This is a genomic window from uncultured Tenacibaculum sp. (genome assembly GCF_947502995.1).
In the GTDB taxonomy this organism is placed as follows: domain Bacteria; phylum Bacteroidota; class Bacteroidia; order Flavobacteriales; family Flavobacteriaceae; genus Polaribacter.
Window position 1 is genome coordinate 57,672 of sequence record NZ_CANNBW010000016.1, and the last position, 57,671, is coordinate 115,342.

The following is a 57,671-nucleotide window of genomic DNA, read 5'->3' on the forward strand; positions in this document are numbered from 1 at the left end:
GAAGAAATTTTCAATAAAATTGAAAATTCTGGTAGTATAGAACGTTTAAGAAGTGCTCAGGTAAGAACTTTAAACAATGTTTTAGACTTTGGTAGATTAGCTAGAATGATTGAAAATGAAACATTAAACAATACGCAAGCTTATAGTGCTATAGATATGTTAGGTGAATTACGTAGAGGTTTATGGAGTGAACTAAGTAGTGGAAGAAAAATAGATACTTATAGAAGGAACTTACAAAGAGCACATATTGAGCGTTTACAATTTCTAATGGAAAAAGAACAACGTCCAGTACCAGCTAGATTTAGAGCTTTTTTCGGAGGAACAAGAGTAGATGTAAGTCAGTCTGATATTAGAGCTATTGTAAGAGCAGATCTAAAAATTCTAAGAAGAAATGTTAGAGCTGCTATTGGAAGAACATCAGATCGTTTAAGCAGGTATCACTTACAAGATGCTGTAGAACGAATCAACAATATTTTAGATCCTAAATAATTAGGAGCGTTAAAAGAGGTCTTTTACAGACCTCTTTTTTATTTATATTTACTTCAAAATCAATCAAAACTAAACATGAAAAATGTATTAAAACTTTTCGTAATTGCTAGTTTTATTCTGAGTTGTACTACAGCTAAAAAAAATGAAGAAGAAAACAAAGTAGTTAAGAAACAAGACACCTTTGTGAAAGATAATTACACAAAGAAAGAAGTTAAAATTACCATGAGAGATGGTGTTAAACTTCATGCTACCATTTATGCTCCAAAAGATACAACTAAAACATATCCGATTTTATTACAAAGAACTCCATATAGTTGTGCACCTTATGGAGAAGATAAGTTTAGAAGAAGAATAGGGCCGAATCCGAATTTAATGAAAGAAGGAAATATTATTGTATATGAAGATGTTCGTGGTCGTTGGATGAGCGAAGGCGTATACGATAATATGCGTGCTTATATACCAAATAAAAAGGAAAAAGAATCTGATGAAACTACAGATACTTACGATACTATCGATTGGTTAGTGAAAAATGTGAAAAATAATAATGGGAAAGTTGGAACTTGGGGAATTTCTTATCCAGGTCATTATGCTACAGTATCTACAATTGATGCACATCCAGCTTTAAAAGCAGCTTCGCCTCAAGCTTGTATTGGAGATTTCTTTTTTGATGATTTTCATCATAATGGAGCATTCTTATTGAGTTACTTTAGAGCAATTTCTTTGTTCGGAACGTATAAAGATCAACCAACAGATTCTGCTTGGTACTCATTTCCAAAGATGAATACACAAGATCAATATCAGTTTTTCTTAGATAAAGGTCCATTAAAAAACTTGAATGAATATTTTCAGTACGATAAATTAGATACAAAAGTTGCTGCTAATGATAAAAATAGAATTGATGATTTCTTTTGGAAAGAAATTGTAGAACATCCTAATTATGATTCTGTTTGGCAAAGCAAAGGTATTATTCAACACTTAAATAAAGTACCATCAACTGTCGCAACAATGATTGTAGGTGGATGGTTTGATGCTGAAGATTTATACGGGCCATTAGAAACATATAAAGGCATAGAAAAGAATCAGCCAAATAATTATAATACAATGGTTTTTGGTCCTTGGGATCATGGTGGATGGTCGAGAAGTAGAGTGAAAAATAAAGTAGGAAACTATTATTTTGGAGATTCTATTTCTTTAAACTTTCAAAAAGATATTGAAACTAAGTTTTTCAATCATTTCTTAAAAGGAGATGGATCTAAGAACTCAGGATTACCAGAAGCTTATGTTTTTGATACTGGAAAAAAAGAATGGAAATCTTACGAAGCATGGCCTCCTAAAAATATTCAAAAACAATCTTTTTACTTAGGAGAAAATCAAGAGTTAAAATCGGTAAAAGAAGGAAGTGCAAAAATTCAGTTTATCAGTGATGTAAAACGTCCTGTTCCTTATTCAGAAGATATTAAAACAGTATTTACACCAAGAAAATATATGACAGATGATCAGCGTTTTGCTGCCCGTAGACCAGATGTATTAGTTTTTGAAACAGATGTGTTAACTGAAGATTTAACATTAGCTGGAGATATTTTAGCAAAATTAAAAGTAGCTACAACTGGTACAGCAGCAGATTGGATTGTAAAAGTTGTTGACGTACATCCTTCAGATTTAAAAAATGATAATGAAGACATGCAAACGCACTTAAAACTAAGTAACTATCACATGATGGTGCGTAGTGAAGTAATGCGTGGTAGATTTAGAAATAGTTTTTCAAAGCCAGAGCCATTTTCTCCAAACAAAAAAACAGATGTAAATATTACATTACAAGACGTTTTTCATACGTTTAAGAAAGGTCATAAATTACAGATTCAAGTGCAAAGTACTTGGTTTCCTTTAATAGATTTAAATCCGCAGACTTATGTGGATAATATTTATAAAGCTGAAGCAAAAGATTTTAAAACGCAAACACATACAGTATTTACAGATTCAAGTATTGAATTTTCTGTTTTAAAATAAAATTCAGAAAAATATATTTTAAAAGAAAATCCCGAGCAAAAGGACAAAAACTTAGCTCGGGATTTATCAATCACTAAAATATAAAAATAAAAATTGTATTAATAAGCATCTTCATGAACCATCTTAATTGCTCTTCCACTTGGTTCATTTTGGTTTCTAAAACTTTCATCCCAAGCTAAAGCAGTTGGTGTACTACACGCAATAGATGGTACAGAAGGCACTGTCAAAGCAGCTGTTTCACTAGGGAAATGTTCTTCGAAAATAGAACGATAATAATATTCTTCTTTAGCTCTTGGTGTTTGTACTGGGAATCTATGATGAGCACTCTTCATCATTTCATCAGTTACTTCTTGTTCAACCAACTCTTTTAAAGTGTCAATCCAGTTGTATCCAACACCATCAGAGAATTGTTCTTTTTGTCTCCAAGCTACGCTTTCTGGTAAATAACTTTCAAAAGCTTTACGTAATACCCATTTCTCCATACGTTCTCCGTTGATCATTTTATCTTCAGGGTTAATTCGCATAGCAATATCCATAAATTCTTTATCTAAGAAAGGAACACGACCTTCAATTCCCCAAGCCATTAAACTTTTGTTAGCTCTTAAGCAATCGTATTGATATAGTTTATCTAGTTTACGAACAGTTTCTTTGTGGAATTCTTCTGCATCTGGCGCTTTGTGGAAATATAAATATCCTCCAAAGATTTCATCAGCACCTTCACCAGATAATACCATTTTAATTCCCATAGATTTAATAACACGAGCCATTAAATACATTGGAGTAGAAGCCCTAATTGTTGTGATATCGTAAGTTTCTAAGTTATAAATTACATCACGAATAGCATCTAATCCTTCTTGAATAGTAAATGTAATTTCATGATGAATTGTTCCAATATGATCAGATACTTTTTTAGCAGCAGCTAAGTCTGGGGAGCCTTCTAAACCAATAGAGAATGAGTGCAACTGTGGATACCAAGCTTCTTCCTCATCACCACTTTCCACACGTTTAGAGGCATATTTTTTTGCAATGGCAGATGTAATTGAAGAATCTAACCCTCCAGATAATAACACACCGTAAGGGACATCACTCATTAATTGACGGTGAACAGCAGCTTCTAAAGCATCTCTTAATTCATCTATACTAGTTTGGTTTTCTCGCACTGCTTCGTATTCCATCCAGTCTCTAGAGTACCAACGTTGTAATCCATCTTCACGAGTATAATAATGTCCCGGAGGAAAAACTTCTACTTTGTTACAAAAACCTTCTAAAGCTTTTAATTCTGAAGCTACATAAAAAGTTCCTTTTTTATCCCAACCAATATATAAAGGAATAATTCCCATATGATCTCTAGCGATTAAATATTCATCAGTTTTAGCATCATAAACAGCAAAGCCAAAAATTCCGTTTAAATCATCTAAAAATTCAACTCCCTTTTCTTTGTATAAAGCAAGAATTACTTCACAGTCAGATTTTGTTTGAAAATCGTATTTATCTTCGAATTGCTCTCTTAATTCTTGGTGATTGTATATTTCTCCATTTGCCGCTAAAACAAATCTTCTATCGCTACTAAAAAGAGGTTGTTGTCCAGATGTTGGATCTACAATGGCAAGTCTTTCATGAGACATAATAACTTTATCATCACTATAAATTCCACTCCAGTCTGGTCCTCTATGACGAATCTTTTTCGACATTTCTAAAATCTGAGGTCTTAACACATCAGATTTCTCTTTTAAATCAAACGCACATACAATTCCACACATAATCTTTTATCTTTTTATTTATATATTTTACTTCTAATTATGGTTCAAATTACTTGAATATACTTTTTATTAAAAACAAAAAAATAAATATTGATTTTAAATTTTAATTATTGTTGTGTTTTTTGTTTTAAAGTGTAATATTTTTAAATGAAATGTTTAATTTGAATTAAAATTTGCTATTTTTCAATTGTCTTTTTGTGTTAACTTGTAACATTATTCAACTATATAAAGATAATAGTGAAACAATGATGAAGGTACTCCTTAAAATGGTATTACTTTTTGTTACCATAAAATTAGCTTCTCAAACTTTAGAAGGAAATCAACTTGAATTAAGAGTGAATCAAGTAGGTTATACTATTGGTAAAACAAAATTAATTGCTGTAAATGCGAATTCAAAAGTTAAAACTACATATCAAATCAAAGATCAATCAAATAATGTAATTCAATCAGGAAAATTGAATGTAGATAGTTTTTGGGAAGATGCGAATGAGTATGTAGGAATTATAGATTTCACATCTATAAACAAAGAAGGTAAATATGTAGTGTTTGTTTCAGGAAAACAATCAAACATAAAAATTCTTAAAAATCCATACAAAAAACTAGCTGATGATATTTTCAAATATTATTATTTTAATAGAGCTTCAATAGAATTAACAGAAGAATATGCGGGAGTTTGGAAAAGACCAAGTGGTTTAAAAGATGACAAAGTTATCATTCATAAATCTGCGGCAAGTAAAGAAAGACCTGAAGGAACAATTATTTCTGCTACAAAAGGTTGGTTCGACGCTGGAGATTACAATATGTATGTTACCAATAGTGGAATAAGTACGTATACTTTATTAAGTGCATTTGAAAATTATCAAGAATATTACAAAACTAAAAGTTATCATATTCCTGAAAACACAAATGAGATTCCAGATATTCTTGATGAAGTAATTTGGAATTTAGATTGGATGTTAGCTATGCAAGATCCTAATGATGGAGGAGTATATCATAAACTTTCAGGATTAAAATTTTCTGGAGCAATTATGCCTCATGAATACAATTTAGATAGGTATGTAGTTAAGAAGAGTACTTCTGCAGCTCTTAATCTTGCGGCAGTTTGTGCGATTGCTTCTAGAATATTTTCAAATGTAAAAGGAAAAGAAGCCTACAGTAGTAAATTATTGACAGCAGCTTTAAAGGCTTATAAATGGGCAAAAAAATATCCTAAAGATTATTTTACAAATCCAAAAGGTGTGCGTACGGGGCAGTATGAAGATTTTGATTTAAAAGGTGAGTTTCAATGGGCTGCAACAGAATTGTTTGTGGTTACTGGAGGAGAAGAATTCGCAAAAGATATTTCAGTTGAAACCGTTTCTAATGAAGTTCCTTGGTGGAAAGATGCTAGTACTTTAACATTATTCACTCTTGTGAAATATGGTAAGAATTTTAAAGATAGAATTCCATTTGAAAAAGCTAAAAGTAAGTTTTTAAGCAAAGCAGACGAGTTAAAAGAAAGAATTACAAGTTCTCCAATGCGAATAGCAATGAATGGAAAAGATTATGTTTGGGGAAGTAATGGAGTAGCAGGGAATCAGTTAATGTACGTTTTAAAAGCTTACGAGCTCACAAAAGATGAATCGTATTTAGATGCCGTATTTGTTGGTTTAGACTATTTGCTAGGGAGAAATGGAACAGGAATTTCTTATATCACAGGAGCAGGAACTAATCCTGTAAAATATCCTCATCATAGAACTTCAGAAGCAGATCAAGTAGATTTACCAGTGCCAGGAATGGTTGTTGGCGGACCACAACCTGGGCAACAAGACAAGTGTAAATATACAAGTAAAATGCCTGCGAAATCATATTCTGATACTTGGTGTTCTTATGCTTCTAATGAAGTCACAATCAATTGGAATGCTCCTATGGTATATGTTATAAATGCACTTCAATACTATCAAACAAAAAAATAAATAAATACTTGTTTAGATAAAAAAGACTTTATAAATTTGTTGTCAAATGAAAATGACACAATTAAATAACTGGTGGTGGAAAACTCTTAACTTACGTTAGTGAGACCATCTTGTTATATATAAATAATAACTAAAAAAGGCTTATCTCATGATAAGCCTTTTTTTATTGACCAAATACAATGAAACCTACAAAATTTAAAACACTTTTTAAACAGAAAATCTCAGATACAGTTACTCCTGTAGGATTATATCTGCGTTTGAGAGATAAGTATTCTAACACTTTATTATTAGAGAGTTCAGATTATCATAGCAAAGAAGAAAGTTATTCATTTATCTGTATAGAACCCATGGTTTCTTTTAAAGCAGATAAAGATGAATTTTCAGTTTTTCACAAGAATAAAGAAGTGAAAAAAGATAAAATCGATAGAAATTTCAATGAATTATTTAACGATTTTACACAGATCATAGATTTAGACTGTGAGCCAGAATTAAAAGCATTTAATGGTTTATATGGTTATACAACTTACGATAGTGTTCAGTATTTTGAAACTATCAAATTAAATAATCCAGATGCACCTTCTGCAATTCCAATGATGCAGTATAGTTTTTATCGTTTTGTGATTGCAATTAATCACTTCAATGATGAAATGAAATTAATCGAGAATTTAGAAGAAGGAGAAACTTCTCGATTAAGTGAAATAGAAACAATCATTGAAGCACAAACCTTCAATACGCAGAAGTTCGAAATAGTTGGAGGTGAAACTTCGAATCTAACAGGAGAAGAGTTTATCGAAAATGTAAAAAGAGCAAAATCACATTGTAAAAGAGGAGATGTATTTCAGTTAGTATTGTCTCGTCAATTTCAACAACAATACAAAGGAGATGAGTTCAATGTGTATAGAGCTTTACGTTCTATAAATCCATCACCGTATTTATTCTATTTCGATTATGGAAGCTTCAAGTTAATGGGATCTTCACCTGAAGCTCAGATTAAAATTAATGAAGGAAAAGCTATTATTAATCCGATTGCTGGAACATTCAGAAGAACGGGTAATATGGCTGAAGATATAAAGCTTGGGAAAAAACTTTCAGAAGATAAAAAAGAAACTGCCGAGCATGTAATGTTAGTTGATTTAGCTCGTAACGACCTAAGTAAACATGCTGCTGATGTAACAGTAGAAGTATTTAAAGAAGTACAATATTTTAGTCATGTAATTCATTTAGTTTCTACAGTACAAGGAGATTTAAATGGAGATCCAATTAAGGTTGTCGGAGATACTTTTCCTGCTGGAACATTAAGTGGAGCACCAAAATATAAAGCAATGCAATTGATTGATAAATATGAAAACCAGTCACGTGGTTTTTACGGTGGAGCAGTAGGGATTTTAGGTTTAGATGGAGATGTAAATTTAGCTATTGGTATTCGTTCATTTGTAAGTAAAAACAATGTGTTGTATTACCAAGCAGGAGCAGGAATTGTAATTCATTCTGATGAAGAAAAAGAGTTACAAGAAGTAAATAACAAACTAGCAGCATTAAAGAAAGCATTAACCTTAGCAGAAAAAATATAAACAGTATTAAGTAAAAAGTATTAAGAAATAAGTTATGTCTTAATACTCAGTACTAAGTACTCAATACTAAAAAAATGAAAATATTAATCTTAGATAATTACGATTCGTTTACATACAACTTGGTGCATATGGTTGAAAAAATTACCGATAAGTATCCAGACGTTTACAGAAATGACGAAATCTCATTAGAAGATGTTGGAGAATACGATTTAATCATGTTGTCACCTGGTCCTGGAATTCCAGATGAAGCAGGAATTTTAAAAGAAGTAATTAAAACTTACGCAGGTAAAAAACCAATTTTTGGTGTGTGTTTAGGTTTACAGGCAATTACTGAAGTTTTTGGAGGAAAGATTATTAATATGAATGAAGTATTTCATGGTGTAGCAACAGACATGAAAGTTACAAAGCCAGAAGCTGTAATCTTTAATGGAGTTCCAGAAACTTTCCCAGCTGCACGTTATCATTCTTGGATTGCTTCAAACGAAGATTTACCAGCAGAACTTGAAGTTACTGCAATAGACGAAGAAGGTGGAATTATGGCTATTCGCCATACAGAGCATCAAATTAGTGCTGTACAATTTCACCCAGAAAGTATTCTAACAGAAGTTGGAGAACAATTGGTTCGTAATTTTATTAATTCAGTTTCTAAAAATTAATTCAAATGAAATCGATTCTAAACGATTTATATCAGCATAAAAGATTATCGAAATCAGAAGCAAAAGAGATTTTAATCAATATTGCGAAAGAAGAATATAACGATGCACATTTAGCTTCTTTTTTAACGGTTTTTATGATGCGTCCAATCACTGTAGAAGAACTTGCAGGTTTTAGAGAAGCATTATTGGAATTAGCTGTAAAAGTTGATTTATCTGAATTTAATACTATTGATATTGTAGGTACAGGTGGAGATGGAAAAGATACATTTAACATTTCTACATTAACTTCTTTTATTGTTGCGGGAACCGGACAAAAAGTTGCGAAGCATGGAAATTATTCTGTGTCTTCTAAATCTGGATCTTCTGATATGTTAGAAAGCTTCGGTTATGAGTTTACCAACGATGAATCAGTTTTAAAATCACAATTAGAAAAAGCAAATATTTGTTTTTTACATGCACCTAAGTTTCATCCAGCAATGAAAGCTGTAGGACCAACAAGAAAAGCTTTAAAATTAAAGACATTCTTTAATATGTTAGGTCCTTTAGTAAATCCTAGTTTTGCCCAAAATCAATTATTAGGTACTTATAATTTAGAAGTGGCAAGATTGTATAACTATATCTTACAAGAAGAAGATACTAACTACGGTATTGTTCATGCGTTAGATGGTTATGATGAAATTTCTTTAACAGGAGGATTCAAATTATTTACCAAAGCGGGAGAACAATTAATCACTCCTGAAGATTTTGGAATTAATAGAGTTCAACAATCTGATATATACGGAGGAGATTCTGTAGAAGCTGCAGCTAAAATATTTAAATCGATTTTAAACGGTGAAGGAACAGAAGCACAAAATAATGTGGTTTTAACCAATGCTTCTTTTGCTTTAACTATTGTAAATCCAGAAAAAGAATTTTCAGTAGCTTTTGAAGAGGCTAAAGATTCGTTATTCGGAGGAAAAGCAAAAGCGTGTTTAGAAAAATTAGTGAATTAAATAAAATGTCAGTTCGAGTATTTTTACGAATGATTGAGTAAAATCGAAATCAGAAGAAAAAATGTATCGAGAACAGTTTGTTAACTTCTCGATACAAAATTATTTTTCATTTCATTACAAATAATTTCGCTCGAAGTGACAGAAAAAATAGAATAATGACAATTTTAGAGAAAATAGTAAACTTTAAAAAACAGGAAATAGCAAAAATAAAAGCAGAAATACCTGTTAAAAAACTAGTTGAAAGTCCGAGTTTTAAAAGAACTCCAATTTCATTAAAAGCATCTTTAACAGCACAAGATTCTACTGGAATTATAGCGGAGTTTAAGCGTCAATCTCCTTCAAAAGGAATTATAAATGATAAAGTTACCGTTGCTGAGGTTACAAACGGATATTTAGATGCGAACGTAGCGGCGCAATCTGTACTTACCGATACTTCTTTTTTCGGAGGAACAATGGCCGATTTAATGGAAGCTAGAAATGTAAATTCGATCAAACCGATTTTACGTAAAGATTTTGTTGTAGACGGATTTCAAATTGTAGAAGCTAAAGCAATTGGAGCAGATGTTATTCTATTAATTGCGGCTTGTTTAACTGCTGAAGAAATTAAGAATTACGGTCAGTTAGCCAACGATTTAGGATTAGAAGTTTTATATGAAGTACATAATCAGCAAGATTTAGATAAGATTTCAGATTTAGACAATAAAATTATAGGAATTAATAACCGTGATTTAAAAACATTTAAAGTAGATCTTGAGCATTCTATCAATCTAGCGAACCAAATCCCAAGTTCAGCAGTAAAAGTTTCCGAAAGTGGAATTAGTAATCCTAGAATTGTAACTGGATTAAAAGAATACGGTTTTCAAGGTTTCTTAATTGGTGAGAACTTTATGAAAGAAGAAAATCCAGGAGAAGCTTGTTTAGATTTTATCACTCAAATTAGATAATAATACAATAGTTTGAGAATAGAGAATTATAAAATAGCTGATTGGGAAGATTCAGAAATAGGAGTTTTCTTAGATGAAAATGAAGATTGGATTTTAATAAATTCTATTCCTGGAGATTACCAATTGGATGGGTATAAATTGTTGAGTAAAAATCATGTTGAGGAAAGATCAGAAGTTGAAAATTCTAACTTAATCCAAAAGGTGATAGAGTTAAAAGAAATTAAAGTTCAAAAACCAATTGACTTTAAATTCGGTGACGCTATAGAAATTCTACAAGGGTTAGCAGCAAAATATGGTTGTTTTGAGTTTCAAGATGAAGTAGAGGAAGAATTATTTTATGGGACATTAGGAGAATATGATGAAGAAAGTTTTTCAATAGATTTTATAAAGTCAGATGGAACAATAGATTTAGATTTTGATGAAGTTTTCGAAGTAAAAGATATACGAACAATCTCTTTTGAATCTGATTATTTTAATTCAATTAGTCTATTATATAACTATTACAAAAAGGACAAGAAATGAAGTTGAAAATCTGTGGAATGAAGTACGTAGATAATATTCGGCAAGTTGCTGAATTAAAACCTGATTATTTAGGTTTTATTTTCTACGAAAAATCAAAACGAAATTTTGAAGGTATAATTCCTGAAATTCCTAAAGGAATAAAAAAAACAGGTGTATTTGTAAATGAGTATTTAGAGATTTTAGTTTCTCTTTCTGAAGAGTATAAATTGGAAGCTATACAATTACATGGAGATGAATCTGTCGAATATATAAAAGAATTGAAAGGTCACCTCGAGAGCAGTCGAGAAGAAAAACGATTACCAAAAGTAGAAATCATAAAGGTTTTTGGAATTAAAGATGAATTTGACTTTTCTATTTTAGAACCTTATGAAGCTGTAGTTGATTATTTCCTGTTCGATACCAAAGGAAAGGAACGCGGAGGAAACGGAGTTACGTTCGATTGGAAAGTTTTAGAAGATTATAATTCTAAGAAACCATTCTTTTTAAGTGGCGGAATAGGATTAAATGAAGTAGCTAAGGTGAAAGAAATTATAAAAACAGATTTACCAGTTTACGCTTTAGATGTAAACAGTAAGTTCGAAAAAGAACCTGGTTTAAAATCTGTAAAAGATTTGAAGAAGTTTATTAATCAAGTTTTATAATGAGAAAGTTAGGCCAATTTTTTATACTGTTTACTACAGTTCTAATTTCTTGTAAAAGTCAAGAAAAAGAAAAAGTAGAAAAGATAGTTTTAGAAAAAAATCAACCTAAAATTCGTCAAATTAAAAATCTACAAGAATTTGTATTAACTGAAGATAAGACTAAAACATATCAGCAAATAAGAAATACAGTTCTTGAACAGAAAAGAAATTTGTTAGCGCGTAAGCAATTCGATTCTTTAAGTCAGTTTTTTGAAACAGCATTATTACATCGAATTATACCTCAATGGGAAGGAACAGTTTGGTCTTTTGAAGGACATACATCAATACCTAAAAAAGGAGAAATTGCATGTGGATATTTTATTTCAACAACATTAAAACATATTGGATTCAATATAAATAGATATCAATTAGCACAGCAAAGTCCCATTAACGAAGCTAAAACACTAGCTTTAGAAAATAAAGTAATTGAGGTTTTTGATCATGAGACAGATAAAATCATCCAAAAGATAAAAGAAGTATTACCTGAAGGTATTCATTTTATAGGTTTTGATCAAGGTCATGTAGGATATATTCTTAAGAAAAAAGGAGAATTGTACCTGATTCATTCAAATTATCTAGATGGAAAAGTAGGAATAGAACCCATACAGAAATCAACAGTTTTTGCTTCATTTTTTGAGTTTTATTTAGTTGAGTTAAGTACCAATAAACAACTACTTGAAAAGTGGATTAAAAACGAAGAAATAATAGTTAAGAAATAACAAACACAACACACAAAATAAAAGTATCATGAAATATAATCCAGATGAAAATGGGTACTATGGACAATTTGGAGGCGCATTTATTCCAGAATTGTTACACCCAAATGTAAAAGAGATTGAAGATAATTATATTCAAATTATAGAATCAGAAGAGTTTCAAGAAGAATATAAAGCATTGTTAAAAGATTACGTGGGTAGACCTAGTCCGTTATATTTAGCAAAGCGTTTATCTGAAAAATATGGAGCAACTATTTATTTAAAGCGTGAAGATTTAAATCATACTGGAGCTCATAAAGTAAACAATACGATTGGTCAGATTTTAATCGCAAAAAAGTTAGGTAAAACTAATATTATCGCCGAAACAGGAGCAGGTCAACATGGTGTAGCAACTGCAACAGTTTGTGCTTTAATGGGATTAGATTGTACCGTGTTTATGGGGGAAATTGATATTGAACGTCAAGCACCAAATGTTGCTCGTATGAAAATGCTTGGAGCAAAAATTATTCCTGCAACTAGTGGAAGTAAAACTTTAAAAGATGCAACTAACGAAGCCATTCGTTATTGGATTCAAAACCCAGAAACGTTTTATTTAATCGGTTCAGTTGTTGGTCCGCATCCACATCCAGACATGGTTGCGCGTTTACAAGCTATTATTTCAGAAGAAATGAAATGGCAATTGAAAGAAAAAACAGGTAAAGAAAATCCAGATACTATTATTGCTTGTGTTGGTGGTGGAAGTAATGCAGCCGGAGCTTTTTATCATTATTTAGAAGATGAAGAAGTAGAATTAATTGCTGTTGAAGCTGCTGGTTTAGGAGTGAATTCTGGTGAAAGTGCAGCAACTTCTCAGTTAGGTGAAGTAGGTGTGATCCACGGAAGTAAAACAATTTTAATGCAAGATGAATATGGACAAATTGTTGAACCTTATTCTATTTCTGCAGGATTAGATTATCCAGGAGTTGGACCATTACATGCCTTTTTACATGATACAAAGAGAGCTAAGTTTATGAATGCCACAGACGATGAAGCATTACAAGCGGCGTATGAGTTAACTCGAATTGAAGGAATTATTCCAGCGTTAGAAACTGCGCATGCTTTAGCTGTTTTACCAAAAATGGATTTAAAACCAGATCAAACTGTGGTAATTAACCTATCAGGAAGAGGAGATAAAGATTTAGAAACTTATATCAAGCATTTGAAATAATAAAAAATAGTGTTGTCACCTTGAGCGGAGTCGAAAGGTTTGACAATTAAATTCGTTCTCGACTCCGCTCGAACTGACATTATATATCATGAACTCAATTCAACAAATATTTCAAAAACAAGAACATAATTTATTATCTATATTTTTCACTGCAGGATTTCCAGAATTAAATCAAACTGCTGAAATTATAGACAAATTAGGAAGTAACGGTGTAGATTTTATCGAAGTTGGTTTACCTTTTTCTGATCCGTTAGCAGACGGGCCAACAATTCAGCATAGTAGTACTGTTGCTTTAAAAAATGGAATGAACCTAGATGTTGTTTTTGAACAATTAATAGCGATAAAAGATACAAATACAACTCCATTAGTATTAATGGGATATGTAAATCAAATCATAAAATACGGAGAAGAAGCTTTCTGCCAGAAAGTAGTTGATTGTGGTATTGATACGTTAATTCTTCCAGATTTGCCAATGGTAGAATACGAATCACATTATAGAGCATTATTTAAAAAATACGGACTAACAAATGTATTTTTAATTACACCACAAACTTCTGAAGAAAGAATTCGTAAAATAGACGATTTAACTGAATCTTTTATTTACATGGTAGCATCTTCAGCAATTACAGGTGCAAAAGGAGAAATTTCTCAACAACAAATTGATTATTTTGAGCGTATTAAAGCAATGAATTTAAAAAGTAAATTGATTATTGGTTTTGGAATTTCAGATAACAAAACATTTTCAAAAGCTTGTGAATATGGTAATGGAGCTATTATTGGTTCAGCATTTATTAAAAGCTTAGATAAAAACGGAGTTGATGGAATTGGAGATTTCGTAAAAGGAATTAAAGGATAAAACTATACCTTAATTTATAATTTTTAAAAACTGAAATATTTAAACTGAATTAGTTTGAATATTTCAGTTTTTTTATGAATAATTACTTGTTAAATTAATGTTACTTCATATTTATTAATGGTTGAGATAAAATTTTTGTGTATTTGTCGTAGATTGGAAGTTTTAAAAATAAATATGAAAAATTATATTACTAAAATTAGCTTATCAATATTGATTTGTATCATGTTTTCTTGTAGTAATAAAAGAGAGAAAATTATAAAGGATAACGATACTTTAGAATTTAGAAAAGATTTTACGATGAAAGATTTTCATAGAAAACTTATTCTAATAGAGCCAAATTCTTCAGAATTTATTGCAATACAGAAATTAATAAATAACTTAACAGAATTAGAAGAAGTAGATGAATTTAAAGAAGCCTCTTATTATAGAATTATAGGTAAAAATGTTAGAATCTTAATTAATAGAAATACGATTTATATTTTACATAAAAATGCTGAAGGTAGTATTAGAAAATTTCGAATAGGAATTGCTGATGATGAATATGATGTGTTAACAGATATTGATAGGTTTGATTGGATCTATGATTTTGGTAATATCTATGGACAAGGAAAGTTTGAACAAGCAAGTTTTACTTTTTGCGGTGTTGTACCAACGAATTATAATTATGAATATAAAGTTGGGAAGTGGAAGTTTTGGAATCTTAATCGTGAATTTTTAGGAGAAGGGACTTTTAAAGTAAATAAAGTAGCTATCACGGAAAATGGGGGATGTGATTATGAAGTTTACAAATCAAAAATGAATCATGACTGGCACTTTGTTAATGATAAAAATAAAGATAATTTGAATTTAATCTACAATATAGAGAATGCTAAAAAACTAAATTTTTATGACTTTCAATAGTGATCTGTGGTGTATGATTTTGGTAAAGTTTCTATCACACATTTTGGTTTTAAATGCAAAGAAAAATTTAAGATGATTATTGTTTGATGATAAAAGTAAGAACGATAAGAAATTCAAAAAAGAAGTTAAAGAATAATTAAAAACCTCACTAACATAAAGCTAGTGAGGTTTTCGACCAAACATATAATTAATATCAACCTTAAATTGCTGAAGGTTGCGTAGTTAATTCTCTTAAAATATTTTTAAATACTCCAATAGGTTGTGCTCCAGTTACCGCTTCTTTTCTATTAAAAACAATAGTTGGTACAGAACGCACACCTAAGTTTTGCCAATGTTGTTTGTTACTTTGAACTTCAAAACGAGCGTCATCGTCATTTAATTTAGCTAAAGCTTCTTCTGCATTAAGTCCAACATCTAATAAAGCTTGTTTTAAAACTTCTTGTTTAGAAATATCTTTACGCTCACTAAAATAAGCTGTAGTTAAGCGCATTTTTAATTCTGTTTGTTTTCCAAATTGCTTAGCATATTCTAATAAAACATGTGCATCAAAAGTATTTACGATTTTCATGTTTTCATAAAAGTCAAATTTAAAATCAACATTAGCTCCTGCTTCAACTAATCTGTTTCTAGAAGCTTCATGTTGTTCTTTTGTTGAACCATATTTTTGAGTGATATGCTCTGTTAAATCTTGTCCTTCTTCAGGCATATGTGGATTTAATTCAAAAGGTTGCCATTCAATTTCTATTTGATCTGCAATACCTAATTCATCAATTGCTTTTTTTAAGTGTTTGTATCCAACTGTACACCAAGGACAAACAACATCAGAAACTATATCTATTTTTAATGTATTTTTCATAAGTTTATTTTGATCTTTTTTTATGATCTAAAAAATGATACTATTTTTTCTATTTGTAGGAAAAGATACTTGAAACTTACACTATTTTTTAATGCTTATAATTATTACATAATGCAACTAGATAATCTATCTTTTGAATATTGGAACGAATTAGCAAGACAATTTATTCTTATATGTACTTTTTTAGGAGGTTTTTCCTTAACAACTGTTGTAACGTTATTAATTGGAAAACTTGATACAAGGCTAAAGCGTATAATTTTTAAAACTTCTGTAATTTCTTCATTAGCATTTTTAATAGCGATTTTCGGAATGACAAAAATCTTACTAATGACTACCAAAGATTATCCTTTAGAAGCAAGCCACGAAAAAATTATGTTTCCTAGAATAATATCATTTATTGCGTTTATGATTGGTATTGCTTCTCAAATAACTGTAGTAAGTTTATCTGGTTGGACACAATCTAAATCTCTGGGTTGGTTCACAAGTATTTTTGGTTTTATAGCCGCTTTGTTGATTTTTGTTTTTTTGAGTTAAATTGATTTTGGAAAAGTAAATAGTTGATTTGGAAAAATAGAAAGCTTGTAAATGTTTGAATTTTGTATTGCAACAAAAAAATAAAACAATGAGTAAAATAGCAGTACTTACAGGAGGAAGTAGAGGTTTAGGAAGAGAAATGGTAATTAGTTTAGCCAAAGAAGGATATGATATTGTATTTTCATATCACACCAATCTTGAAAAGGCCAATGAAGTAATACAAGAAGTTATTGCTTTAGGTAGAAGTGCAAAAGCATTTTCATTTAATGCAAAAGAGTTTCATGATATCAAAATTTTTATAGATAAAGTAACGGCCTATTTAAAAGAAGTAAATAGAAGTCCGAATTTCGATTTTTTAATCAATAATGCAGGAACAGGAATTCATAATTTAATAGCAAATACAGAGGAAGCTGAATTTGATGAAATGTTAAACATTCACTTGAAAAGTGTCTACTTTTTAACACAAGCAGCTTTACCATTTTTAAATAATTCAGGAAGAATTATAAATATATCTAGTGGTTTAACACGTTTTAGTTTCCCAGGAATGTCTTCATATGCAATTATGAAATCTGGAGTAGAAACGTTTACAAAGTACCTAGCAAAAGAACTAGGAAACAGAAAAATTACAGCTAATGTTGTTGCTCCTGGAGCTATAGCTACTGATTTTGCAGGAGGAACGAACAGAGATAATCAAGAAAAAAGAACAATTATAGAAAGTTTAACAGCTTTAGGTAGAGTAGGAGAAGTGGAAGATGTAAGTGGAGTTGTAGCTTTTTTATGTTCTGAAAAAGCAGGATGGATAAACGGACAACGAATTGAAGTTTCTGGTGGAATGATTGTTTAAAATAAAAATGAAAAGAATGCTACATTTCAAAAGAATTTTAGAGTACCATAAGTTAGCAGGACTAAAGGCTCCGGAACATCCTTTAATCAGTTTAATAAATTACGATGAGGTTAATTATCCAGATAATATTAAAGAAATTAAATGGAGACAAGATTATTTTACTGTAGGATTAAAAAGGAATGTAGCATATAAATTCTTTTACGGCCAGCAAGAGTATGATTTTGATGAAGGCGTTATGACTTTCATTGAGCCAAATCAAGTAATGAGTTTAGCAGAAAACCCTAACCTAAATACTAAACCATCAGGTTGGCTTTTATTAATTCATCCAGATTTTTTATGGAATACAATTTTAGCAGAAAAGATAAAGAATTATCAATTTTTTGGTTACGCAGTTAATGAAGCATTGTTTCTTTCAGACAAAGAAGAAAAAATGATGATTTCAATACTAAATAATATTCGTTAAGAATATCAATCTAATACAGATCAGTTTAGTCAGAATATTATCATCTCACAGGTAGAGTTATTGTTGAATTATGCTGAAAGATTTTATGAAAGACAATTTAGAACACGTAAAGTTTCAAATGATAAAATTGTCACACAATTAGAAACATTACTATCTAATTACTTTAATCAAGAAAACTTAATAGATAAAGGATTACCTTCAGTACAATGGATTGCTGAAGAATTGTGTGTTTCTACAAGTTATTTAGCGAGTATTTTAAAAAAATTGACAGGACAAAATACACAACAGCACATTCATAGTCAGTTAATCAGAAAAGCAAAAGAGTTACTAAGTACTTCAGAATTTACAGTTAGTGAAATCGCATATTACTTAGGTTTTGAATATCCATCTTCATTTACTAAACTTTTTAAAAACAAAACAACAATGTCTCCTTTAGAGTTTAGAAAAACATTTAATTAAATAGCTTAAGTTAATTTGTATCTTTAGCTGTACTTTATGTATAAGACGGAATACATATTACCAAAAGACATACTTCCTTATGTAAATTGTATTATGATTGGAAGTAATACGAATGAAGATTTTCATACGAATATTCCTTTGTATGCTGATGGTTATCCTGGTATTATGTATCAATCTTCTGATCATGGTTTTTATTTATTACCAAAAGAGAAAAAACTTTCAGAGTTGTTTTTATACGGACAAACTTTACAGCCTATTTCTCTGGATGTAAAAGGTGTTCACGAATATATTGTAGTTCAACTATATCCATTTGCTTCAAAATATCTTTTAGGAATATCGCCTAAAGTTCTTAATGATGATTGTTATGATTTATTACAGTTAGATCATGTAAATACGAACTTTTATCGAAATGAATTAGTAAAAACTTCTGAAATAAATCAGCAGATTTCAATTTTATTTAACTTAATAAGAAGTTTAATTAAGGCGAATACAGTTTCAGAAAATGCTATAATAGAACGAGTAATTCGAATTATTATAGAGAAAAAAGGCCAAATAAAAGTAAAAGAAATCTTAGATATAGTTCCTATAACAGAGCGGACTTTAGAGAGAAACTTTATGAATTATGTAGGTTTAACACCAAAACAGTTTGCCAAAATTATTCAGTTTCAAAGTTCTATTCATTTATTAAGTCAATCTAAATTCGATACTTTATTAGATGTTGGCTTAGATAGCGGATTTTCAGATCAATCTCATTTTATAAGAACTTTTAAAAGTTACACTGGTCAAACTCCAAAATTCTACTTAAATCAAATTGCTTAAATTTTCATTTTGTCGGTTTTGTCCAATTTTAAGATGGGCATTACAAATAATTTTGTGGTGTAATTTTAACATAAATAGATATGAAACTTATAATATTTGGAGCAACAGGAACAGTAGGTAAGCATGTTGTAAATCAGGCGTTAGAACAAGGTTATGATGTTACAGCATTTTGTAGAGATAAGCGTAAACTATCAGAAGTGAGTAATAAAAAACTACAATATTTTGAAGGAGATGTTTTTAATAAAAAAGATGTAAGTGAAGCCATTAAAGGAAAGGAAGCTGTAATTATTGTTTTAGGTTCTGGTAAGAGTAGAAAAAGTTCGGTCAGATCATTCGGAACAAAAAACATTATTGAAGCTATGGAAGAAAATAATGTTAAAAGATTAATTTGTCAGAGTACTTTAGGAACAGGAGAAAGTAATAACAATTTAAATTTCTTTTGGAAATATATTATGTTCGGATGGTTCTTAAAACAAGTATTTTTAGATCATGAATTACAAGAAAAATATGTAAGAGCAAGTAATTTAGATTGGACGATTGTAAAACCAAGTGCTTTTACTGACGGAGAAAAAACAGAACAATATTTACACGGATTTCCATCTAGTTTAAAATCTTTAAAGTTAAAAATATCAAGAGCAGATGTAGCAGATTTTATTTTAAAACAGCTGAGAACCAATATGTACTTGTTAAAGTCACCAGGAGTTTCTCATTAAGTTTAACTAAAGTTTTAGAATACTACATGTTAGTTTTTTTTAAATTGATAGACCAAGGAAAAAAGTATGAGTACTTTTGCTCGTACTTTTTCTTAATTTAAACAGATTTGAAGAAATACTTTACATTATCTAACGTCCTTTTTATAGGCTTGTTATTTTTAATTTTATATAAACCAAGTCGAGTTTGGTTCATAAGGCAAATATCTTTTTCTCCTAAGGTAGAAAAGGTTGAAGGAAGTGCAAGAATATTCGATTACAATTGGAAATTAACAGGTTTAAATACTTATGATGCCAATTTTGCTGAATTTAAAGGAAAAGTCGTTTTCTTAAACTTTTGGGCAACTTGGTGTCCTCCTTGTATAGCAGAATTACCTTACATTCAAGAGTTTTATAATGATTACAAAGGGAAAATAGAATTTGTATTTATAACAAACGATAGCGCTAAAGAACTAAACGAATTTTTTAAAAAACATGGATATGAGTTTCCTGTTTATCAATCCAATCACGATTTTCCAAAAGAATTACCACCTGTAACTTCTATTCCCAGAACTTTTGTAATAGATACGCAAGGAAACATTAGAGTAGATAAATCAGGATCTGCAAATTGGAATAGTAAAAGTTTTAGAAATAAAATAGACGAACTTATTGCACAGTAATTTTCACAAAACAAAACAGATGAAATTTTAAAAGCAACTTTATTACAATTGAGTTGTTAAAAACTTCGCTTATTTTTGCCGAATGGAATACCAAGAAGAAGCATTGTTAGAGAAGTTAAAAACTAATTTTGGATATGATAGTTTTCGGCTAGATCAACAAAAAATAATTACAAATGTGTTAGAGAAAAAAGATACACTTGTAATTATGCCAACCGGTGGAGGTAAATCTATTTGTTATCAATTACCAGCTTTATTTTTTGAAGGAGTTACTTTAGTTATTTCACCATTAATTGCTTTAATGAAAGATCAAGTTGATAGTTTAAGAGCAAACGGTATTCCAGCAATGTATTATAATAGTAGTCAATCTAAAGAAGATCAAGATGCTGTTTTTAATGCAGTTGCAGAACGAAAAATTAAATTGTTATATGTAGCTCCAGAAAGTTTACCATTACTTCAAAATATTTTAAATCAGACTTATATAAGTTGTATTGCTATAGATGAAGCACACTGTATTTCGTCTTGGGGGCACGATTTCAGGCCATCATATAAGCAACTTGCTTTTCTAAAAAAATCGTTACCAGAAGTTCCAATAGTTGCATTAACAGCAACAGCAGATAAGGCAACACAAGAAGATATTGTAGAACAATTGGTGATTACTCACGCTACACGTTTTATCAGTTCATTCAATAGAGCTAACATTAGTTTAGAAGTTCGTCCAGGAAATGAAAGAATTAAGCAGATTGTAAATTTTATAAAAAGAACTCCAGATGAAGCTGGAATTATTTATTGTTTAAGTAGAAAAGCAACCGAGCAATTAGCTAAAAAATTGCAAGAACAAAATATAGATGCTAGAGCATATCATGCCGGATTATCTTTTGAAGAACGAGCAAAAACTCAAGAAGCTTTTGTAAAAGATGATGTTCAAATTATTTGTGCAACTATTGCTTTCGGAATGGGAATAGATAAATCGAATGTACGTTGGGTAATTCATTATAATATGCCTAAAAATATTGAAGGATATTACCAGGAAATCGGACGTTCAGGAAGAGATGGTTTACCCGCTAAGGCTTTATTATTTCATAGTTATGCAGATGTAATACAATTGCGTCAATTCATAGAAAATACGACAAACAAAGAAGTTCAAGAAGCAAAACTAGATCGAATGAAACAATTTGCAGAAGCTACAGTTTGTAGAAGAAAGATTTTGTTGAGTTATTTTGGAGAGCTAATTGAAGATAACTGTGGGAATTGCGATGTATGTAAAAATCCACCTCAGTTCTTTGATGGAACTGTTATTGCTCAAAAGGCCTTATCAGCGATTTTCAGGTTGAAAGGAAAAGAAGCGATGGGAACAGTAATTGATGTTCTTAGAGGAGCACAAAATGCTACAGTATTAGATAAAAATTACAACACACTAAAAACCTACGGAGTAGGAAAAGATATTTCTTGGAGAGATTGGCAGCATTATTTAGTGCAATTGGTCAATCAAGGTTATTGTCAAATAGCATTTCATTTAAATAATGCTTTACAGTTAACAGATTTTTCTAAAAAAGTATTATTTGATGGAGAAAAGATTCAGTTAACAGCACCTGTAGAAATTAAAAAAGAAGAGAAAAGGACAGCAGCTAAGACAACTAAAACTGTTAAAAAAGACAGTTTATTTGAGCGTTTAAGAGCTTTACGTTACAAAATTGCAACGGAAGAAAATATTGCTGCTTATTTAGTTTTTAATGATGCTACATTGCGAGAAATAGAAAAAGAACGTCCGTTAACAGATAATGAGTTTTTATCAATTAGTGGGGTAGGACAGCGTAAACTTGAAGTATATGGAGGTGAGTTTATGGAAGAGATTAAAAATTTTCTTCAAGAAAAGAAAAGAGGTAAAAAGAATACAGCTTTAGAAACTTATAAATTATACAGTAAAGGTTTAACTATTGAAGAAATTGCAGAAGCTAGAGCTTTAAAAACACCAACAATATTTTCTCATTTATCCAAGTTATATCTAGAAGGAAAAGATATCAATTTAGATCAGTTTACTTCACCAGAAACAATAAAAGAAGTTGCAAATGCGAAAAAAGTATTGAAAAATGAAACTGCATTAAAGCCGTATTTTGAATTTCTTGGAGAGAAAGTTCCGTATGAACAAATTCGAGTAGCTTTAACTATTTTACAGAAGAAATCAATTTGATACTAAATAAAATCGTCATCTTCATAAACTGAGATGACGATTATAGTTTATTAACTTTTTAATCCTTCGATTTCGTTAATTAGATCATCTAATTTAGAGAATAAAGTGCCATATAATAACTTGGTTGAAAGTTTAAAAGCTAACATCGCTATTATTGAAAAAATAAGTGCTACCGATCCGCCAATTCCTATAATTTCTAAAAATGTAGTTCCTTCCTTAATAAATCGAGACAAGAAACTTTTTTCTTTTACAAAGAACGCCAAAACGAAAATTGATAAAACAACAAACGGAATCACAAAAATGAACATTCGTTTTGTAGCTAAAGAAACTGATTTTACAACTTTTCTGTAGTTTTTCAAATACGTTAAATTATCTGATTTTACATCTAAGTTAGAGAATCTACTTAATAGTTTCGTATTGTAATAATATAAGCACAGAATCAAAATAGTTCCATACAAACCAATAATGGTTTCCGATAATAATATTCCTCCAATTGCTACAATTCCAGCGATTGGTAATAAACCTCTATTATCAAATTCATAGGTTCTTTTAATTTTATTAACTATCGATTTTGATTTCTGATTGTATAAATTATTAATCCTAGGAGCGATTAAAGATTGTTCATCTACAAAAGCTTCATTCCATATCTTTTCAATTGATTTTTCCATCAAGTAATACTTTTAATTGTTTTTTAATTCTATTAATTCGAACAGCAATATTGTTAGCGCTAGTTCCAATAATTGCAGCAATTTCTTTGTAAGGATTTTCTTCAAGATGCAATAAAATAATAGCTCTATCTACTTCAGAAAGCCTTTTAATAGCATCGTATAATAAATTCAAGTGTTCATTCTCAAAAGCTTTATTTCCTTCAGATGGCTCTAAAAAATGATCACTATTTAAATGTTTTTTCTTATTCTTTTTTGTTAAGGTTAAACAAACATTTAAAGTAATTCTGTATACCCAAGTAGACCATTTTGATTTCTCTTGAAATGCATTTCTACTTTTCCAAATTTGTAAACAAGCCTCTTGATAAAAATCTTCAAAATCTTCTTCAGAGTCTGTATAAGCTCTACAGATTTTAATTATGATTCCAGAATGAGGTAAAATTGACGTTATATAAAAATCGTTACTCAAAAAATATATTCTTTACCTGATTAGTAATTTCAGGTTTAAAAATATTACACAGGATGAGAAAAAAATAAAAATTTACTGTGGATCTCTATAAAATGTTGAAGTATGAAATTTTGATTCGTCTCTGTAATCACTTTTTATTTCAGCTTCAATAACCATCATTTTATCAGTAAGTTCAACTATTCTTTCTTGATAATAATATGTTTCTATAGATGAAATGTAAGTGTTGTTATCTGTTCCTTGAATAACAATTTCAGAGTTAGTTATAAAATCATAATATATTTCATTTTTACTTATTTTATAAGTAGCTGTAGATTCAAAAGTGTTCTGGGTGTTAGTTGAGCAATTTTCATTATTGGAACGTCGAGATGTAAATTTTCCAGCTTCAGAATAAATTACGAAGTTTTGATCTTCACAACCTTTTCTAGTATACCATTTACCATATAATTTTTCCATATCTATTGTAGGTAGATTGTCGTCTTCATTTGAACAAGAAATAAAAAGTAAAACAAATAAAATGTAGATATATTTAGACATAGTTTTTTTCTGCAAATTTATTGTTTTCTGTAGAAGAGGAAATAGTTTTTTGTTTTTTTTGAAGAAAAAAAAATCGCCTAAATTTATTTTAGACGATTCTTAATCTATGTTTTAATACTTTTAATTATTAGGATCATATCTCCTAGAAGCAGCTGTTCTTCCAGGTTGCCATGTTCTTGTAAAAGATTCCATTCTACTCATAACTTCAGGGCCTAAATCTCCAGCATATTTGTCTAAAGCTCCATCACCTAAATACAAGCCAATGTAGGCCAAAACATCGTCTGTAGCTAAACCAGATTCAACTGGTAAATTTAATAACTGACGAGGATCAGCTCCTTTTGCAGCAGTTGCTTCGTTTCTATCTAACCAAGCATCTCCATTAGTGTTTAATAAATCACCAAATTCATTTCCGATTTGAGTACCAAAGAGTGCTCTAAAATATATCTTAGCATCAGCTAATAAAATTTTAGGATTAATTGAAGGTGGTACACCTTGGTATCCACAATGATTTTCCACAAAATCATCATCAATATCAATTCCTAAATTACGCTCAATGTCTAAAATAGCTTCTTTAGTATTACAAGGATTACTAACAACACCTCTAATACTTACAAATAAACCATCGCTGTTAATACAGCCATCGTTTCCATTTCCAACAGGAGAAACACATGTAGTGTTTGAAGCATCATAATTGAAACTTCCACAAGGTACAACAGTACCATTATCACTTCCTCCATTGTTACCATCACCATTATCTCCAGAATTGTCAGATCCGTTGTCACTGCATCCACCAGATTGGGCTTGCGCAGCACTTTCCCAGCATCTTCCACAAGCAGAATAAGGATGAGAAGACGGACAATTAGATCTTTGATTCAAGTCAATAACCTTAGCAGTAGAGTTGCTAGATGATGTAGGCTCAATAATTTCTGAATCTTCAGTATTACAAGAAATTGCAATACAAAGAAGAAACAAACAACTTAATGTAATGTTTAGTTTTTTCATTTTGTAAGGGGTTAATTTGAAGTTTCAGTTGTAAAATTAAAACAAGTGTATTGTGAATTTCATAAAAAGTAATTTTCAAGATTATTTTCTACTTAAAAGTTTAAGTAAAAAAATGATAAAAATTTAAAAACATCTGATTTTTATATGTGCATGATCTATTTTAGAATGCAAAATTTAATCATCTTATGAAAAATTGTATTGCTTTCATATTTATGTTTTACTTACTAGTATCTTGTTCTTTAAAGAAAGAAGAAAAATATGTTAGTACTGGTGGAGAGCTAAAAGGAAAATTATTGTGTCCGAAAGAAATAAATGATGTAATTATCAGATTTGATACTATTAAAGAAAATATTGCAGAACCTAAAATGACAATTTTAGGAGTAAAAAAATTTATTGAAAGAAATAATATTAAAACCATAGAAGAATTACTAAAAAGCTTGCCAAGACATTTAAGAACAAATTTTTCTTTAGTTGAACATACAAAAGGGGAAGGGCAATCAAACTTAAAATTTCCAAGAATTGTTCTGTTTGGATCAGACGGAACTTTTTTGATGAATATTAGTACTAAGCCAGATGATCCAAAATATGACTTATTAGACTGTGCTGAATTAATAGAATCTACTGGAAAGTGGGAGTTTTCACAATTTGATTTTCAAAAAGAGACTCCAATTTTACATAGAAACCCGAATTCATGTATCAGATGTCACGGAGATCAACCACGGCCTGTTTGGGGAACAAATATGAATTGGCCAGGAGTTTTTGGAGATAATGAAGCAGCGGGATTAAATGGAGAAGCTCTTTCGTATCGACATGCACTTAGAATGGAAGAAATTAAATCTGGAAATTCTTATAATAAACGATTTGATTATCTGATTTGGTCTGATCAAAAATTAACTTCAGGAGGAATTAGACGTATTGCTGATAATGCATTTGGCGCAGAATTATTAGTTTCTAATATGGCAATTGGAACAGCAACAGCAAGAGGTGTTTTTACGAGAATGAAAAATGAAAATCAGTATAAAGAATTAAGAGAAATCATTTTGTTATTAGGCTACGAACATATGATTAAAGGTTTGTTAAGTGATAGTAACAAAAAGCAAATTCAAGAAATCTTATTACAATACAACATTACAAGTTTAAGTTTAGATACTGTTTTTTCGAGATTAAATATAAATACAGAAGAATCATTCTCTTTAGAGACTTTAGCTAAAGAAGAAGAACCAAAAACAAATTGGAGTTTAGGAGCTGGTGATTTATATGATCAAGTATTATTACAAGTTTTATATGATTTATATCAAGAAGATACAAATGTTGAAATGGTATTAAAATCTATTCTTGCAGATGAAAATAGTATTTTCGGTTGTGATAATTTAGCTACAACAATGAAAGACGTTGTTGATTTTAAAATGCTTCATATGCATCAGTTGTTAGGAAAAAAACGATATGAAGTTAATAAAGTCTATTATCCTCAAGATGTAGAAAATATAAAAGAAAAAGTATTCATTCCTATTTACGATAAGTTAGTTTCTTATTTAAAAAAGAAGTTGAAATTGAATGAGATTTGATGGATAAGTTAACAATGAATATATTTTATTTTCAATAATTTTTGAAAGTTTAGAAAAAACATATATATTTGTCCCATGAAGTTAGAAGACGCAAAAATAAAGTACATACAAACTTGGGGTAGTTTAGCAACAAGTTGGGGCATAAATAAAACAATGGCTCAAGTACATGCGTTGTTATTAGCTACGAATAAAGCTTTATCTGCAGATGAAATTATGGAAGCTTTAAAAATTTCTCGTGGTAATGTAAACATGAATGTTCGTGCGTTAATCGATTGGGGAATTGTAAGAAAAGAATTTGTAGCAGGAGAGCGTAAAGAGTTTTTTGTAGCTGATAAAGATATTTGGGAGCTATTTAAACAAGTGACTAAAGAGCGCAAGAAAAGAGAAATTGAACCTGTATTAAAAGTGTTAGAAGAGTTACAAAATAATGTAAGTGAAGATTCTGAAGATGCTGAGGTTTTTCGTAAGCTGATGAAAGACATTTTATCAGTAACAGGTATGTTTAATGGGTTATTAGAGAAAGCAATTAAAGCAGACGAACACTGGTTATTATCTAATTTTACCAAATTAATTAAAAAGTAAAAAAATTTAAAAACAAACTTTCAATAATTTCTGAAACTATGAAATATATAAATAGAATACTGATGTTAATTTTTACGATTTTATTACTCTCAGGTATTTTTGATCGTAGCAATTTAGGTATTGCGGCTCTATTCGCTATTCCTTTAGGTTTTGTACAGTTGTTATATGCTATCTCATTAGGATTACGATGGGAAACATTAAATATAAAAGGGAAATATTTTATAGGAAGTTATTTACTTACTGTTTTAGTTTATTTCATTTTTTTGGTGAAAAACCCAAATTTCAATGGTCTTCTTTTATCATCATTTTTTATTGGGCTGCCATTAATTCTAGCTTATAGTTTAACTGCTTTTATAGAGTTAAAAAAATTTGACTATTAACTTTCAATAATTTTTGAAAATATGAAAACTTTAAATCAACATACATTATTATACGATACTGATTGTCCGTTATGTAACTTTTATACCAGCGCTTTTGTTAAAGCTAAAATGTTAGATACTGAGGGAAGAAAGTCTTTCGGGAAAATAACAGCGAAAGAGAGAAAGTTTATAGATGTAAAAAGAGCTGTAAACGAAATTGCTCTAGTTGATAGAGAAAATAAACAAGTTACTTATGGTATCGATAGTTTATTAAAAGTAATAGGAAATTCATTTCCAATTGTAGAAAAATTAGGAAATTTCAAACCTATTAAATATGGATTATCAAAGTTATATTCTTTAATTTCTTACAATAGAAAAGTAATTATTCCTTCAAAAAAGAAAGCATCTGAAGAATTAAAATGCATTCCAGATTTTAATGTGAAATACAGATTGTTATTTATTGTCTTAGGAACTTTGATAACGTCAATAACATTATTTCAATTTTCGCATATAATTCAGGCTTTACCAAAAGCAAGTTTTACAAGAGAAACTTGGCTAGCATTAGGTTTAATAGTTACTCAAACTGTATTTATTATCAATAAAGATTTTAAAACCATTTTGAATTATATCGGAAACCTCATTACTGTTTCATTAATCGGTTGTATTGGTTTGTTTCAATTAATCGTATTAAATAGTATAGCTAGTTTTCCACAATGGTTGATCTTATTTGCTTTTTCTGGAGTTGTTGGTTTCATGTTTTTTGAACATAAAAGAAGAATCAAATTATTAGAGTTACCAAGTTACTTAAGTTGGACTTGGATTGGATATAGAGCAATCATTTTATTTTTCATCTTAAACGGATAATATTATGGATATCCTAACATACATAGTTTACATTCTCATCTCTGGAATTACCATAGTTTATGTTGGAAATGAATGTTATCAAAACGGAAAAACATACATCGCTAATTTTTTTCCAAACGATCTAAATTTCGCAAACGGAATCAATAAAGTTTTACGAACAGCCTATTATGTATTGAATTTAGGAATTGTTGTTTTCACGCTAAATAGTTTAAATAACATCGTAAATATTCAAGAATTGATAGAAGAAATTACTGGCAGATTGAGTTTTATTTTATTACTCATTGCCTTTCTACACGGAATAAATCTAATCACAATATATATATATCACAAACATTTTAAAAACAAGTAATTATGAACACAACACTAGTATTAATAGCTTATGCAATTTATTTACCAATAAGTACAGGATTAACCACTTTTGTATCGCAACATTTATTTAAGAATAGTAAAATTTTTATGCTAGATATTTTCAACCAGCAACAAGAAATTGCTATGGCTACAAATAAACTATTTAAGATAGGCTTCTACTTAGTAAATATTGGTTTTGCTTTAAAAATCATAAAAATTTATTCGTTAACAGATTACAAAGATTTAGTAGAAACACTAAGTGCAAAAATTGGAGGTTTTTCAGTGTATTTAGGTGTTGTAATGATAGTGTTTATCATGTTCTTTTTAAAAGGAAGAAAAGCAAGTAAAAGAGAAAATTTAAAAACACAAAGTTAGGGTTAGTTATGAAAATCGTTATCGCTGGAGGAGCTGGATATTTGGGGAAGTTGCTTACCGAATACTATAGAAAAAAGAAAGAAAATCAGATTTACATTTTAACTAGAACACAACAGTTAAATGTTGAAAATGTAAATTACTTACAATGGGATGGAAAAACGAAAGGCTATTGGACTAACTTTTTAGAAAACACAGATCTATTAATCAACTTAACAGGTAAATCGGTGAATTGTAGATATACAGCTAAAAATAAAGCTGAAATTTATGCAAGCAGATTAGAAAGTACAAGTGTATTATGTGAAGTTATCCAAGAGTTAAAATTTCCACCTAAAATTTTTATTCAGTCTTCTTCAGCAACGATTTACAGGCATTCAAAAGATAAATTAATGACTGAAGCTGATGGAGAAATAGGAATCGATTTTTCTATGGATGTATGTAAGAAATGGGAACAAGTTTTTAATGCTTTTGAATTACCGAAAACTAAAAAAATAATTACAAGAACATCTATTGTTATTGGAAATAAAGGTGGAGCATTTCCGATAATGAAAATAATGACAAAATTTGGATTAGGAGGGAAGCAAGGAGATGGAAAACAATTTATCAGTTGGATTTCAGAGCAAGATTATATAAACGCTATAAATTTTTTAATAACTCAAAAATCTGGAATTTACAATCTGTGTGTTCCAAATCCTATTAAGAACGCAGCATTTCAAAAAGAATTAAGACAGAAATTAAAAGTTTCATTGGGTTTACCATCGCCAAAGTGGATGTTAAAATTAGGAGCAAAATTCATTGGAACAGAAACAGAATTATTATTAAAAAGTAGAAATGTGTATCCGAAAAAACTATTGGACTTGGGGTTCCAATTTCAAACGGATAATTTTTATGAATTTAAAATATGATGAAATAAGAAAAGGAGTAAATAAAAGTTGAACAATTAATAATAAAATTATGCCAACAATCATGTTATTCACTAAAATAAAAGCTTCGAAACAATTAGTTTTCGATTTATCAAGAAGTATTGAGTTGCATAAAATTTCAACTCATGAAACAAATGAAAAAGTAGTAGCTGGAAGAAAGTCAGGATTAATAGAATTAGGAGAAACCGTTACTTGGCGCGCAAAACATTTAGGAGTTTATCAGAATTTCACATCTAAAATTACAGGCTGTGTTCCGTCGAGCTATTTTGCTGATAAAATGGTGAAAGGAGCGTTTAAGAAGTTTAGACATGAACATTTCTTTTCGCATCAAAATAATACCACATTATTGGTAGATGTTATGGAGTATATTTCACCTTTTGGATTACTTGGTAAATTTGTAGATTATCTTTTTTTAGAAAAGTACATGACTCGTTTTTTAGTAGAAAGAAATAATACGATAAAGTCTTATGCTGAATCGGGTAAATGGAAAGAGATTATATAATCTTAACGCAGTATTAAAATTCAGTTTAAAAAGTTGAGGTAATATTATTTAATACATTTGAAATATGAGTTTTTTAAAAGCAGAATGGCGAAAGTTAGTGATGATTAATTATACAGTTAATCCAGAAATATTACAACCTTATGTGCCAAAAGGAACATCGTTAGATTTCTTTGATGGAAAATGTTACGTGAGTGTTGTTGGTTTTATGTTTTTGAATACAAAATTATTAGGTGTAAAAGTTCCATTTCATGTCAATTTTGAAGAAGTCAACCTAAGGTTTTATGTAAAAAGAGAACATGAAGAAGAAACAAAAAGAGGAGTTGTTTTTATTAAAGAAATTGTGCCTAAATCAGCAATTACTTTTGTTGCAAATACAATTTATAACGAACATTACGAGACATTACCAATGCAACATCATTGGAATATTACTGAGGAAAAGATAAATGTTGAATATAAATGGAAGAAACAAAAAAAATGGAATCGTATTGCTGTAGAAGCTTCAACTAAACAACAAGAAATAGTACTAGGTTCAGAAATTGAATTCATAGCTGAACATTATTGGGGATATTCAGAAAAGAATGCAAGAGAAACTACAGAATATGAAGTAAAACATCCAAGATGGGAGTTTTATCCAGTACATAAATCAGAAATAGAGGTTGATTTTAAAGCAAATTATGGTGAAGATTTTGAGTTTCTAAAAGACGAAAAACCAACATCGGTATTTTTATTAGAAGGATCAGAAGTTTCTGTAGAGAATAAAATTACTTTAACTGATTTTATGTAATTTTATCTCTTTAAAATGAAATTTAATTGCTAATGAAAAGTCTTTTTTTGTTTTTAGGTAACGCTATAATAATACTATTGATAATAGTCTTAAGTCATAAGATTTTTACAGACTTGAAGTTTGAGAAAGCTGAACATAGAAAAACTAAAAGAGATATCATATTATTAGCTATTTTATTTGTAGTTGGAGCTTTCTTTTTTAATAATGAGGACAGTTTTTTTAAATCAATATTTGATTATTCTTTAAAGATACTATTGTTTTTTATCGCTTTAATTGGGTTTGTAATTTTAAGAAGAAAACGACTTCCTAAGATACAAATTTCTGAAGATTTAAGTATCGAAGAGGTGGTAAAGCGATTAAATGAATGGACGAAAGAATTACAAATTAAGAATTTATTTAACGGATTATTATATATAGAAAAAGATAATGAAATTGTTTTTGATAAACACTACGGTTTTTTAAATTTTGACAGAGAAAAAAGTATTCAAAAAAGCACAAGTTTTATGTTAGGAGATTTGTCACATACTTTTGCTACAGCCTGTTTGTTAAACCTTATTGAAGATGAAAAAATAAAAAAAGAGAATTCGATAAGTGAATATATCAAAGATTTTAAATATTCAGAAGTTACCATAGAAAATCTATTGAATTTAGAGTTTAAATTACCATCTATTTCTAAATTGAAATTACGTATTGAAGGTCATGATTTAAGTCCTAAAGCTTGTGTTAAATTACTTTCTAAGCAAAGATTTGAAAAAGAAGAAATAGATTATATTCATCGTAAAAAAGAAATAGCGTATTACATACTAATAGAACTTATTGAAGAAGTTAGTAAACTTACTTTTTCAGAATTTTTATCAGATCAAATTTTAAAACCTTTAAAAATGCATCAAACTTTTGTTTATGATTATGACAAGAGAAATGATGAAATTCAAACTTTAAATGAATCGAAAATTATAAAGTTTTCAACAAAAAATGAATACATAGAGAGTGAATACGAATATGATTATAATTATTATAAATATCAGAAAGTATATTCAAATGCAAGTGATTTGTTAAAATGGAGAAAATATTGGCTTGATAGGAAAGCTATAATTAAATCAATGCTCGAAAATAAAGAAGAAAAGAAACGTTTAGAACCTATATTAGGTTGGTACACGAGTGGAGAAGAATTTATATTTCAAGATAAGTTTTGTTTAATACAATTTGATGCAAATAATACATGTATATACTTAACCAGTATTTCAGATTTCAATAGGTATAATGGAGGAAAAATTAATTCTGAAATAAATAAAGCTTATGTTTCTATAGTTAGAAAAAAACAGAAGAAGTTTACCCAATCATATTAAATTACAACATAGTTAAAGTGTATATGACATAGGATTTAATAGTAGAGTTTATCTTAAAAATTTAAAATTACAGCAAGAATAATAAACCCTACTAATGCAATAACGCCTAAAATAATAACAATATTATTAGCTTTATAATATTTCTGATCTATTGGTTTAGATCGTTTTCTTCTAATTTTTAAAAATTTATTTATTTTCTTCATGTTTCATTCTTTCTATATAAAATACGAAATTTTAACGAGAAAAAAGTTAACAGTTTTATAATTTATACCTATTCATTTATTCTAAAATTCAAATAAATAAAGCTTTTTTTTAAATGAGTCAAGAATGAAATCATATGAGTTAAAGAAGAAGGTAAAGCCTGCTTAATTTTGTAGTGTATTTGTTTAAAAGCATAAATGCAAGATGTCAAATAGTAAGCATCTAAAAAGCAATTTACTAATCACTTTAAAAACAACATACATTATGAAAAAAGTATTTTTAACAGCTATGATTTTTAGTTTCGGGATGTTATTCTCACAACAAGATATAGTTAAAACAGATTTTATTAAAACTATTGAAGAAGGAAAAATGAAAGTTTTAGAAAACGATAAATGAACTTACAGAAATGTAAAAGTAATTACGTTAAAAGAAGAGCCAGTTAGGTTCGATAAAAAAGATCGCTATAAATTAAATCAAGATCGAATAGATACTCCAATAGAAGTAACTAAAATAATTATGACAGATTTTGATAAAGATGAGTATTTCGACCATGCTTACATGGTAACTTATGAATTAGATAAAGAAACTTCATTACTCACAAAGAAAAAGGCAAATCCAGATATGATTTTAATGGATATGACTACGCTAGATAATCTAGATAATTTAACAGGAGAAGTAATGTTAAATGAAAATCGAGATTTTAAAATTACAGCAATAGACGATAACAACGAGGAGTTCGAGTTTATACTTACTACTTCAAGGGATTAAAAGCTTTTCGAATTTCCCCCGTTAACCAGAGTGTTTTTACTCTAATTATTAAGGCTCTGTACACAGTGCAGAGCTCTTTAAAAGACTATTAAAGCAAATCAAAAGATAAAAAACATCTATTTACTTTTTTTATCAAGAAGATTTAACTTTTCACAATAAAGAAGAGGGATTCAGTTTTTATATACCAATAAAGATAATATCAAATTAGATTTTGTTTCCCCAATAATCAGAGTAAATACCATTACTCTACTTCAAGCTCTGTACACAGTGCAGAGCTTTCTTAAAAAGAATTACGAACAACAATCACAATTTCGATTGTATTAAAATATTAAACAAATGAATTATTTAACAAGAAATAAAGAAGAAAACTTATTAGTAGCTAAACAATTAAATCAATTGTTGGCAGATTATCACGTATACTACCAAAAATTAAGAAATTTTCACTGGAATATTGTGGGAGAAAACTTTTTTGAATTGCATGAGAAATTTGAAGAAATGTATACCGATGCAAGAGGAAAAATTGATGAAATAGCCGAACGAATTTTAACTTTACAATTCCACCCAGTTAGTAGATATAGTAGATATTTGAAGATTTCGTCAATTTCTGAAAACTCACCGTTTCAAACAGATAGAGATATGATAATGATTTTATTAGAAGATCATAAAAAGTTATTATACCAAATGAATGTGGTAATTAACAAAGCGGAAAAAGTACATGATGAAGGAACAATAGATTTAATAGGAGGATATATTAAAGATTTAGAGAAAACAAGTTGGATGTTAAATGCATGGACTAAAAGTAAAGTGTCTCAATTAAAGGCAGATATCGTATTGTCATAAAATTTACAACCAATTAAAAATAAAATATATACATGAAATTATTTCATATTAAAAGAAAAACAGAATTAGAAAACAGATTTTCTCCTAAAATGGGAAGATTAATGACGAAAGTAACATACATAAAAAAATATTTTTTATTTCTACCAATAGCTACGTTACACAAATACAGACAAACGTATTATGGAGAGGTTAAAATGTGCGATGACTGTCATTTATATATTTAAAAAGGAAAACCTTATGTTTACAGCGTAAGGTTTTTTTATTGTATAAAATTGTTTAGGTTTTCTTCCCAAGAATACGGTTTAAATTTTATTGAATAATCAGAAATATCTTTATTCAATTGTGTTTTATAAATCTTTTTAATTCCCTTAAAATTTCCAAAATCCTTTAAAAACCATTTGAAAAGCATTGTTGTATGAACTTCTTTTTTATCATGAATATATTCCGTTTCATGTTCTAAAAAAGATTGTGTAGCTAAATCGAGTTGGTTATTTATGTTTTCAGTATTGTAAAAAGCGATAGGAGGGCAGCTTTTTGCTCCACAATTTAAAGCAAAGTGTATGCGATAATCAATTGTAGTAACTGCAAGTTGTTTAATTAATTTTGGAGCAAATAAATTAGCTATAAAACCTAACGAATATTTGTAACGATACTTTCTTAAAATCCCGTGTTCTATATCATCTAAACTGAAATAATGTTCAGCTATTTTAATTATTTTTTCAGTATATATTTTAGGTTTAGTAATATTTAATTCTTTCCTTAAAATTAAAAAGTACGCGTTATAAATATTAATCCAAAACGCTTTTTTTTCCTCATCATTTTTTAAGCTATTTATTAATTCATTTAAAGGAGTGAATGAAAGTTCTAACTTTAACTTCGTTGTATCTTTGTTTTGTTTAACAGTTAGTAAAAGTTGCTCAGAAATATGGTTTAAAGAATAATACTCCATTAGTCTAATTCATAATTAATTATAATATTAGACTGATTTTTCCTAAATGCTTACAAAGTCATTTCAATTATTCACCTATGTTACCAAGTTCAACACCTTCAGAGTAAGCAACCTGAATTTTATTATCGCTAAAAGCTTTTTTCACGGCCTCATGAGTATCGAAAGTTACTTGCCAAAAATCTTCAGGATGAACATACGGACGAATCGTTAATTCTATACTGTGAGAATCAAAAGTTTCAATTCCAATTTCAGTTTCTGGTTCCGTTAATATATTATTTACATTAACTAAAGTCGATTTTATAATCTCTTTTACTTTTGGAAAACTTTCAGCATAAGGCATAGTTACGTTAATTTCTAAACGAACCATTCCTTTTTTAGAGTAGTTAGTTACAACTCCATCAGTAATTTTAGCATTAGGAATTATTAATGTTTTATGACCTGGAGAAACTATAGTAGTACTAAAAATTCCAATCTCTTCAACTTTTCCAAATTTTTCTTCAACTTGAATCCAGTCTCCAGACTTATAAGGTTTCAATGTTAAAATTAATATACCAGAAGCAAAATTCCCTAAACTTCCTTGCAAGGCCATACCAATAGCGAAACCAATAGCTGCAAGCAGAGCAACTAAACTAGATAGATTTACACCTAAAATAGAAGCAACAATAAGCAATAAAGCTCCTTTTAAAATAAAGCTAAGCATAGAAACAAGAAAAGGACGAATAGTATCATCAAAACCTGCCTTTTCTAATACTTTAGTTAAGAAATTTACCAATCGGTTTGCTAGCTTCATTCCAATCCACAAAATAAGTCCACCTAAAAGTAATTTAGGGAAATATAATATGGCTTTTTCTTGAATAAGTTTTAAGATCTCATTGAAATCAATAGTCTCCATATATTGATTTTATTTAAAAGTTAAAGAAATATTTATACCAGTTAAATTTAACTAATTGAAATGAGATGTCAAGAGAACGAGAAGGTTATAAAATATAATTAAACGAAATAGCAGCAAAAAACTCCTTTCCGTAATCGCCAATAGTATACATTTTATCAGTTCCGTTAACAATTCTTCTTGCGTTATACCAGTCAGATTTATTTTCGTTGAAATAATCTTTTAAAGCTTTTCCTGTAAAAACACCATTAATCATTCCATGGAATAGAATTTTTGTAGCAATTTCTTGATCTAAAGCTAAATCTGGATTGTCAACTAAATCAATTTCTAAGATATCTGAATATTTTTGATAATTTTTTCTCCAAGTTAATTGCACATAACCTCTACCGTAATATGTTTGTCCATTTTCCGAATCTGGAATTCCATATTTTCTACCTCTACCTTTTCCATACTCTCGCAAAGGTTTTATCGTTTTATCAGTTTCATGATACGTAGTAGCAAGAACATAAGCGAGCCACCTCACATCTTTTAAATTTTCGTTTTCCCAATAATCTAAAATCTGATTGTAACCATTTACTTGACTTTGTTTTAATCGACCAAAATGTAGTCTTTGTTTTACATAATCAAAGAAGAATTTTCTATTTATCATAACACTATTATTTAGTTTGCAATTAATAAACCTAAAAGAAGTCCCATTCCAATACCGCCTCCAATTAATCCGAAGTTTTTCCAAAATTGTCTGCGTTGAGCGCTTTCTATTTGTTTCATGCTTAACTCCAAAGAAGTATTGGCATTATCTAAGGATTTTTGAGTTAAATTTAAGGTACGATCTGTTTCATCTAATGAAAGTTTTAATTCATTTATTGTCTTTTGAAACAAATCAGATTGCGCTTTAGATTTTAGCTCTAATTGATTGAATAAGTCATTGTTTTCTTCTACAATACGTTCATATTTTAAAACAATATTTTCAATGTCTTTACCGAAATCATTTTTAAATAATTCTTTTCGTAATTCTTCATAGTAATGAAACCGAATCTGATTTACTAAATGAAGTGAATCGATCTGATTTATAATCACTGTTCCTTTATTAACAGTTATTGGAAGTTTACGGGAACGAGCATATTCTTTACCAATAGTAATTGTGTCTTTTACTTTTTTTTGAGCATAAACACTACTAAAAGTTGAAAGTATTAGGGTAATGATGAAGGTTAATTTGGTGATTTTTTTCATTATTCAAATTCATTATTTTTTTGACGTAAGTATTCTAATCGGGCAGTAATTTCTTGCTGTTTCTTTTTTATATTTTGACGCTCGGCCCAATCTTTAGGAGCTTTAGCTCTTTTAGTTAAAACAATAGAATCTATTTCTAATTGTAAGGCTTCATTTTTGAATTCATATTTTTTTATAGCAGTTTTTAAACCTTGTATTTCTTTTTGTGCTTTATTATTTAGTTGTTGGGCATTTTCTACTTCACCTTGAGCCTTTTGTAAAGATTCTTTAGCACTTTTTAAATGGCTATCTAAAGTAAAAACTTTTATTAGGTTAAAAACCCCAATAATACAAAGTACTATGAGTAAGACAATGTTTGTTTTTTTCATGTAAAATAGGAGCTTTGGTCGTTTAAATTTAGGGTTAAATTACTCAAAAATCTTGAGGATTTAAGTAATAATATTAAATATTTAAGTATGTTTTTTACGATATAGTAGTAAACTTAAAATGATAAGAAATGGAATGAAAACACAAATAACTACAGAAGCTTGAGTATAATTTAAACCTATAATTTCGAACCAGTTTAAAAATTTTACAGATTGTTTAAAGAGATTATCAGAAAATAATTTAAAATCTTTTATAAAAAATAATGTGACGATAACAAAAGCAATAAAGCCTAGAACTACAGTGTAATTTTTTATTATTCTACTAAGTAAATAAAGAAACAAAGAAGGAATAATAATATAGTACACAATAATGTTGATTTCATTGTAACTGAAGCCCGTAACTTTAGCCATCCATTTTAAGAGTTCGTATACCCATTGAAAGATTTCATTCATTTTTTTTCTGATATAATATACCTCTAACAAATGTTAGAGGTATAGGATAAGATTATATATCTACATTAATTTATTTTACAAATTTTATAGATTTTACTTTTTTAGTTTCAGTGTAATATAGTTTCATAATAAAAATTCCTCTTTTTAATTTATCAATATTAATTTCTGAATTCTCTGAAAGAATATTTCCTTGTTGTAAGATTCTACCGTGTAAATCGATAATTTGATAATCAATTTTTTCTTCTAAAGAAGAAACTTTTTCGGGTGTTTTAATTTGAAGACTATTTTCTGAAGATCTAAATGCAAAAATACCAGTGTCAAAACCACCACCTCCAGATCCTCCACAATTTGAAGAAGATGAGGTACCATAAATAGAAGTCCATGAGCTGTAAGAACAATTACCTCTTCTCGCTCTAACTCTAAAAGTAAGATATGATGTACCAAAACTAGGAGTTCTTACAAAAGCAGTTGAAGTTCCTTGACCACTAATAAAAGTAGCGCCAGAAATACTCCATTCATACGTAGTTTGTGAAGTCTGATTATTATCAATAACTTCAAGTTCTAACATTGTATTTGGGCAAGTTTTTCCATTTTTCCAATTTGGATTCAAAACATGAATTGTGTTAGGTGGCAATGAAGATCCAGTACCATTTATAGTAACATTTTTAGAAGTATTGCATGCGATTCCGTTTTGTATAACAGAAACGTTAATAGTACCAGAACTAGTTGAACAGCCTCCATTAGATCGAACCGTTATACTTGTTGAATTAGAAGAGACAACAATCATATTTCCATTTGTAGACCAATTAACATTAGAATATCCTGAAGGAATAGAGTAAGTAGTATTTCCTAAAACGGTATTGGAACCTGAAATATTAACCTCACAAGTTGGAGTTACTACTGGATCAAAACTTCCTGTTAAATAATAATATTTATCGCATTTAGACATATCTAAAGTGGTGGTTTTATTACCAGGATTATCTGGCCAACTGTCTTTGTAGCTCCACTTATTTGTTAAGGGATTATATTTATGAATAAAAACAGCATGACTAGTTCCATCATCATCCCAATTGTCGAAGAAAGTGATTAAACCTCTACCTTTGGCTAAATCATTTTGCATTTGTAAAACAGAAGGATTAACTACTTCAACAAAACCTGTGTCTTGATAATTATATACATATTTAATATCTGAAAGAGCATCTAGTTCAAAAGAATCGCCATCTTCATCGACACAATTACCGCTTAAACCTTCAGGGTTAAAAATGTAATTATTTTCTTTAAGTGAACCACAAGAGTTTCTAAAATGAGCCATACCTCTGGTAGTACTGTTTAGTAAATTAGTATTAGGCAGTTGAGAAATTGTAGTAGGGCTAATAACATCATTTTTTAAATTCAAGCCATAATTTTTAGCATAAGCAATAACTTTTTTTACCATGTTATCACCATTTCCACTTCTTTGTTCTAAAACATCTGTACTGTATAAATTCCATTCGTAAAAATCAATATTATTATCATGGCCAGCTTGAATAGCTTTAGATTCTAAAGCAGCTATAGTAGAAAAAATATAACATGGGCCTTGTAGAAGTTGACTATGATAGCCAGTAGAATTTGGTACTTGAGTAAATGCTTGAAAACCAATACAACTCAAGACAAAAAAAAGTAGTCTTTTTTTCATTTGTTTAGATTTTAGGTTATTATAAAGTATAGATTAAATTCTTGAAAAGGAGGCAATAAACTGAATAGTTGATTATAAAGTTTAGCAATTCTTTTTTACATTCTCTTTTCACAGAATAAATATAACTTAAAATATACGAAATGAAAAAATCCTGAGAAATGTATACTCAGGATTCAATTTTATAAGTTTCTAAAGGTTAGTTGTGTTGTTGTATTATAATGTATTTTGAATTTTATAATTTTCAACATAAGCTTTTAGTGAATAACCCACTCCAAAACCTAATAATAAACCTGTTATACTACCAAGTAAAATACCTACTGAAAGATTTCCAGTTAAAGTTCCGAAATTAACTCCTAAAGAAGTTCCTAAGCCTGTTGCGAAGATTAAACTAAAAATAAAATACGTCTTACTCATTTATGGTTTTTATAATTTTGATTACACATATAAGAAGAGTAATAAGTCTTTTTGTTACAGTGTTTTACAAAATATTTTATTTTTAGTTATTCTCTATATTTAAATTTTATCAGATTTTATAAGGCTTCCAAATCTATTTTTTGATATGCAATTTCTATAGATAATTTTATCCAATTTTCGGTTTCAGTATTAAAATTTTCTTTCTAAAAACTAGTCCATAATTATATAAATAATTCCCGAAATCAGCATTTTGATGATTCTGAGACACATTTTTATTGCTGATAATATAGGTTTGAGAAAGTAAAAACAAATTATACAATAAAGAGCTAGAACTACTTTTTGTATAAAATTTAATGGAATAGAAATGGATATTTTCGAGAGAATAAAAAAAGAAAGAGGACCAATAGGAAAACATCAAAGTATTTTAGAAGGAGATTTTGCTTTCCCAAAATTTACCGGAAAAATTTCAAACAGGGTTTCTTTCAAAGAAAAAGTATTAATCAATTGGAGTTACAATAACTATTTAGGATTAGCGAATTCTGAAGAGGTTAGAAATATAGACTCTTATGCTAGTTCTAGATGGGGAATTACTTACCCAATGGGCTCTAGAATGATGACAGGTGATACATATTTACACGATACTTTTGAAAATAATATGGCTTCCTTTTTAAAAATGGAAAATGCTTTGGTTTTAAATTTTGGATATCAAGGAATGTTTTCAATTATAGATTGTTTATTGAAGTCAACAGATGTTGTAATCTCAGATGAACAGTGTCATGCCTGTACAATAGATGGAATTCGGTTGCATAAAGGAAGCAGACTAGTGTTTAAACATAATAATATTGAAAGTTTAGAAGAAAAAATAAAAGAAGCAAAGCAAATTATATCTAAAACAAAAGGAGGAATTCTGGTAGTAACTGAAGGTGTTTTTAGCATGTCTGGTACCAAAGGGAAGTTGAAAGAAATTTGTGCTTTAAAGAAGATTTATAATTTTAGATTGTTAGTAGACGACGCTCATGGCTTTGGCGTAGCAGGCTTGGAAGGTAACGGAAGTGTGTGTGAGGCTAATTTAGAAAATGAGGTCGATTTATATTTTACAACTTTTACAAAATCGATGGCGTCTTTTGGAGCCATAATTGCAGGAAAAAAAGAAATTATAAATTATTTTAAATACAATTTAAGATCTCAAATATTTTCTAAATCATTACCCATGTCTATTGTTTATGGATTAAATGAGCGATTAAAAATAATCATGAAATCTAATGATAAAAGAGAAAAATTATTTAAAATTACGAATCTGCTCCAAAATGGATTAAAAGAAAAAGGTTTTCTTTCTCATACTCTTAATACTTGTATAACTCCAATATATTTTAATATTGAGTTAAATCATGTATTGAAACTTCAAAGAGAATTGGTTTACGATTTTGGCATTTATTGCTCTGTTATTATTTACCCAGTTGTTCCGAAAGATGTGGTTATTTTCCGGTTGACTTCTACAAGTTTACATTCAAATAAAGACGTAACACATACTTTACAATCTTTTGATAAAGTATTTAAAAAATACATTAAATAATGCAAAAGATTATTTACCCAAAAGAACCAGATCTTTTTTTTAAAGAGACAAGGAAAAAAGTAGAAGCATATTTTAAAGATAATAACTTTAAAAAGTTTGGAGGAAGAAAACTATTGATGAAATATTTTATTTTAAAAATAGCTCTCATAAACATTTATACAGCCATTTTTTTGTTACAGGAAACTTATTTTAGTTTTTTGCCTTTTATAATTTTAGGTCCTTTAAGTATTATTTTGGTAATTAATGTTTCTCATGATGGAATTCATGGAGTAGCAAGTTCAACAAAATGGCTTAATAATTATTTTACCCTACAAATGGATTTAATAGGAGCGAACTCATTTGTTTGGAAGAAAAGACATCAGTTTGGACATCATATGTTTCCAAATACTTTAGCGAAAGACCCTGATTTAAGTCAAAGTAATTTAGTGAGGATTCTACCTGGAATTCAGTTAAAATGGTTTCATAAATTTCAGCATATTTACGTGCCTGTTTTGTATGCTTTTTACACAATAAACTGGATTTATATTCGTGATTTTGTTGATTTCTTTTCAACTAAAAGTCTAATAAAAAATATTCCTAAAGTTGAATATGTAAAGTTGTTCGTTTTTAAAAGTGTTTACATCATTATTTTTCTTTTCGTTCCTTTTCTATTTACGTCACTTTCTTTTAAAGAGATAGTATTCAGTAATTTATTAATGCATATATCAGCTAGTTATTTTTTGACAATAGCTTTAGTTCCATCTCATGTTTCTGAAAAATCAGTTTTTATTCAACCAAATGAAATAGGAGAGATGCCTTATTCTTGGTCTCATCACCAAGTTATTACAACTATTGATTTTGCAACAGATAGTAAAGTAATGACTTGGTTATTGGGGGGCTTTAATCATCATGTATCTCATCATCTTTTTTCAAGGATTTCACATGTACATTATCCTAGAGTAACATCTATAGTTAAAGAAACTACTAAGAAATATAATTTAAAATATTCTCATGAGAAAAGCCTTTTAAAAGCATATGTTTCTCATTTTAATTTATTGAAAAACAATGGGGGATAGTTATTTTAATATTAAAGAAGAAGATCATTTCTATTATAAGAAATTGATTACAGAAAGATTTCTATATAATCCTAGAATGTCTTTATTGTTTTCTAAGGAAAAAAAAGATTTCAATAAAAAAGTTTTTCATTTAATAAGTTACTGTTTTTCAATAGCTGTAAAACAAAAAGGAGTTTATGTATCAAACAATAAAAAGACTATAGTTTTATTTTATGAACAAGAAAAATTCAGAAAGAGTTTAGGTGATTATATCAGATTCTTTAATGTAATAAAGAGTATTTCTTTTTTGAAGTTAAAAAGAGTTTTAAAAAATGAAAAAGAAGTAAAAGAACATAAATTGAAATTAAGTAATTACATCTATGTGTGGTTTATAGCTCAAGATAAAAATTATAAAAAATTAGATGGTTTAGTTGAAATAAATAAAATGTTATTTGACCTTGCCAGAAAAAGAAAACTCCCAATTTTATTTGAAACTTCAGATTATCGATTATTAAATTTTTATAAGAAAGCAGGTTTTGATATATACAATCAAATGGTTAGAGAAGGAGAAATTATATATTTTTTTGCAGATAAACTTACTTGTGAAAAACACAAAAAGAATAGTTAAACTAGAATTAAAAAACTCATCAGTAAATAATTCTACTGATGAGTTTTTTAATGTTACATATTTCTTCTGTATTGTCCACCAACTTCAAATAATGCTGATGTAATCTGACCTAAAGAACAAACTTTAGCAGCTTCCATTAAGCATTCAAAAATGTTTTCGTTTTGAATAGCAGCTTGCTGTACAATCTTTAATTGATTTTGTACTTCTTGTTTGTTAGCTTCATTTAAGTTTTCCTTTGTTTTGATTTGGAATAACTTTTCCTCTTCTGTTGCACGAATAACTTCTTGTGGAGTAACTGTTGGAGATCCTTTAGAACTCAAGAACGTATTTACACCAATAATAGGGAATTCTCCTGTGTGTTTTAAAGTTTCGTAATATAAACTCTCTTCTTGAATTTTAGAGCGTTGATACATTGTTTCCATTGCACCTAAAACTCCACCACGTTCTGTAATTCTATCAAATTCAGTTAATACAGCTTCTTCAACTAAATCTGTTAATTCTTCAATAATAAATGAACCTTGAATAGGATTTTCATTCTTAGCCAATCCTAATTCTTTATTGATAATTAATTGAATTGCCATTGCTCTACGTACACTTTCTTCTGTAGGTGTAGTAATCGCTTCATCATAAGCATTTGTATGTAAAGAATTACAGTTGTCATAAATCGCATATAATGCTTGTAATGTAGTTCTAATATCGTTGAAATCAATTTCCTGTGCGTGTAAAGAACGTCCAGAAGTTTGAATATGATATTTTAACATCTGAGCACGTGGATTTGCTCCGTATTTATATTTTAAAGCTTTTGCCCAAATCTTACGAGCTACACGTCCGATTACAGCATATTCTGGATCGATACCATTTGAGAAGAAGAATGATAAGTTTGGTCCAAACTTATTAATATCCATTCCTCTAGATAAATAATACTCTACATAGGTAAATCCGTTAGCTAAAGTTAAAGCTAACTGTGTAATTGGATTCGCACCAGCTTCTGCAATATGATATCCAGAAATAGAAACAGAGTAGAAGTTACGTACGTTTTTCTCAATAAAATATTCTTGAACATCTCCCATTAAACGCAATGCAAATTCTGTAGAGAAAATACAAGTATTCTGCGCCTGATCTTCTTTTAAAATATCTGCTTGAACTGTACCACGAACTTGTGCTAATGTATTCGCTTTAATTTCTGCATATACGTCTGCGGGTAAAACCTGATCTCCAGTAATACCTAAAAGTAATAAACCTAAACCATCATTTCCTTCTGGTAAATCACCGTTATATTTTGGTCTAGCAATACCTTTATCGTCGTATAACTCTTTTAATTTTGCTTCTACTTTCGATTCTAAACCGTGTTCCTTTATGTATTTCTCACAGTTTTGATCAATTGCTGCATTCATGAAGAATCCTAATAACATTGGAGCCGGACCATTAATAGTCATCGATACAGAAGTCATAGCATGACTTAAATCGAATCCAGAGTATAATTTCTTAGCGTCATCTAAACAACAAATAGATACTCCAGCATTTCCAATTTTTCCGTAAATATCAGGTCTATGTCCAGGATCATTTCCGTATAAAGTTACCGAATCAAAAGCTGTAGATAAACGTTTTGCTGGCATTCCTAAACTTACGTAATGGAAACGTCTGTTAGTACGTTCTGGTCCACCTTCTCCAGCAAACATTCTTGTTGGATCTTCACCAGTTCTTTTGAAAGGATATAATCCAGATGCATATGGGAATTCTCCAGGAACATTTTCTTGTAAATTCCAACGTAATAAATCACCCCAAGCTTGATATTTAGGTAAAGCTACCTTTGGAATATCAGAATGAGAAAGTGATTTTGTATGCGTTTCAATTTTTATTTCCTTATCACGCACTTTAAACGTGTAAATAGGATCTTTATATTTTTGAACTTTAGTTGCCCAGTTTAAAATGACTTCCCAATTATATGGATCTAAATTCATTTTAACACGATCAAATTCAGCGATTAATAATTTTAAGAAATCACTGTTTTCGTCTGTTTTTTGAATAGAAGTTTCATCAATTCCTGATTTATCTAAAGCTACAGTTCCTTCAGAAACACTTTCAATTGTTTTAAAGATTCCATATAACTTTTGAGCAACTTTTTCTTGGTCATCTACTCTTTTATCATAAGCTCTGTTATTTTCTGCAATTTCAGATAAGTAACGTGTTCTAGCTGGTGGAATTACAAATATCTTTTCAGACATTTCTTTAGTAATTTCAAAAGTAGATTTTAAATCAGCTCCTGTTTTTTCAACAACTTTATCCATAATCGCTTTGTATAGCGAGTTCATTCCAGGATCGTTGAATTGAGAAGCGATGGTTCCATACACAGGCATATCATCCATGTGTACATCCCAAAGATTATTATTACGCATGTATTGTTTCTTAACATCGCGTAATGCATCTAATGCACCTCTTTTATCAAATTTGTTAATCGCAACTAAATCAGCAAAATCAAGCATATCAATTTTCTCTAACTGAGTTGCAGCTCCAAATTCAGGAGTCATAACATATAAAGAAGCATCAGAATGTTCTATAATTTCAGTATCAGATTGTCCGATACCAGAAGTTTCCAAAATAATTAAATCAAACTCAGCAGCTTTTAAAACTTCAACTGCTTCATTTACATATTTAGATAAGGCTAAATTAGATTGACGTGTTGCTAAAGAACGCATATACACACGTTCGTTATTAATAGCATTCATACGAATACGGTCACCTAATAAAGCTCCACCAGTTTTTCTTTTAGATGGATCAACAGAAATTAAACCGATAGTTTTTTCTGGGAAATCAATTAAGAAACGACGAACTAATTCGTCTACTAAACTAGATTTACCAGCACCACCAGTTCCTGTGATACCTAATACTGGAGTTTTTGAAGTTTCATTTTTCTTATGAATAATATCCATAGTTTCTTTTGAAACTTCTGGGAAGTTTTCTGCTGAAGAAATGACACGAGCAATACTACCTATATTTTTTTCGTGTAAATGCTTCACTTCACCGTTTAATTTATCACCAATGGCAAAATCAGATTGTTGCACAAGATCGTTAATCATACCTTGTAAACCCATTTCACGACCATCGTCAGGAGAATAAATACGTGTAATTCCGTAATCCATTAATTCCTTAATTTCTTCAGGAAGGATTACTCCACCACCACCACCGAAAATTTTGATATGACTTGCTCCTTTTTCTTTAAGCAGGTCGAACATGTATTTAAAATATTCGTTATGACCACCTTGATAAGAAGTCATAGCAATTGCATTAGCATCTTCTTGAATAGCACAGTTTACTACCTCTTCAACACTTCTATCATGACCTAAATGAATTACCTCTACACCAGTAGACTGGATAATTCTACGCATTATGTTTATTGCAGCATCATGACCGTCAAATAATGAAGCAGCAGTTACAATTCTTACTTTATGCTTGGGTTTATAAGGAGCTATTTGTTCCATTCGTAAATTTAGTTGTTATTTTGAGTTGCAATTTACGAAAATCTCAAAAAAATTAAGCAATGTTTAAGAAAAGCTTAGGGCTTATAAGTCAATATTTTTGGGTTTATTCCATTTACATAATTGGTAATCATATCAATGTCTTTTGCAAACTGTGAACCTTGAAACCCTGTAATGTCTTGATGTGTAGTGTTTTGGTTATAAAATTCTAAGTAAATTGAAGATAATGGAGCATAAGACCAGTGCCATTTTTCTTCGTTATATCCAGTTCTTCCGTTATCTTTTGATGTATACACTAAGTAGAAACCAAAATTGTTTGCATGTTTCATTAACCATTCGTATTCTTTTTTACCTTTTCCTTGTAAAAAATATTCATCCTCTAAATCATTAATATCAACATCAGTTCCCCAGTGATGTCTTGATGTTCCTGGCATAGAACTGTATTCTAAAATTTTTAAGGCGCGTTTGTCTTCAGGATATTTTTTGTATTTGTCAGTCCATTTATAATCCCAAATTCTTTTTTGGTGTGAAAAATTTCGAGTTGCCGAAACCGCTTTTAATTTAATGCCTTCTTTTTCTGCAGCATTTACCATATTAAGGAATTGCTCTAACACTTCTTTTCGTAAATACATTTCGCTAGAAGATAAATTCTTCGGGATTTTACCAAAGTCAGGATGTGTCTTATAATCAAATTTCCCTAAGACGTATTCTTTTGTTAGATACTTTGGGTATTTTGGTGTAGTATCTTTTTTAACGATAGCTACTTCAGCTATTTCGATAACTTCTTCTTTTTTTATTTTCTTTTCAGTTTTACAGTTAAAGAAAATACTTAAAAAGAGTATTGATGAAAATTTTATAGATGTTTTAAAAATGCCCAAAATTTCCTGTTTTTTAAATAATTAATGTATGTTTCAAATGAGTAAGCTTCTCGCTCAAAGCTTAAATTTCGATAAGCAAGATAACTATTTTTATATTTTAAAAATTTAAAAAACCATTCAATTCCATAGAATATATAAAAAGGAATAATAAGCATTTCTATTTGTTGTCGCAGATGAATTTTCTCGTGATTAATCGTGATTTTATCATTTTTAATTGAAGAGTTTTTAAGAAAAATAAACGGATATAAAGTAATACCAGTAAAACCTTTAGGAACGATATATTTAGAGATTATAATCAATAACTACATTTAAATTTTTAAAAGCAAGATATAGAGAATATTTTATAGATTAGCACCTTATTTAAACCAAAATATTATTAAATAGTTATTAAAATGAATAAATTAAGTAGTTTCTTTATTGTTTTTGCTTTTTTATTGATAGGATGTTCTGAAAAAGAATCAATACAAGAAGAAGAAGTGATTTTGTCTACAGAAAAAGAACTTTTAAAATTTGAAATTCCTGGTTATACTGTTGTTGTAGATAATAATGAAATATTAATTACAGTACCAGCAAGTCAATCAGAGTTTGAATTTAAACCAGATTATGAGCTTTCAGCAAAAGCTACAATAACTCCTCAACCTAATCTTGTAGATTATAAAAATCCTGTAGAGTTTACAATAGAAGCTGAAGATGGATCAACAAAAAAATATATCAGTAAAATAGTTTATGCTAAAGGATTGAAAAGTGTTAAAATTAAAATGAGTAGAGAAATTAATGGGTATACTCAAACAAAAGAATCTGAAGGAATAATTAATCTTGATGAAAAACAAATCACTTTTTTTCTTGAAAGGTCATTTTTTGATCATACCTATACTACAAATTTTTTGGAATTAGATTTTGAAGGTACAGTAGTTTCTATACCTAGTGAAGTTGATAAAATTGATATTAATTTTGATAATTTAATTTTAAGCGGTGAAGCAAATGATGAGTTTAAAATTTCTATAATAAATACTGAAAACCGTTTTTACACCTCACTTTATACCTATGGAAATAATTTACAGGGAAAGTTTAATAAATTAGGTAATTGTAATTTAGATTTATACCCAGGTTTTAAAGAAGGAGATTATGTATCGTTTATGTTAGAAACAGATGATCTTTCGAACATTACGTTAGATCCTAGTACAATGTTTGTTCCTGTAAATTCAACAGTAAATATTCCCGTAGATGTCCCTTTAAACTTAACAGAACCTAAAGTTATAAGTGTCACTTCAGAGTCAGGTGAAACCAATACAATAAAAATAGGTTTTACAAAAAGAAAAATATATTTCAATAATGAGTTTTTTTGTCAAACAGACGGTTTAAGAGCAGATGATACAGGAAAGTCTTTATACTTTAGATCAGTAAGTCCGATACAAAAAATGTGGTTGAAAGATGTTGATTCTGATGAAATAGTAGAATGTGAAATAACCAACCCTGTATTTCCTAATAACAATGATAGTGTGCCAAGTGGTTTTTCTAGTATTGGATTAATTTTTGGAGATCAGTTAGTAAGTCGTGCTACATATCAACTAAATGTTCAGTTAGAAGACGGTTATGAAACAGCCGTTGATGTTTTCTTTTTACAAACGAAATAGTAGTAATTGGAACTGAAAAAACTAAGAAGACACTCTCAGAATTTGAGAGTGTTTTTTTATTTCCTCTATTAAATCCGCTAATAGAGGATTTCTATTAGAAGTATACCAAACTACAGATAAAGTGGTACGTTGTGTAATTTCGTTTAGTTCAATAAATTTAACATTTGAGTTATAACTATCTTGTAAAGATTTAGGAACAATAGATAAACCAAACCCGTTTTCAACTAATTTATAGATGGAAGCTGCATGAATTGTATTGTGCGACACGATTGGAGCAAAACCACTTTCGTCAAATATTTGTAAAACTTTTTCATAATAAGATGGACTGTAAGATGGATCAAATAGAATAAAAGATTCATCTTTTAGTTGTGATAAATTTTTATAATTCGATTCATTTATAGGGTGTTCTTTTGGTAATACTAAACAAAAGGGTTCTTTTAAAATTGGTGTAATCGCAATATCTCTCGGAACACGATCTAATCGTACAAAACCAATGTCTATTTCTTGAGAAAGCAAATGTTCAATTTGCTTCTGATTGTCCATTTCTTTAAAACCAAATTTCACATCAGAAAGTATTTCTTTAAATCGAATTAAAATATCAGGAATAATGCGTTGCATAGCAGAACCTACATAACCAAATCTCAATTCTCCTAATTTACCATCTTGTAAGAGTTTTGCATATTTTAAACTGTTATCAATGTTTGTTAAGTGTTGCGTAAATTCTCGTTGTAAATAACTACCCGCTGAAGTTAGAGTAACTTTTCTATTATTACGAACAAATAATTGAATTCCTAAATTATCTTCCATTTGCTTGATTTGTCTACTTAACCCAGGTTGAGAAATAAACAAGCGTTCAGCAGCTTTTCTAAAGTGGAGATCTTCAGCAACTGCCAAAAAATATTTGATGTGTCGAAATTCTAATTGATAACCCATGGTTATTAATTGTTGATTTAAATGATGTTGTTGATTATCAAAAGTAAAAATAACTTTGTAAATAGAAAACGATTAGGATGTTTAAATACGGTATAGATAATTTAACAGTAGATACAGTAATTTCAATAGCAAAGGGCGAATTGAAAGCTGTAATTAATGATGAAGCTCAAGCTAAAGTACAATCTTGTAGAGCTAAGGTAGAAAAAATGGCAAATTCTGATGTAGCTGTTTATGGAATAAATACAGGATTCGGACCTTTGTGTGATGTGCAAATTACACCTGAAGAAACAAGTAAACTTCAAGAGAATTTATTAATAACTCATGCAGTTGGAGTTGGTGAACCAATAGATGGATTCTTATCTAAAATCATGATGATTTGTAAAGTTCATGCGTTGTGCCAAGGTTTTTCGGGTGTTCGACTAGAATTAATTGAAAGAATTATTTATTTTATTGAGAATGATTTGTTACCTGTAGTTCCAAAACAAGGTTCCGTAGGTGCTTCTGGAGATTTAGCACCACTTTCTCATTTGTTTTTACCTTTATTGGGTGAAGGAGAATTTTGGATTAATACTAAAATTAAATCGTCAAAAGAAGTTTTAAAAGCGCACAATTTAACTCCGCTACAGTTACAGGCTAAAGAAGGTCTAGGATTAATAAATGGAACACAATTTATTTTAGCACATGCCATTTTAGGTTTAAAGAGAATGAAATATGTGTTAGATCTGGCTGATTTAGCTGGAGCAATGAGTTTAGAGGGTTTTCAAGGAAGCGCTTCGCCATTTAAAGAAGAGTTGCATAAGATTAGACCTTTTAAAGGAAATTTGAAAGTTGCAGAACGCATACGAATGTTTTTAAAAGATTCGCAAAATGTAGAGAATCATTTCGAGTGTGAACGTGTTCAAGATCCATATTCGATTCGTTGTATTCCTCAGGTACATGGAGCTTCTAGAAATGCATATCAGCATTTAAAAGAATTGGCAGAAATAGAAATGAATTCAGTAACAGATAATCCAATTGTTTTGAGTGAAACTGAAGCAATTTCTGGGGGTAATTTTCACGGACAACCATTAGCGATGGCTTTAGATTATGCATCAATTGCAGCTTCTGAATTAGGGAATATTTCAGATCGACGCAGTTATTTATTGTTAGAAGGAAAGTATGGATTACCAAGATTATTAACTGAAGCAGGAGGTTTAAATTCTGGATTTATGATTCCACAATACACAACAGCTGCTTTAGTAACCGAAAATAAATCATTGTGTTTTCCTCCATCAGCAGATAGTGTTCCAACATCTTTAGGTCAAGAAGATCATGTGTCTATGGGAAGTATTTCAGGTAGGAAATTCAATCAGATTTTAGGAAACGTAGATAAAATTTTAGCTATTGAATTAATGTATGCGGCACAAGCAATGGAATTTAGAAGACCAAATACATTTTCAGAAATAGTTGAAGAAAACTTTAAGCTAATTAGAGAGAAAGTAGCTAAATTAGAAGAAGATCGTGTATTAAAGGATGATATTAATACATTGGTAAATATGGTTAAAGCACAACAATTTATAGTGAATTAAAAATAGGAAGATGACATTTAAAGAGCAAATAAAACAAGGTATTCCTTCTGTTTTACCTTCAAAAAAAGAATACGATTTAACTATAAATCACGCACCAAAACGTAAAGAAATTTTATCTGAAGAAGAGCAAAAATTAGCTTTACAAAATGCGTTACGTTATTTTAAAAAAGAGTATCATGCAGAATTACTTCCTGAATTCAAGGAAGAATTAGAAAAATATGGTCGAATATACATGTATCGTTTTCGTCCAGATTATAAGATGTATGCTCGTCCTATTGAAGAATATCCAGGAGAATCTACTCAAGCGAAGTCAATTATGTTGATGATTCAGAATAATTTAGATTATGCTGTAGCTCAACATCCTCACGAATTAATTACTTATGGTGGAAATGGTGGAGTTTTTCAAAACTGGGCGCAGTATCTGTTGACTATGCAGTATTTATCTGAAATGAATGATGAGCAAACATTAGTAATGTATTCTGGTCATCCTATGGGGTTATTTCCATCGAATAAAAATGCACCAAGAGTTGTAGTAACTAATGGAATGATGATACCGAATTATTCGAAACCAGATGATTGGGAAAAGTTTAATGCTTTAGGAGTTACGCAATACGGACAAATGACTGCTGGAAGTTATATGTATATTGGTCCACAAGGTATTGTTCACGGAACTACTATTACGGTTTTAAATGGATTTAGAAAATTAGGAAAATCACCAAAAGGAAGTTTATTTGTTACAGCTGGTTTAGGAGGAATGAGTGGTGCACAGCCTAAAGCTGGTAATATTGCAGGTTGTATCACAGTTTGTGCAGAGGTAAATGAAAAAGCTGTTCATACGCGTCATTCTCAAGGTTGGGTAGATGAAGTTTTTTCTAACTTAGATAAACTTGTAGAAAGAGTTCAAAAAGCAAAAGATAATAAAGAAGTAGTTTCTATCGCCTATTTAGGAAATGTTGTTGAGGTTTGGGAAAAATTCGATGAAGCAAATATCCATGTAGATTTAGGTTCTGATCAAACATCGTTACATAACCCTTGGGCTGGAGGATATTATCCAACAGGATTAACTTTTGAAGAAGCAAACCAAATGATGGCAAATCAGCCTGAAGAATTCAAAGAGAAAGTACAAGAATCTTTAAGAAGACATGCAGAGGCTGTAAATAAACATACGGTTAAAGGAACGTATTTCTTTGATTACGGAAATGCATTCCTGTTAGAATCGAGTAGAGCAGGAGCATATGTTCATAAGAATAACCATAATGAGTTTTGTGCTGTAGATAATTGTAAAAAGGGAGGCGAAGCTTTCGCCTATCCGAGTTACGTACAAGATATTATGGGCCCAATGTGTTTTGATTATGGATTTGGACCGTTCCGTTGGGTGTGTAGTTCAGGGAAACCGGAAGATTTAAAGAAAACAGATGAAATCGCTTGTAAAGTATTACAAGAAATTATGGAAGATTCTCCTGTAGAAATTCAACAACAAATGGCTGATAATATCCAGTGGATTAAAGGAGCACAAGAAAATAAATTAGTAGTAGGTTCTCAAGCAAGAATTCTTTATGCAGATGCTGAAGGAAGAATTAAAATAGCTAAAGCTTTTAATAAGGCAATTAAGAAAGGAAAAATTGGACCAGTTGTTTTAGGGAGAGATCATCATGATGTATCTGGAACAGATTCTCCTTATAGAGAAACTTCTAATATTTACGACGGATCAAGATTTACCGCAGATATGGCAATTCATAACGTAATTGGAGATAGTTTTAGAGGAGCTACTTGGGTTTCAATTCACAACGGTGGAGGAGTCGGATGGGGAGAAGTAATTAATGGTGGATTTGGCATGCTTCTTGATGGTAGTAAAGAAGCATCAAAACGTTTGAAGTCAATGCTTTTCTGGGATGTAAATAATGGAATAGCTAGACGTAGTTGGGCAAGAAATAAAGAGGCTATCTTTGCTATAGAGCGTGCTATGAAAGTAGAAGAAAACCTAAAAGTAACATTGCCTAATATCGTTGATGATGCGCTATTTGATAATATTTAAACGTTTACTATTATGAAGTTAACTAAACTCTTTTTACCACTACTTTTTTTAATTTTTACTTCATGCAATTCAATACGAGTTGTTTCAGATTACGATACAAAAGCAAATTTTGATGATAAGAAAACATTTGCTTTTTATAAACCAGGTATAGATAAAGCTGAGGTTTCAGATTTAGATAAGAAAAGAATAATGAGAGCTATCGAAGCAGAATTGATAGCTAAAGGAATGCAAAAATCATCTAATCCAGATGTTTTGATAAGCTTATTTACAAAATCTCGTGAGCGTGTAAATATTAATGACAATCTTAACTATGGATTTGGTTATGGTTGGGGCTGGAACCCATGGATGTGGGGAGGAGCTGGTCGATTAAATGTAAACCAATATACCGAAGGAACTTTATTCATTGATGTTATTGATGCTAAAGAAAAAGAATTGATTTGGCAAGGAATTGGTTCTGGTGCTTTATCATTAAGAAACGCAGAAAAAAGAGAAGAGCGAATCAAAAAATTTGTAAAAGATATTCTTGCTAAATATCCTCCGGGAAGCAAGAGAAAATAATGTTAAATAACTCTGAAGGGTGGAACGTCAAATTAAGAATTTTCTTAGTTTGACGTTTTTTTTGTAACAAATTGTCTTGTAATTCTACTTATTATAAAATTTATCACAATGAAACTAACCATAAAAAATTTAACTAAAACTTACAAAAATGGTGTAAAAGCCATTGATAACTTAAACTTAGAGATCGGAAAAGGTATGTTTGGATTGTTAGGTCCAAACGGTGCAGGAAAGTCATCTTTAATGAGAACTATTGCTACATTACAAAGTCCAGATAGTGGATCTATTACTTTTGACGGTATTAATATTTTAGAAGATAAAATAGCACTTCGTAAAGTATTAGGTTATTTACCACAATCATTTGGTGTATATCCTAAAATGTCTGCAGAAGAATTACTCGATTATTTTGCAACTTTAAAAGGTGTAGCTTCTAAATCAGATCGAGAAAAGTTAGTTAGAGAAGTTTTAGAAATTACCAATTTATACGAGGTTAGAAAAAAATATGTTGCAGGATATTCTGGAGGTATGAAGCAGCGTTTTGGTATTGCTCAATTATTATTGAATAATCCCAAATTAATTATTGTTGATGAACCAACTGCAGGTTTAGATCCAGCTGAGAGACGTCGTTTTCTAAATGTTTTAAGAGAAGTTGGAACAAATAGTACTGTGATTTTTTCTACTCATATTGTTGAGGATGTGAAAGAATTATGTAATGATATGGCTATTTTAAATGGTGGGAAAATATTAAATCATGCTACTCCTGAGCAAGCAACTAGTGCAATAGAAGGAAAAATTTGGACTAAAATAGTCGATCGAGATGATTTAGAAACTTATGAAAAAAATTATAATGTGTTGTCGTCGAACTTCAATCAAGATAATACATTAAATATTCGAGTTTATGCGATAGAAAAACCATCAGAAGATTTTGAACCAGCAAAAGCGCAGCTAGATGATGTGTATTTTATAGCGTTAAAAGAAGATGAACCTAAAGTTACTTTAGCTTAATAATTAGAATTATGTTTTATACGATATTTAAGCATGAAGTAAAGTACTGGTTTAAGAAGCCAGCCTTTTATATTTATTTAGCGATACTTTTTATAGTGTCAATTTTATTTGCTGCTTCAAGTGCAGGTGTTTTTGATAACTTTACAGTTAGTACGGGGGGGCATGAAATTGTAAATTCTCCTAAAGGGCTTAATGACTTATTTAATGGAATGAGTCAGCTTATTTACTTTTTATTACCTTCTATAATCGGGGTAACTATTTTTAGAGATTATAAGAGTGAAATGCACTCGATTTTATATTCATATCCATTCACAAAAACTAATTATTTATTTGCTAAGTTTTTAAGTGGTTTAACTATTGTTACTTTAATAGTTTTAGGAATAGGTTTGGCGTTATTCATTGGTTTTAGATTGCCAGGAACTAATCCAGATATAGTTGGTGGTTTTAGTTTTGTAGCATACCTACATTCCTATTTTGTGTATGTTATACCTAATTTGTTGCTATTTGGTGCTATTGTTTTTGCTGTGGTAACATTTAGTAGAAATATTGCGGCAGGTTTTATCAGTGTATTGGTGGTTATGTTGATTCAAGGCTTGTTGGTAAGTATGGTTGCGCAACAAGAAAACAGGTTGTTAACTGCATTACTAGACCCATATGGTTTTGGTGCTTTAGACTATTATACACGTTATTGGACTGTAGCTGAACAAAATGAATCACCATTACCACTAGGAAGTATTATTATATACAACAGATTAATTTGGTTGGGAGTTTCTGCTTTAATTTTTGGATTTGTATTTAAAAAGTTCTCTTTCAATCAGAGTGGGATTACTTTTAACTGGTTTAAAAAGGAAAAAGAAATTCGTGCAATAAAGAAAAATTTTGGAGGAATTACTAGAATTAATCTTCCTAAGGTAGCTTATGATTATTCGTTACTACATAATTTAAAAAGTGTATGGAAATTATCTAAAATAGATTTTAAATATGTAGTTAAATCATTGCCTTTTATAGCAATTGCTTTTGTAGGTGTTATTATAACAGTACTAGCTTTTTCACAGTCAGGATTAGTTTTTGGAACAGAAACTTTACCTGTAACATGGAAAATGTTACAAACTGGTATGGGAGGATTTAATCTTTCAATGATTATTATTACGTTTTTATATGCAGGTTTGTTAGTGCATAGAGGACGAATGGTAAATGCAAACCATATTGTCGATGTAACACCAACGCCAAACTGGGTATTATGGTTATCGAAATTAACAGCGCTTTTAAAAGTGCAATTAGTTGTGTTGTTTTTGGTAATGCTATCAGGTCTTATTTATCAAACCTATAATGGATTTTATAATTATGAATTCGGACATTACTTTTTCGAATTATTTGTATTACGATTTATAAACTTCGCAATATGGGCTGTTATGGCTATGTTTATTCAAACATTATTTAGAAATCCTTATGTTGGATTAGTAGTC

At 29.6% G+C, this 57,671-nt stretch carries 62 protein-coding genes (2 of these 62 cut by a window edge); 44 read left to right on the plus strand and 18 right to left on the minus strand.

Annotated features, from left to right (window positions below):
- Together Q1A46_RS14125 and Q1A46_RS14130 are read left to right on the plus strand one after the other, a co-directional pair.
- A protein-coding gene (locus Q1A46_RS14125; RefSeq protein WP_299679958.1) for a zinc-dependent metalloprotease crosses the window boundary here: on the plus strand, positions 1-489 show its final stretch. Its footprint begins 2,031 nt before the window's first position; 489 of the gene's 2,520 nt are visible here — the last part of the coding sequence; its start codon lies beyond the left edge, outside the window; it ends in the stop codon at positions 487-489.
- A 75-nt stretch (positions 490-564) separates the two neighbouring features.
- Positions 565-2,496 (plus strand): CocE/NonD family hydrolase, encoded by a 1,932-nt coding sequence (locus Q1A46_RS14130; RefSeq protein WP_299679961.1) that lies wholly within the window; start codon positions 565-567, stop codon positions 2,494-2,496.
- Between the two features lie 98 nt (positions 2,497-2,594).
- Here the strand turns inward: Q1A46_RS14130 and asnB are convergent, their stop codons facing one another.
- Positions 2,595-4,256: an asparagine synthase B gene (gene asnB / locus Q1A46_RS14135; RefSeq protein ID WP_299679964.1), complete on the minus strand. Its 1,662-nt coding sequence runs from the start codon at positions 4,254-4,256 to the stop codon at positions 2,595-2,597.
- A 245-nt stretch (positions 4,257-4,501) separates the two neighbouring features.
- On the opposite strand from asnB, the gene Q1A46_RS14140 reads away from it, so the two are divergent.
- The 11 genes from Q1A46_RS14140 (at position 4,502) to Q1A46_RS14190 (ending at position 15,255) form a co-directional block, all read left to right on the plus strand.
- Positions 4,502-6,211, plus strand: coding sequence for a glycoside hydrolase family 9 protein (locus Q1A46_RS14140; RefSeq protein WP_299679967.1), 1,710 nt, complete (start codon positions 4,502-4,504; stop codon positions 6,209-6,211).
- A gap of 179 nt (positions 6,212-6,390) precedes the next feature.
- Positions 6,391-7,782: an anthranilate synthase component I family protein gene (locus Q1A46_RS14145; RefSeq protein ID WP_299679970.1), complete on the plus strand. Its 1,392-nt coding sequence runs from the start codon at positions 6,391-6,393 to the stop codon at positions 7,780-7,782.
- 74 nt (positions 7,783-7,856) lie between these two features.
- Complete coding sequence (locus tag Q1A46_RS14150; protein ID WP_299624470.1) at positions 7,857-8,438, plus strand: aminodeoxychorismate/anthranilate synthase component II; 582 nt, start codon at positions 7,857-7,859, stop codon at positions 8,436-8,438.
- 5 nt (positions 8,439-8,443) lie between these two features.
- Complete coding sequence (gene trpD / locus Q1A46_RS14155; RefSeq protein ID WP_299679973.1) at positions 8,444-9,430, plus strand: anthranilate phosphoribosyltransferase; 987 nt, start codon at positions 8,444-8,446, stop codon at positions 9,428-9,430.
- A gap of 155 nt (positions 9,431-9,585) precedes the next feature.
- The gene (trpC, locus tag Q1A46_RS14160) at positions 9,586-10,374 is read left to right on the plus strand and encodes an indole-3-glycerol phosphate synthase TrpC (RefSeq protein WP_299679976.1); all 789 of its coding nucleotides are present in this window, start codon (positions 9,586-9,588) and stop codon (positions 10,372-10,374) included.
- 12 nt (positions 10,375-10,386) lie between these two features.
- On the plus strand, positions 10,387-10,896 hold the full coding sequence (locus tag Q1A46_RS14165) for a hypothetical protein (protein WP_299679979.1): 510 nt from the start codon (positions 10,387-10,389) through the stop codon (positions 10,894-10,896).
- A complete protein-coding gene (locus tag Q1A46_RS14170) occupies positions 10,893-11,537 on the plus strand; it encodes a phosphoribosylanthranilate isomerase (protein ID WP_299679982.1) in 645 nt (214 codons plus the stop codon). Before Q1A46_RS14165 ends, Q1A46_RS14170 begins: the two co-directional genes overlap by 4 nt.
- On the plus strand, positions 11,537-12,295 hold the full coding sequence (locus tag Q1A46_RS14175) for a hypothetical protein (RefSeq protein WP_299679985.1): 759 nt from the start codon (positions 11,537-11,539) through the stop codon (positions 12,293-12,295). Before Q1A46_RS14170 ends, Q1A46_RS14175 begins: the two co-directional genes overlap by 1 nt.
- A gap of 28 nt (positions 12,296-12,323) precedes the next feature.
- Positions 12,324-13,499, plus strand: a complete 1,176-nt coding sequence (gene trpB / locus Q1A46_RS14180; protein ID WP_299679988.1) for a tryptophan synthase subunit beta — start codon at positions 12,324-12,326, stop codon at positions 13,497-13,499.
- A gap of 88 nt (positions 13,500-13,587) precedes the next feature.
- Positions 13,588-14,355 (plus strand): tryptophan synthase subunit alpha, encoded by a 768-nt coding sequence (trpA, locus tag Q1A46_RS14185; protein ID WP_299679991.1) that lies wholly within the window; start codon positions 13,588-13,590, stop codon positions 14,353-14,355.
- Positions 14,356-14,529: 174 nt separating this feature from the next.
- On the plus strand, positions 14,530-15,255 hold the full coding sequence (locus Q1A46_RS14190) for a hypothetical protein (protein ID WP_299679994.1): 726 nt from the start codon (positions 14,530-14,532) through the stop codon (positions 15,253-15,255).
- Positions 15,256-15,454: 199 nt separating this feature from the next.
- Here the strand turns inward: Q1A46_RS14190 and Q1A46_RS14195 are convergent, their stop codons facing one another.
- Positions 15,455-16,111: a DsbA family protein gene (locus Q1A46_RS14195; RefSeq protein ID WP_299679997.1), complete on the minus strand. Its 657-nt coding sequence runs from the start codon at positions 16,109-16,111 to the stop codon at positions 15,455-15,457.
- Positions 16,112-16,222: 111 nt separating this feature from the next.
- Here Q1A46_RS14195 and Q1A46_RS14200 point away from each other — a divergent pair, with 111 nt between their 5' ends.
- The 8 genes from Q1A46_RS14200 to recQ all read left to right on the plus strand — a co-directional run bounded on the left by Q1A46_RS14200 (position 16,223) and on the right by recQ (position 22,787).
- Complete coding sequence (locus Q1A46_RS14200; RefSeq protein WP_299680000.1) at positions 16,223-16,645, plus strand: hypothetical protein; 423 nt, start codon at positions 16,223-16,225, stop codon at positions 16,643-16,645.
- Between the two features lie 88 nt (positions 16,646-16,733).
- The gene (locus Q1A46_RS14205) at positions 16,734-17,489 is read left to right on the plus strand and encodes an SDR family NAD(P)-dependent oxidoreductase (protein ID WP_299680003.1); all 756 of its coding nucleotides are present in this window, start codon (positions 16,734-16,736) and stop codon (positions 17,487-17,489) included.
- 16 nt (positions 17,490-17,505) lie between these two features.
- Positions 17,506-17,952 carry a hypothetical protein gene (locus Q1A46_RS20935; RefSeq protein ID WP_306420529.1) on the plus strand — a complete coding sequence of 149 codons (447 nt, stop codon included), beginning with the start codon at positions 17,506-17,508 and terminating at the stop codon, positions 17,950-17,952.
- 60 nt (positions 17,953-18,012) lie between these two features.
- Positions 18,013-18,411 carry an AraC family transcriptional regulator gene (locus Q1A46_RS20940; protein WP_306420530.1) on the plus strand — a complete coding sequence of 133 codons (399 nt, stop codon included), beginning with the start codon at positions 18,013-18,015 and terminating at the stop codon, positions 18,409-18,411.
- Between the two features lie 36 nt (positions 18,412-18,447).
- Positions 18,448-19,230 carry an AraC family transcriptional regulator gene (locus Q1A46_RS14215; RefSeq protein ID WP_299680006.1) on the plus strand — a complete coding sequence of 261 codons (783 nt, stop codon included), beginning with the start codon at positions 18,448-18,450 and terminating at the stop codon, positions 19,228-19,230.
- 80 nt (positions 19,231-19,310) lie between these two features.
- Entirely contained in the window at positions 19,311-19,943 is a 633-nt protein-coding gene (locus Q1A46_RS14220) for an NAD(P)-dependent oxidoreductase (RefSeq protein ID WP_299680009.1), read from the plus strand.
- A gap of 107 nt (positions 19,944-20,050) precedes the next feature.
- Positions 20,051-20,599 (plus strand): TlpA disulfide reductase family protein, encoded by a 549-nt coding sequence (locus Q1A46_RS14225; RefSeq protein WP_299680012.1) that lies wholly within the window; start codon positions 20,051-20,053, stop codon positions 20,597-20,599.
- An 82-nt stretch (positions 20,600-20,681) separates the two neighbouring features.
- On the plus strand, positions 20,682-22,787 hold the full coding sequence (gene recQ / locus Q1A46_RS14230) for a DNA helicase RecQ (RefSeq protein ID WP_299680015.1): 2,106 nt from the start codon (positions 20,682-20,684) through the stop codon (positions 22,785-22,787).
- 50 nt (positions 22,788-22,837) lie between these two features.
- On the opposite strand, the gene Q1A46_RS14235 is transcribed toward recQ, so the two are convergent.
- The 4 genes from Q1A46_RS14235 to Q1A46_RS14250 form a co-directional block, all read right to left on the minus strand.
- On the minus strand, positions 22,838-23,455 hold the full coding sequence (locus Q1A46_RS14235) for a hypothetical protein (RefSeq protein WP_299680018.1): 618 nt from the start codon (positions 23,453-23,455) through the stop codon (positions 22,838-22,840).
- Positions 23,439-23,921, minus strand: coding sequence for an RNA polymerase sigma factor (locus Q1A46_RS14240; protein ID WP_299680021.1), 483 nt, complete (start codon positions 23,919-23,921; stop codon positions 23,439-23,441). The genes Q1A46_RS14235 and Q1A46_RS14240 overlap by 17 nt, the downstream gene beginning before the upstream one ends.
- Positions 23,922-23,993: 72 nt before the next feature.
- Complete coding sequence (locus Q1A46_RS14245; protein ID WP_299680024.1) at positions 23,994-24,455, minus strand: hypothetical protein; 462 nt, start codon at positions 24,453-24,455, stop codon at positions 23,994-23,996.
- Positions 24,456-24,575: 120 nt separating this feature from the next.
- Positions 24,576-25,457, minus strand: a complete 882-nt coding sequence (locus Q1A46_RS14250) for a hypothetical protein (protein WP_299680027.1) — start codon at positions 25,455-25,457, stop codon at positions 24,576-24,578.
- A gap of 185 nt (positions 25,458-25,642) precedes the next feature.
- On the opposite strand from Q1A46_RS14250, the gene Q1A46_RS14255 reads away from it, so the two are divergent.
- The 10 genes from Q1A46_RS14255 to Q1A46_RS14300 all read left to right on the plus strand — a co-directional run bounded on the left by Q1A46_RS14255 (position 25,643) and on the right by Q1A46_RS14300 (position 33,102).
- Positions 25,643-27,022 carry a hypothetical protein gene (locus tag Q1A46_RS14255; protein ID WP_299680030.1) on the plus strand — a complete coding sequence of 460 codons (1,380 nt, stop codon included), beginning with the start codon at positions 25,643-25,645 and terminating at the stop codon, positions 27,020-27,022.
- A 75-nt stretch (positions 27,023-27,097) separates the two neighbouring features.
- On the plus strand, positions 27,098-27,604 hold the full coding sequence (locus tag Q1A46_RS14260; protein ID WP_299680033.1) for a GbsR/MarR family transcriptional regulator: 507 nt from the start codon (positions 27,098-27,100) through the stop codon (positions 27,602-27,604).
- A 38-nt stretch (positions 27,605-27,642) separates the two neighbouring features.
- Complete coding sequence (locus Q1A46_RS14265) at positions 27,643-27,984, plus strand: hypothetical protein (protein ID WP_299680035.1); 342 nt, start codon at positions 27,643-27,645, stop codon at positions 27,982-27,984.
- 21 nt (positions 27,985-28,005) lie between these two features.
- Positions 28,006-28,827 (plus strand): hypothetical protein, encoded by an 822-nt coding sequence (locus Q1A46_RS14270; RefSeq protein ID WP_299680038.1) that lies wholly within the window; start codon positions 28,006-28,008, stop codon positions 28,825-28,827.
- A gap of 4 nt (positions 28,828-28,831) precedes the next feature.
- The gene (locus tag Q1A46_RS14275; protein ID WP_299680040.1) at positions 28,832-29,176 is read left to right on the plus strand and encodes a hypothetical protein; all 345 of its coding nucleotides are present in this window, start codon (positions 28,832-28,834) and stop codon (positions 29,174-29,176) included.
- Between the two features lie 2 nt (positions 29,177-29,178).
- A complete protein-coding gene (locus tag Q1A46_RS14280; RefSeq protein WP_299680043.1) occupies positions 29,179-29,550 on the plus strand; it encodes a hypothetical protein in 372 nt (123 codons plus the stop codon).
- A gap of 8 nt (positions 29,551-29,558) precedes the next feature.
- Complete coding sequence (locus Q1A46_RS14285) at positions 29,559-30,452, plus strand: TIGR01777 family oxidoreductase (protein WP_299680046.1); 894 nt, start codon at positions 29,559-29,561, stop codon at positions 30,450-30,452.
- A 49-nt stretch (positions 30,453-30,501) separates the two neighbouring features.
- Complete coding sequence (locus Q1A46_RS14290) at positions 30,502-30,972, plus strand: SRPBCC family protein (RefSeq protein WP_299680049.1); 471 nt, start codon at positions 30,502-30,504, stop codon at positions 30,970-30,972.
- Between the two features lie 64 nt (positions 30,973-31,036).
- Positions 31,037-31,756, plus strand: a complete 720-nt coding sequence (locus tag Q1A46_RS14295; RefSeq protein ID WP_299680052.1) for a YqjF family protein — start codon at positions 31,037-31,039, stop codon at positions 31,754-31,756.
- Between the two features lie 32 nt (positions 31,757-31,788).
- A complete protein-coding gene (locus Q1A46_RS14300) occupies positions 31,789-33,102 on the plus strand; it encodes a serine hydrolase domain-containing protein (RefSeq protein WP_299680055.1) in 1,314 nt (437 codons plus the stop codon).
- Between the two features lie 53 nt (positions 33,103-33,155).
- Here the strand turns inward: Q1A46_RS14300 and Q1A46_RS14305 are convergent, their stop codons facing one another.
- Positions 33,156-33,305, minus strand: a complete 150-nt coding sequence (locus Q1A46_RS14305) for a hypothetical protein (RefSeq protein WP_299680058.1) — start codon at positions 33,303-33,305, stop codon at positions 33,156-33,158.
- Positions 33,306-33,567: 262 nt separating this feature from the next.
- Between Q1A46_RS14305 and Q1A46_RS14310 the strand changes: the two genes are divergently transcribed.
- The 4 genes from Q1A46_RS14310 to Q1A46_RS14325 all read left to right on the plus strand — a co-directional run bounded on the left by Q1A46_RS14310 (position 33,568) and on the right by Q1A46_RS14325 (position 35,135).
- On the plus strand, positions 33,568-33,699 hold the full coding sequence (locus Q1A46_RS14310; protein WP_299680061.1) for a hypothetical protein: 132 nt from the start codon (positions 33,568-33,570) through the stop codon (positions 33,697-33,699).
- 120 nt (positions 33,700-33,819) lie between these two features.
- Positions 33,820-34,071 (plus strand): hypothetical protein, encoded by a 252-nt coding sequence (locus Q1A46_RS14315; protein ID WP_299680064.1) that lies wholly within the window; start codon positions 33,820-33,822, stop codon positions 34,069-34,071.
- Between the two features lie 336 nt (positions 34,072-34,407).
- Positions 34,408-34,911 (plus strand): Dps family protein, encoded by a 504-nt coding sequence (locus Q1A46_RS14320; protein WP_299680067.1) that lies wholly within the window; start codon positions 34,408-34,410, stop codon positions 34,909-34,911.
- Between the two features lie 32 nt (positions 34,912-34,943).
- Positions 34,944-35,135, plus strand: a complete 192-nt coding sequence (locus Q1A46_RS14325) for a hypothetical protein (protein ID WP_299680070.1) — start codon at positions 34,944-34,946, stop codon at positions 35,133-35,135.
- A gap of 35 nt (positions 35,136-35,170) precedes the next feature.
- Here Q1A46_RS14325 and Q1A46_RS14330 read toward each other — a convergent pair whose 3' ends face one another.
- The 8 genes from Q1A46_RS14330 to Q1A46_RS14365 form a co-directional block, all read right to left on the minus strand.
- The gene (locus tag Q1A46_RS14330; protein ID WP_299680073.1) at positions 35,171-35,860 is read right to left on the minus strand and encodes a DUF547 domain-containing protein; all 690 of its coding nucleotides are present in this window, start codon (positions 35,858-35,860) and stop codon (positions 35,171-35,173) included.
- Between the two features lie 67 nt (positions 35,861-35,927).
- The gene (locus tag Q1A46_RS14335; protein WP_299680076.1) at positions 35,928-36,752 is read right to left on the minus strand and encodes a mechanosensitive ion channel family protein; all 825 of its coding nucleotides are present in this window, start codon (positions 36,750-36,752) and stop codon (positions 35,928-35,930) included.
- An 85-nt stretch (positions 36,753-36,837) separates the two neighbouring features.
- Positions 36,838-37,398, minus strand: coding sequence for a glycoside hydrolase family 19 protein (locus tag Q1A46_RS14340; RefSeq protein WP_299680079.1), 561 nt, complete (start codon positions 37,396-37,398; stop codon positions 36,838-36,840).
- An 11-nt stretch (positions 37,399-37,409) separates the two neighbouring features.
- The gene (locus tag Q1A46_RS14345) at positions 37,410-37,979 is read right to left on the minus strand and encodes a hypothetical protein (RefSeq protein WP_299680082.1); all 570 of its coding nucleotides are present in this window, start codon (positions 37,977-37,979) and stop codon (positions 37,410-37,412) included.
- Positions 37,979-38,347 (minus strand): hypothetical protein, encoded by a 369-nt coding sequence (locus tag Q1A46_RS14350; protein ID WP_299680085.1) that lies wholly within the window; start codon positions 38,345-38,347, stop codon positions 37,979-37,981. The genes Q1A46_RS14345 and Q1A46_RS14350 overlap by 1 nt, the downstream gene beginning before the upstream one ends.
- A gap of 81 nt (positions 38,348-38,428) precedes the next feature.
- Positions 38,429-38,797, minus strand: a complete 369-nt coding sequence (locus tag Q1A46_RS14355; protein WP_299680088.1) for a hypothetical protein — start codon at positions 38,795-38,797, stop codon at positions 38,429-38,431.
- A 70-nt stretch (positions 38,798-38,867) separates the two neighbouring features.
- Positions 38,868-40,472 carry a T9SS type A sorting domain-containing protein gene (locus Q1A46_RS14360; protein WP_299680091.1) on the minus strand — a complete coding sequence of 535 codons (1,605 nt, stop codon included), beginning with the start codon at positions 40,470-40,472 and terminating at the stop codon, positions 38,868-38,870.
- 213 nt (positions 40,473-40,685) lie between these two features.
- Complete coding sequence (locus Q1A46_RS14365) at positions 40,686-40,886, minus strand: hypothetical protein (RefSeq protein WP_095073506.1); 201 nt, start codon at positions 40,884-40,886, stop codon at positions 40,686-40,688.
- A gap of 364 nt (positions 40,887-41,250) precedes the next feature.
- Here Q1A46_RS14365 and Q1A46_RS14370 point away from each other — a divergent pair, with 364 nt between their 5' ends.
- The 3 genes from Q1A46_RS14370 to Q1A46_RS14380 are packed head-to-tail and all read left to right on the plus strand — an operon-like array spanning position 41,251 to position 44,121.
- Positions 41,251-42,459 (plus strand): aminotransferase class I/II-fold pyridoxal phosphate-dependent enzyme, encoded by a 1,209-nt coding sequence (locus tag Q1A46_RS14370; protein WP_299680097.1) that lies wholly within the window; start codon positions 41,251-41,253, stop codon positions 42,457-42,459.
- Positions 42,459-43,514 (plus strand): acyl-CoA desaturase, encoded by a 1,056-nt coding sequence (locus tag Q1A46_RS14375; RefSeq protein WP_299680100.1) that lies wholly within the window; start codon positions 42,459-42,461, stop codon positions 43,512-43,514. The genes Q1A46_RS14370 and Q1A46_RS14375 overlap by 1 nt, the downstream gene beginning before the upstream one ends.
- Complete coding sequence (locus tag Q1A46_RS14380; RefSeq protein WP_299680103.1) at positions 43,504-44,121, plus strand: hypothetical protein; 618 nt, start codon at positions 43,504-43,506, stop codon at positions 44,119-44,121. Before Q1A46_RS14375 ends, Q1A46_RS14380 begins: the two co-directional genes overlap by 11 nt.
- 53 nt (positions 44,122-44,174) lie before the next feature.
- Here the strand turns inward: Q1A46_RS14380 and Q1A46_RS14385 are convergent, their stop codons facing one another.
- On the minus strand, positions 44,175-47,600 hold the full coding sequence (locus Q1A46_RS14385; RefSeq protein WP_299680106.1) for a methylmalonyl-CoA mutase family protein: 3,426 nt from the start codon (positions 47,598-47,600) through the stop codon (positions 44,175-44,177).
- Between the two features lie 74 nt (positions 47,601-47,674).
- The gene (locus Q1A46_RS14390) at positions 47,675-48,475 is read right to left on the minus strand and encodes a M15 family metallopeptidase (protein WP_299680109.1); all 801 of its coding nucleotides are present in this window, start codon (positions 48,473-48,475) and stop codon (positions 47,675-47,677) included.
- 392 nt (positions 48,476-48,867) lie between these two features.
- Between Q1A46_RS14390 and Q1A46_RS14400 the strand changes: the two genes are divergently transcribed.
- Complete coding sequence (locus tag Q1A46_RS14400; RefSeq protein ID WP_299680115.1) at positions 48,868-50,109, plus strand: DUF5018 domain-containing protein; 1,242 nt, start codon at positions 48,868-48,870, stop codon at positions 50,107-50,109.
- Positions 50,110-50,130: 21 nt separating this feature from the next.
- Here the strand turns inward: Q1A46_RS14400 and Q1A46_RS14405 are convergent, their stop codons facing one another.
- Positions 50,131-51,042: a LysR family transcriptional regulator gene (locus Q1A46_RS14405; protein ID WP_299680118.1), complete on the minus strand. Its 912-nt coding sequence runs from the start codon at positions 51,040-51,042 to the stop codon at positions 50,131-50,133.
- A gap of 77 nt (positions 51,043-51,119) precedes the next feature.
- On the opposite strand from Q1A46_RS14405, the gene hutH reads away from it, so the two are divergent.
- The 5 genes from hutH to Q1A46_RS14430 all read left to right on the plus strand — a co-directional run.
- The gene (gene hutH / locus Q1A46_RS14410; protein ID WP_299680121.1) at positions 51,120-52,610 is read left to right on the plus strand and encodes a histidine ammonia-lyase; all 1,491 of its coding nucleotides are present in this window, start codon (positions 51,120-51,122) and stop codon (positions 52,608-52,610) included.
- A gap of 10 nt (positions 52,611-52,620) precedes the next feature.
- Positions 52,621-54,645: a urocanate hydratase gene (locus Q1A46_RS14415; RefSeq protein ID WP_299680124.1), complete on the plus strand. Its 2,025-nt coding sequence runs from the start codon at positions 52,621-52,623 to the stop codon at positions 54,643-54,645.
- A gap of 12 nt (positions 54,646-54,657) precedes the next feature.
- The gene (locus Q1A46_RS14420; protein ID WP_299680127.1) at positions 54,658-55,203 is read left to right on the plus strand and encodes a DUF4136 domain-containing protein; all 546 of its coding nucleotides are present in this window, start codon (positions 54,658-54,660) and stop codon (positions 55,201-55,203) included.
- A gap of 108 nt (positions 55,204-55,311) precedes the next feature.
- Positions 55,312-56,205, plus strand: coding sequence for an ATP-binding cassette domain-containing protein (locus tag Q1A46_RS14425; RefSeq protein ID WP_299680130.1), 894 nt, complete (start codon positions 55,312-55,314; stop codon positions 56,203-56,205).
- Between the two features lie 11 nt (positions 56,206-56,216).
- Positions 56,217-57,671, plus strand: partial view of a M1 family aminopeptidase gene (locus Q1A46_RS14430; RefSeq protein WP_299680132.1) — the 5' portion only. The gene runs 2,199 nt beyond the window's last position; only the first 1,455 of its 3,654 coding nucleotides appear in the window; its start codon is at positions 56,217-56,219; its stop codon lies off the right edge, out of view.

Bases quoted from the DNA above. Each gene is read 5' to 3' on its own strand.
- Q1A46_RS14320 (WP_299680067.1), top strand. From the start codon at position 34,408: ATGAATTATTTAACAAGAAATAAAGAAGAAAACTTATTAGTAGCTAAA.
- trpB (WP_299679988.1), top strand. From the start codon at position 12,324: ATGAAATATAATCCAGATGAAAATGGGTACTATGGACAATTTGGAGGC.
- hutH (WP_299680121.1), top strand. From the start codon at position 51,120: ATGTTTAAATACGGTATAGATAATTTAACAGTAGATACAGTAATTTCA.
- Q1A46_RS14175 (WP_299679985.1), top strand. From the start codon at position 11,537: ATGAGAAAGTTAGGCCAATTTTTTATACTGTTTACTACAGTTCTAATT.
- Q1A46_RS14200 (WP_299680000.1), top strand. From the start codon at position 16,223: ATGCAACTAGATAATCTATCTTTTGAATATTGGAACGAATTAGCAAGA.
- Q1A46_RS14220 (WP_299680009.1), top strand. From the start codon at position 19,311: ATGAAACTTATAATATTTGGAGCAACAGGAACAGTAGGTAAGCATGTT.
- Q1A46_RS14300 (WP_299680055.1), top strand. From the start codon at position 31,789: ATGAAAAGTCTTTTTTTGTTTTTAGGTAACGCTATAATAATACTATTG.
- Q1A46_RS14375 (WP_299680100.1), top strand. From the start codon at position 42,459: ATGCAAAAGATTATTTACCCAAAAGAACCAGATCTTTTTTTTAAAGAG.
- Q1A46_RS14150 (WP_299624470.1), top strand. From the start codon at position 7,857: ATGAAAATATTAATCTTAGATAATTACGATTCGTTTACATACAACTTG.
- Q1A46_RS14190 (WP_299679994.1), top strand. From the start codon at position 14,530: ATGAAAAATTATATTACTAAAATTAGCTTATCAATATTGATTTGTATC.
- Q1A46_RS14140 (WP_299679967.1), top strand. From the start codon at position 4,502: ATGATGAAGGTACTCCTTAAAATGGTATTACTTTTTGTTACCATAAAA.
- Q1A46_RS14325 (WP_299680070.1), top strand. From the start codon at position 34,944: ATGAAATTATTTCATATTAAAAGAAAAACAGAATTAGAAAACAGATTT.
- Q1A46_RS14305 (WP_299680058.1), bottom strand. From the start codon at position 33,305: ATGAAGAAAATAAATAAATTTTTAAAAATTAGAAGAAAACGATCTAAA.
- Q1A46_RS14285 (WP_299680046.1), top strand. From the start codon at position 29,559: ATGAAAATCGTTATCGCTGGAGGAGCTGGATATTTGGGGAAGTTGCTT.
- Q1A46_RS14260 (WP_299680033.1), top strand. From the start codon at position 27,098: ATGAAGTTAGAAGACGCAAAAATAAAGTACATACAAACTTGGGGTAGT.
- Q1A46_RS14295 (WP_299680052.1), top strand. From the start codon at position 31,037: ATGAGTTTTTTAAAAGCAGAATGGCGAAAGTTAGTGATGATTAATTAT.
- Q1A46_RS14400 (WP_299680115.1), top strand. From the start codon at position 48,868: ATGAATAAATTAAGTAGTTTCTTTATTGTTTTTGCTTTTTTATTGATA.
- Q1A46_RS14245 (WP_299680024.1), bottom strand. From the start codon at position 24,455: ATGTCTAAATATATCTACATTTTATTTGTTTTACTTTTTATTTCTTGT.
- Q1A46_RS14420 (WP_299680127.1), top strand. From the start codon at position 54,658: ATGAAGTTAACTAAACTCTTTTTACCACTACTTTTTTTAATTTTTACT.
- Q1A46_RS14340 (WP_299680079.1), bottom strand. From the start codon at position 37,398: ATGATAAATAGAAAATTCTTCTTTGATTATGTAAAACAAAGACTACAT.
- Q1A46_RS14170 (WP_299679982.1), top strand. From the start codon at position 10,893: ATGAAGTTGAAAATCTGTGGAATGAAGTACGTAGATAATATTCGGCAA.
- Q1A46_RS14385 (WP_299680106.1), bottom strand. From the start codon at position 47,600: ATGGAACAAATAGCTCCTTATAAACCCAAGCATAAAGTAAGAATTGTA.
- Q1A46_RS20935 (WP_306420529.1), top strand. From the start codon at position 17,506: ATGCTACATTTCAAAAGAATTTTAGAGTACCATAAGTTAGCAGGACTA.
- Q1A46_RS14350 (WP_299680085.1), bottom strand. From the start codon at position 38,347: ATGAAAAAAACAAACATTGTCTTACTCATAGTACTTTGTATTATTGGG.
- Q1A46_RS14130 (WP_299679961.1), top strand. From the start codon at position 565: ATGAAAAATGTATTAAAACTTTTCGTAATTGCTAGTTTTATTCTGAGT.
- Q1A46_RS14335 (WP_299680076.1), bottom strand. From the start codon at position 36,752: ATGGAGACTATTGATTTCAATGAGATCTTAAAACTTATTCAAGAAAAA.
- Q1A46_RS14425 (WP_299680130.1), top strand. From the start codon at position 55,312: ATGAAACTAACCATAAAAAATTTAACTAAAACTTACAAAAATGGTGTA.
- Q1A46_RS14235 (WP_299680018.1), bottom strand. From the start codon at position 23,455: ATGGAAAAATCAATTGAAAAGATATGGAATGAAGCTTTTGTAGATGAA.
- asnB (WP_299679964.1), bottom strand. From the start codon at position 4,256: ATGTGTGGAATTGTATGTGCGTTTGATTTAAAAGAGAAATCTGATGTG.
- Q1A46_RS14265 (WP_299680035.1), top strand. From the start codon at position 27,643: ATGAAATATATAAATAGAATACTGATGTTAATTTTTACGATTTTATTA.
- Q1A46_RS14405 (WP_299680118.1), bottom strand. From the start codon at position 51,042: ATGGGTTATCAATTAGAATTTCGACACATCAAATATTTTTTGGCAGTT.
- Q1A46_RS14310 (WP_299680061.1), top strand. From the start codon at position 33,568: ATGAAAAAAGTATTTTTAACAGCTATGATTTTTAGTTTCGGGATGTTA.
- Q1A46_RS14195 (WP_299679997.1), bottom strand. From the start codon at position 16,111: ATGAAAAATACATTAAAAATAGATATAGTTTCTGATGTTGTTTGTCCT.
- Q1A46_RS14215 (WP_299680006.1), top strand. From the start codon at position 18,448: ATGTATAAGACGGAATACATATTACCAAAAGACATACTTCCTTATGTA.
- Q1A46_RS14345 (WP_299680082.1), bottom strand. From the start codon at position 37,979: ATGAAAAAAATCACCAAATTAACCTTCATCATTACCCTAATACTTTCA.
- Q1A46_RS14355 (WP_299680088.1), bottom strand. From the start codon at position 38,797: ATGAATGAAATCTTTCAATGGGTATACGAACTCTTAAAATGGATGGCT.
- recQ (WP_299680015.1), top strand. From the start codon at position 20,682: ATGGAATACCAAGAAGAAGCATTGTTAGAGAAGTTAAAAACTAATTTT.
- trpA (WP_299679991.1), top strand. From the start codon at position 13,588: ATGAACTCAATTCAACAAATATTTCAAAAACAAGAACATAATTTATTA.
- trpC (WP_299679976.1), top strand. From the start codon at position 9,586: ATGACAATTTTAGAGAAAATAGTAAACTTTAAAAAACAGGAAATAGCA.
- Q1A46_RS14330 (WP_299680073.1), bottom strand. From the start codon at position 35,860: ATGGAGTATTATTCTTTAAACCATATTTCTGAGCAACTTTTACTAACT.
- Q1A46_RS14365 (WP_095073506.1), bottom strand. From the start codon at position 40,886: ATGAGTAAGACGTATTTTATTTTTAGTTTAATCTTCGCAACAGGCTTA.
- Q1A46_RS14315 (WP_299680064.1), top strand. From the start codon at position 33,820: ATGACAGATTTTGATAAAGATGAGTATTTCGACCATGCTTACATGGTA.
- Q1A46_RS14290 (WP_299680049.1), top strand. From the start codon at position 30,502: ATGCCAACAATCATGTTATTCACTAAAATAAAAGCTTCGAAACAATTA.
- Q1A46_RS14415 (WP_299680124.1), top strand. From the start codon at position 52,621: ATGACATTTAAAGAGCAAATAAAACAAGGTATTCCTTCTGTTTTACCT.
- Q1A46_RS14205 (WP_299680003.1), top strand. From the start codon at position 16,734: ATGAGTAAAATAGCAGTACTTACAGGAGGAAGTAGAGGTTTAGGAAGA.
- Q1A46_RS14370 (WP_299680097.1), top strand. From the start codon at position 41,251: ATGGATATTTTCGAGAGAATAAAAAAAGAAAGAGGACCAATAGGAAAA.
- Q1A46_RS14275 (WP_299680040.1), top strand. From the start codon at position 28,832: ATGGATATCCTAACATACATAGTTTACATTCTCATCTCTGGAATTACC.
- Q1A46_RS14280 (WP_299680043.1), top strand. From the start codon at position 29,179: ATGAACACAACACTAGTATTAATAGCTTATGCAATTTATTTACCAATA.
- Q1A46_RS14255 (WP_299680030.1), top strand. From the start codon at position 25,643: ATGAAAAATTGTATTGCTTTCATATTTATGTTTTACTTACTAGTATCT.
- Q1A46_RS14250 (WP_299680027.1), bottom strand. From the start codon at position 25,457: ATGAAAAAACTAAACATTACATTAAGTTGTTTGTTTCTTCTTTGTATT.
- Q1A46_RS14145 (WP_299679970.1), top strand. From the start codon at position 6,391: ATGAAACCTACAAAATTTAAAACACTTTTTAAACAGAAAATCTCAGAT.
- Q1A46_RS14360 (WP_299680091.1), bottom strand. From the start codon at position 40,472: ATGAAAAAAAGACTACTTTTTTTTGTCTTGAGTTGTATTGGTTTTCAA.
- trpD (WP_299679973.1), top strand. From the start codon at position 8,444: ATGAAATCGATTCTAAACGATTTATATCAGCATAAAAGATTATCGAAA.
- Q1A46_RS14380 (WP_299680103.1), top strand. From the start codon at position 43,504: ATGGGGGATAGTTATTTTAATATTAAAGAAGAAGATCATTTCTATTAT.
- Q1A46_RS14270 (WP_299680038.1), top strand. From the start codon at position 28,006: ATGAAAACTTTAAATCAACATACATTATTATACGATACTGATTGTCCG.